Origin of the sequence: Sorangium sp. So ce117, from assembly GCF_051524395.1 — a bacterium.
GTDB lineage: Bacteria > Myxococcota_A > Polyangia > Polyangiales > Polyangiaceae > Sorangium > Sorangium cellulosum_B.
Map to the genome: position 1 here is coordinate 9262103 of NZ_CP150309.1, position 57133 is coordinate 9319235.

Below are 57133 nucleotides of genomic sequence, written 5' to 3' on the forward strand. Positions count from 1 at the left end.
TTACCAGACCTTGACCGAGCTCACGCGGTTTCGGGTGCTGTCCCGGATCACCCGGGAGGTGGCGGAGCAGATGTGCGTGGACGCCATCGAGCACGTCTTCGCCTGCAACGCTCGCTGAGGGGCTCTCACGGCGCCGCAGGCTGCGGTCGTCGTCCTGAAGGACGGCGACCTGGCGCTAGAATGATGGAGAGATCAGCGAAGACGCTGGGCTGATCCGGAACACTCTCCATAACATGCAGCATGGACATGCGCTCATGTGACGCAGAATCGAGACAGGTTCGTCGAGCGGGCGCCTCAGGACCCCGGGGCGCGGTTGCGGTTCTTCATTGTGCCGTGCGTGTCTGTGCTCCGCAGCTCGCGTTGGCGCGCCAGCTCGCGCTGGAGCGTGCTGGCGAGGTGCCGGCTGCCGGCGAGACGCCTTGCCCAGACCCGCTTCAGCCGCATCCACAGGGTACGGCGGATGCCGAGCGAATCGAGCACGGCGGCGAGCTGGCCGCGCTCGGCCGCCACGGTGAGCCGCGCATACTCGGCGAGCTCGAAGGGCCCGCGGTGCGCCTCCCATTCTTTGACATACGCGGCGTCGTAGGCGTCGTGGATCGCGTGCCCGCCGCGCCTGTCCTCGTCGTCCATCGCGGCGTTCCAGCGCTTCTCGATCTCGGCGAAGCGCGCCGCGGAGAGCCCCTGCTCGCCCAGCACGTCGGCCCGGGACACGCGCCGTTCGGAGAGCTGCGCCGCGATGGTCGCGTAGCGCTCCACGTCGCCGTCTGCCGTGTCCGCCGTGTCCTCCGTCGGGGCGGGCGGCGCCTTCGCCTGAGGGGCGCTGACGGGCGACGAGGAGGGCGCGGGCGGCGCGCTCGGCGTGGGAGGCGCGTTGACGGCGAACGGCGCGCTGTCGGCCGACATGCCCTCGGTCGACCACGGCGCGCCGGGAATGGGGGCGGGTCTTGCCTGGCGCCATTCCGCGGGGGCCCTCGGGGTCGCTGAAAACGGCAGCGCCGCGGACGCGAATGCGCGGGCGTCGTCGTCCGGGGACAATACGTGCGTGGACAACGGCGGCGCCGCGGAGATCGGCGGCACCGAGGAGGACGGCAGCCTTGCGCTCGACGGGGCGACCGGATTCGAGGAATGCTTGAAGGGCAGCGGGTGCCTCGCGCTCGCCGCCTCGTCCTCGTCCGGGTTAAGCGCCACCGTTGCCGCATGCGGAGCCTGTGCAGGCTTGAACGGGATCACCGCGCGCTCCGTTGCCGCGTGCGTCTCCTCGGGTTCCAGGAAGACTGTGTGCGCGGCGCGCGGCCGGATCTCTGGCTCCTCGGCCATGAAGACGGTGTTGGCCAGCCCGCACGACGAGACCGGCGCCGACGGCGCCTCCGCGCGCCTCACGCTCGGCGGATCGGCCCACGCGATGGGTGCGCCTCCGATCCCGACGCCCGCCACGATGCGCAGCGCCGAGAGCGCGTCCGCGTGCGGGAGCGGCAAGCTCCGCCGCCAGACGACGCTGCACCGCTGCTCGTCTCCATCGATGTGCAGGGTGTCGGCGACGAGATCGAGGTGCAGCCCCTCCGTCCCCCCGAGGCCCTCGAGGCCGTGGATCCGCGCCGCGCCGCGCGCGCCGGGCAGGCGCATGGTGATGCGCGCCAAGCTGGCGTGGAGCCCCTCGAGGGTGATCCACTCGTCGCCGCGCAGGTGATCGATCTGCTGGCTCTCGGGGGCTGCCTGGAAATAGCCCCAGTCGAAGCCCTCGGGGATCTCGGCGATCGGCGCCTCGAGCGCCTTTCGCGGCGTCGTGCCGAGCCGCCGTCTGCGCGCTGGCAGCGCGCGCGCGATCGGTCCGAGGCCCGCCGGTCGACTCGGATCTCTCGGATCGACGATGTTCGCCTCGGCGGGGTCAGGGCCCCTCCCGAACGGATTCTCCTGCCCGTCCACGCCGCTGACGGCGCGGTCGCAGGTCATGGGCATCCGCTCGAAGCCGTCGCGATCGCGGACGAGGAGCTGTCTATCAAGGAGGACACGGCTGCAGTCGGCGACCGTGAGCCGCACGGACGTCGATTGCACCCTTGTCCCCTGCGGTGCGTACGCGTGCCCCGTGAACATCACATCGGCGCGGCCGAGATAGGGGGCGAGGTCGCTCGTGAAGCGGATGCCCCGGATCGGGTTATTGCGGTGGTGTACCTCGGCGCGAAGGATTGGCTGCGGCTCGACGAGCGGCATCTCCGTGTCCGGAGCGAAGGCGAAGGTCGCCTTGACGATCGTGGTGAGGTGGAGCTGTCCCTGGGCCGTACGCCATGCAATGGCGGTCGCGGTCGTTCCGGGGAGCGCCGTCAGGACGTCGCTGGGGACGGGGGACGCAGGCATTCCAGCGCGATTTGTTGTCATGAGGACTTCGGCGGCACGATGAGATCGATCCATTCAGCGGCGCTTTCGTGATTCACGGCCACCGGGGTCGGAGCCCCCCGCGGAGCGCCGTCCGCCATCGCCCGCGGCCCGCTGACCGCCCAGCTCGCAGCTCGCCCTGAGCATGCGCCGTTCCAGTCCGGTCACTCGAAAAATTCTTGTAGGGCCGCACAGCTCGGGGCATGGCCCCACCCCGCCGTGGCGACGGGGTCGCGCGGTCCGTCGCGCCGAGCGCCCGTGGAGCAAGGGGTTGCTCTCAACGATGCACAGCGAGGAGGCGGAAGCGTGATGTGCCGCCGCGCCTGCTCCCCAGGCAGCAACGTTGCTGATTCAGTGTTGCCCACGAAGCAGTCCCCGGGGGGCAGGGGCGCTCGCATCGCGGCGCCGGCACATCGCCGCGAGCAGCGACACCACAACCTATCATTCCCACTGAAAGCCCGGGCCAGATCGAGGAACCAACCGACTTCCTCGGCAGAGTGGCGTACGATACTCCAGCACTCGCGCTGCGCGGGGGCAGTGGGGTCAGCATGCATTCAAACCACGATCGCCAGCGGCCAGCGCTCCGCCAGGTCAGCGGCTTCCTCATCGGCGGAATCGTCCTTCTCGGCTGCGGAAGCACGGTCCACGAAGAGGACACCCGGCCTTCTTCCGGAGGCACGGGTCACGCGGAAGGCACCGGAGCGACAGGCGGCGGAACATCGAGCGCAGGAACGGGCGCGGGCGGCGGCCTTGGGAGCGACGCCGGGAACACGACCGCCGCCGCGGGCAACTCGGGCGGCAGCGGCGGGGCGTCGGGCGGAGCAACCGGCGAAGGCGGAGGGACCTCAGGCGGAGCAACGGGCGAAGGCGGAGTGGGGTCGGGCGGAGCAGCGGGCGAAGGCGGAACGCCCGGCGACGGAGGAGCAGGTGGCGCGCCGGACGACAGACCCAAGATCTGTCCTGATGGTTCGTTCGATCATGACGGCGACCCCAGCAACACCTGCAAGGCGTGGTCGCGATGCCCCCCGGGTCAGTACATCGCGAAGGAAGGCACCGACACCAGCGACCGCCAGTGCGTGATCTGCGGCGATGGTACCTTTTCGAAGATGCAGAACGTGCGCGCGTGCACGCCCTTCACGGATTGCGCGCCGGTTTCGAGTTCATGGCCACAGGGCGGTGTGGCGACCCCCGGAACAGCAACCGCCGATGCCGTGTGCGCCGACCCTTACTACAGATTCGGTTCAGAGGGCTTTTACGTGGCCTTTGCCGTGGCGGTCGACGGCGGCGGCAACATTTACGTCGCGGGAAACGCCTTCGGCGCGCTCGCGGACGGCGGTGAATCGGACGCCTTCGTCCGCAAGCTCGATGCGCATGGATCCGTTGTGTGGACTCAGAAGTTCGGGACATCGAGCGACGAGCATGCCAAGGGCGTGGCGGTCGACGGCAGCGGCAACGTCTACGTGGCTGGAACCACGGGCGGCGCGCTCGAAGGTGCCAGGGGAGGCTTCGGCGACGCGTTCGTGCGGAAGCTCGACTCGAGCGGCGCGACGCTGTGGACACGGCAGCTTGCCACGTGGCGTTCGGAGTCGGCGAACGCCTTGGCTGTCGATGGCCAGGGAAATGCTTATGTTGCCGGAGCCAGCTACGGCGGCGACCAGAGCACGGGGGAGGCGTTCGTGACCAAGATCGACGCGAACGGCGCGCCAGCGTGGACTCAGCTGTTTGGTGGGCCAGACGAGGACGAAGCCATGGCCGTGGCGGTCGACGGCAGCGGCAACGCCTACGTCGGCGGATACACCTCCGGTGGCGTCGTCGCAGACTCGGACCGAGGACAGCGGGACGCCTTCGTCCGCAAGCTCGACTCGAGCGGCGCGACGTCATGGACTCGGCAGTTCGGCTCGACGGAGAACGACTTCGTCTTCGCAGCGCGCGTGGACGGCAGCGGGAACCTCTATGTTGCGGGGAGCACCGCCGGCGAGGTCGGCGGCCCGAGCGAGGGATCCCCGGAAGCCTTCGTGCGCAAGTTCGACGCAGGCGGCGCGACGTCATGGACTCACCACGCCGGCAATGCGTCCTACGACTACGGCTTTGCCCTGGCCATCGACGGCAAGAACGACGTCTACCTCGTGGGATCCACGAGCAGCGGCGAAGAGGACGTCTACGTGCGCAAGCTCGACGCGAGCGGCGCAGCGCAATGGACCAAGGAGATCGGGACGCCGCGCAGCGACACGGCGCTCGCCGCGGCCGCAGACGCCGACGGCGATCTGTACGTCGCCGGGTACACCGGCGAGTTCTTTACCACGTCGGACCCATTCGTCCTGCACGTGCCCGCCGAATGACCCTGGGCCATCCGCCCGACGGGCCGCCGGGAATACGCGGAGCGTCTCTGGCGGCGCAACTCTCCCAGCCCGTGGCGCCTGAATTTCCGGCGACGGCTCATTCTCAATCGGCTTTTCTCGCAGGATTTCTCACCCGCGGCGCTGGGCCGAAAGCAGCGTGCGCATTGCCGGCGTGATGACGTCCGCGATCGCGCGGCGCCACGTGGAGGCCAGGGCGGCGCCTTCGAGCCGCCCGTGCGCGGCCAGGGCGCCGGCTGGGGCGGCCTGTGCCGGGGCGGCCGGCGGGGGCGGCATCGAACGCCGCCGCGACCGCCCGGCGCGCCGCATCGCCGCCCGCCTGGAGCGCCCACGCCACGAAGCGCCACGCGAGCTCGGCGTGCCTGGCCTCGTCCTCGGCGATCGTGGCAAGGACGCCCCGGACCGCGGCGTCGCTCGCATGCGCGAGCTGCTCGCTCGCCAGCACGGCGGCGAGGGTCTCGCCGACGCAGCCTTCACGGACGGCGCGCGCCGCCATCTCGGGGAGATCCGAGCTGACCTCGACGAGGCCTCCCGCCGCGCTGCCCGCGCGGTGCGGGCGCGCTCGCCCACGACGAATGGGCGGCCCACGGAGGCGCATTCCGCGGTGTAGTCGTAGCAGCACTGACCATCTCGAAGGACGCCCTCGCCGATCTCGTAGACTCCGCAGCCGCTGCCTGGGAAACGGTGTTTACTATCGTAAGGGTTGACAGGAGGGCACGGGCTCGCGGGCGCGCCGCCCTGGCCCCCCACGCCGCCAGCTCCCCCTGCACCGCCCTGCCCGCTGACCTCCTCCCGCGGGATGCAGTGGGTGCCTTCGACGGTGTCGTAGTAGACACCACCCGAGCTCGCCGACACGGGGCCACCGTCGATGCCGCCGCCTTGCCCGGCCATCTCACCATGCGATCCCGAGCTCTCGTCGTCCTCTCCACGCGATCCCGAGCTCGCGTCGCCCGAGGTGCGGCCGCCGCTTCCCGCGGTGAGGCCTCCGCCACCTTCGCCCGACGTGCGGTCCCGGACGACATCGCCGCTGCACGCGGCGCCTCCAGCCACCATGCCGAGCGTCGCCGAGGTGAGTATCGCGCGGGTCAGCCGTTGAGCGAGCGCGATTTGAAATTGAGCCGAAGAAAAGGATGTCGTTGTCATGGGGCTGCCTGTCAGCAGCAAGCATGCCAGACACGAGATCTTGGGGAATTCAGCGCTTCTGTGCCAGAACAGCCGGCACATCCTGACACAGAGATGGGTGCGCGTCGGTGTCGAGCGTCAACAGCGGCGTTGACCTCCCCGCGGCTCAGGGCGAGCAGGTCCCGGTACCGTTGTTCTCCTCGATCGTGCTCTCGGGCAGCCAGTAGAGGCCATCCATGAATGCCTCGACTTCGCAGCTCGGCAAGCTGTCGTTGTGCGCGATCCGCATCCAAGCAGCGATCGTTCGAGCTCCCAGGCCGCGAAGCGTCGCGAGCGACCGGTTCCCCTCGACGAAGAGCCAGGAGAGCTCGGCCAGGTCTTCGAGCCCGGTCAGCGCAGGCAATGCGTCATTGTCCTGGATGGTGAGCTGGCGCACGTGGACCAGGCCACGCAGAGCGTCGATGTCCACGAGCGCATCGTTGTCCTCGAGCGTCACGCTGTCGGTCACGCCGTTGCCCTCGCTGAGCGAACCGAGCCCGTCGAGGGTGGTGAGCGCAGGATTACCGATGATTCCGATCCCGTATATGTTGCGGAGGCCGCTCAGGGGTCGGAGATCCGTGAGCCGAGGATTGTGGCTGATCGACAGCTGATCGAGCTCCGAGAGCTGCTCGACTCCCGTGAGGCTCATGAGTCCGGCGTTATCGCTTACGCCGAGAGCCGCCAGCTGGGTGACGCCGGCGAGATCGGACAGATCCGACAGGGAGTCACAGCCGGAGACGGAGAACATCTGCAGGTGCGTTACACCGCCGAGATCGATGCGCGTGAGCTTGGGGTTGCCCGAGAAGTAAAGCGCCGGCATGAGGTCCTCGCCCGAGGGAACATGCGCGAGAGCGCCGGCGCTCACGAGCTCGGGATTCCAAGTGACAGTGAGATGCTGGATACTGCGGAGCGATAGCATGCCGTCGAGGCTGACCATCAAGGGATTGCCGCTGACCTCGAGAGAGTTGACGGTCTCGAGCGCCGCGAGCCCGGTCAGGTCCACGAGACGCTCGTTCAACCCGATCTCGATGAACCCCGCTTGGACGAGGCCGTCGAGGCCGCGCAACGAGCTCAGCTGCCGATTCTCCCACAAAAAGAGGTGCTCGACGCTCGTGAGCCGCTCGATACCTTCCAGGCTGGCGAGCCCGTCGCTCTCGGAGATGGCGAGCTCATCGAGCTCCTCGACGGCTCCGAGGCCCTCGAGGCTGGTCAGCGCGTCGCTGTCGATGACGGTGAGGCTCCCTCGGCGGAGGTTCCCCAGCCCGTCCAGCGTCGCGAGCCGGTCGTTGCCCTCGATCCAGAGCTCCCCCTCCTCCATGGTTTCGAGGCCTGACAAGGACTCGAGCGAATCGTTGTCGATCACGCGCAGCTCCCCTACGTTCACCCCGACGCCGGCGATGCTCTCGAGGAGCGGGTTTTCACGGATGTCGATGGTTCCCGTGACCTGTCGCAGGCTCGAAAGTCCGCTGATGCTGAGCAGCGATAGGTTCCGCATCACCTCCAGCCGCATCCCGATGGAGGAAAGGGCGTCGAGACCGTCCAGGGTAGACAGCTGCATTGTGTCGTTGATATCGAGGCGGCCCGTGATGGTCGTCAGGCACGCGAGCGGGGACAGATCGGAGACTTCCCCGCCGATGGTGAGCCTGCCATTGAGCACGGAAACACCGCGCAGCTTCTCGAGATCCTCCTGGCGATTGGCATTCAAGACGCCGCCGAGTGAACGGCCCGGCTCGCACCCCTGCGCAGCGCCCCCCGCTCCCCCGTCCCCACCCGCGCCTGCGCCCCCGTCCCCGCCTGCGCCTGCGTCCGGCTCGCTTGGCCCACCTCCGGAGGATTGACCGCCTGAACTGGCGCTCGCGACGACCGCCGGGTCGCCCGAGCCGGATGACGTGGCGCCGGCACCGCCAGCCCCTGCCGTCGATCCGACCTCGCCTCCGCCCGCCGGCGGTTCTTCGACGTCACGCACAATCCGGCCATCACAAGCCGGCGCGAGCGCCATCAGCGCAAGCACGCCCATCCGCCACGGCTTCCCCATCCCACGACGTTGAGCTCACTCCGATCCTGCGTCAAGACCCCGGGGCGACGCCGAAAGTGCGCAATCGCGACGCGGCAATTTTGCAGGAGCGCGGCCCGCGTCAAAGGCTCATGCCCACGCCCACGCGGAGCCGCATGGCCACCGCGGCGCCGACCTCGCCCTCGTCGCTTCCCGCGCGTTGCTGCTTGAAGACGTACGTCTGCGCCGCCGCCTCGACGCCGAGATAGAAGCGCTCCGCCAGATCGATGTTCACCCCTGCATCGACGCCGAACGCCCCTGCCAGGCCATGGCGGTCGGGCGCGCGCCCGGCGGTCTCGAACCGCTGCCTCATGACGGCGAGGCCGGCGTCCACCCCGACGCCGAGGCTGATCACGGGCAGATCCCAGGAGCGGGACAGGCGCACGTCCAGGCCCAGCTCATCATTGCTCGCCGCGAGGTGATCGTTCTGGAAGGCGCTGCGGCACCCGCTGAGCCGAGGCGCGACGCCGAGGTGCTGGAGCTCGATGCCGTACCCGACGAAGCCGCCGTGACAGAGCGAATCCCCCGGGAAAAGGGGCGTCCTGAGCTGATAACCCGCCACCGGCCCCTGCGCGACCTCGCGGACGCCGCCGCCCTTGCGCACGAGCCGGGCGAACATGACGCGGCTCAATCGCTCGTCGCCGACATCCAGCGTCTGCCCGGCCCCGGCGTCGACGCTCCCCTCCAGGAGAAAGTCGGGGCCTCGCCCCCGCACGAAGTAACGGCCAGGGCGCAGGCTCACGGTCCGCGTCGCGTCGCTCGCCCCCACCTCGGCCACCACCGCGCCCTCGCTGGAGTCTCGCATCACGAGGTAGGCCCTGCCGGCCGGAAACCGGAGCACGCCCCGGAGCGACGCATGGACCGGCAGCTCGGTCAGGACGAGCTTGCCCTGGCCGCGGAGGTCGTAACGGAAGGTGGGGTGTTGCGCCCCGGCCCACGTGCGGCTCGTCGCGCGCAAGGTGCTCTCGTACGCATGGCGGTACGCCTCCTCGAGCGAGACGGCGCCGTCTCGATCCGCGTCGGCCGTCCCCAGCAGCCCCGAGACGAGCGCGTGGGTGAAGAACGACCCTTTGAGCTCATCGGACTCCTGAGCGTCCTCGTTTCCGGAGCTCGACGTGAGCGTCACCATCCCTTGCCCGGCGAGCCGCTGATCGAGCTTGATGACGAAGGGGGGCGCGCTCGCGCCGCCCTTGACGCGCGTCAGCGCCCCGGAGCGGCACGAGTCGACGATCAAGAGCCGCGCCGAGGCCGCCGAGCCGCGGACGAGCTGCTCGAACTCCGTCAGCGAGAGGGGCGTCGGCCCGAGGTGAAGCGCGTTCGCGTCGGCGTGGCCGGAGTAATAGACGAGGTAGAGGACATCGGTGTCCGGGCTCGAGATGGCCGCGCGGACACGGTCGTTCATCGTGATGAGCGTGCGCCGGACCGTGTCCGCGCCCTCGCTCCGCAAGAGCACCAGGTTCGCCGGGGGAAAGCCGCCGAGGTCCTTGAGCACGTCGTACATCTTCGACGCGTCGTCCTCCGCGTACCGGAGCTCGACCTCGCCCTTCTCTCCGGCGTTGTTGCCGATGAGCACCGCAAAGCGCTCGATGCGCGCCTCGGCCGGGGCCGCCGCGGCGGCGACGGCCAGGCCGCACGCCGCGGCGGCGAGCGCCGCTCTGCGACGGCGGATCACGGCGACGCCGCGACCTTCTCCGCCGTGAGCGCGTCGACGTCGCAGCCCGGCGGGGCGGGCGGCGCGCCCGGGTGCGCCGCGAGCGCGGCCCGGAGCGGCTCGACCGCGATCGCCTCCGAGCAGAACAGCCCGAAGATCCGCTCGGTGCCGAGCGTATCGTCGAGCACCGTGCTCTGGGGGAGGAGGACCTCCCGGCCCGGCTCGATCCGCGCCGCGACAGGACCGCTCGGGTAATAGACGCTCGCCTGGGAGGCCCCGTCGACGCTCAGGATCACGAGATATCGCGCCTCCGCGCTGGAGTACGTGAACTGGATCGCGTCGCCTGGATGGAGCCTCTCGCCGGCCCCGCCGGGCAGGACGCTCCCGCCGCGCTTGACGTAGAAGCCGATGTGCTCCGCGCCCTTGATGCGCTCTCCGGGGAGCTCCGCGTCTCGTCCCTCCGGCCCGGCCTGGAAGCGGAAGAAGAAGAGCGCCGCCGCCGCGGCGGCGAGCGCGCTCGCCGCCGCGGGCGCCAGCCATCGGCGCGGCGGGCGGACCTTCTCCGCGGCGCGGCGCTCCGAGATGGAGGCGCCGCGGGCGAGCCGCAGGGGCGGCGCGGACGCCGCGAACGAGGCCCGCGCCGCCTCCATCTCGGAGCGCCGCGCCGAGCACCGCGAACAGCCAGCCACGTGCGCGCTCGCCTCCTGCGCAGCGGCCGCGTCGAGCTGGCCCGCCATGAGCTCGTCGAGCTTCAGCTCCGAGAGGCACCCTTCGGGTCGCGCTGGCGTCATGGACTCGAACTCCCTTCTCTCATCCGGTCGGAGAGCGTGGCCTTCAGCCGCTCCAGCAGATTGCCGACGTGCCGGCGGGAACAGCCCATCACGCGCGCGATCTCCTCGTGGGTCATCTCATCGGAGTAATAGTGGACGGCGACCTGCGCGAGGTCGCCCGGGAGCTGCGCGAGGAGCTCCCGCGTGAGGAGGGCGTTCTCGGCGGACGCCGCCGCGCTCCCTTGCTGCAGGGGTGCGACGTGGGTGTCGAGGAGCCGCAGCCGGTTCTTGTGATCACGGATGCGGTTCAGGCACGCGTGCGTGGTGGCGCCGTAGAGCCAGCCCACCATCGGGCCCTTGCCGTCGAGCTGCCCGGGCTCGCCGAGCAGGGACGCGAAGACATCCTGGAGGATCTCCCGCGCCTCCTGCTCGTTCCCGAGGAGCCGCCGCGCCCGGCGCAGCACGATGTGCCCATGCTGCCGGTAGGCCGCCTCGATCAGCGACACCAGCGCCTCGCGATCCTCCACGTCCGAGCGTGTACCACGATCAGTGCCAGTCGGGGTACGTCAAATCCTCGGCGGGCGCGATCCGGACGGTGAGCGAGGTGCTCGACCCGCCGGCGGAGGGACGGATCTTGATCTTCACGTCAAAGCCGGCGCAGGCGTTGTGCTCCGCCTCCGTCGTCGCCGCGGCGTCGCAGGCGTCGAAGGCCGCTTGCAGCTCTGCGTCCACGGCACCTTCGCGGCTGAACACATCCATGACATGGAATCCGGGAGAGAGCGGTCCTCCGAGGAGATTCGACCAGAAGCTGCCTTCCGCCATCTGGCTCTCGACGTACACGATCACATGGTCCTCGTCGACGCCGAGCGATGTGCCCTCCCCGGCCGAGGCCTCGTCGAGCGCCGCTTCGACGGTGGCGATGCCGACCCGGGTGTCCACGACACCGAACTCGCTGAAATCGTTGAGCGCGCTCTCCTGCGGGGGCGCATGGATCGACAGCGTGAAGCTCGCGGGAAAGCTTCCGGTCACCGGCGTCTCGACGGGGAAGTTTTCGACATCGCCCTGGGTGTTCCAGACCAGCACGGCGTCGACCGGCCCGGTCGGCGCGACGCCTTGCTCATTGACGATCGTGCCCTCGACCGTCAGCAGAGCCTCGCCCGGATACTCGGAGCCGACCTGAGGGTCGCCGCACGCGGCGAGCAGGAGCGGGAGCGCAAAAGAGACAATCGAACGATGCTTCATGACATCTCTCCTTGAAAAAAAGACAACGAGTTATAACGAACGAGCAACCCAACCATCCGCGAGAGGACGCCGCGCGCAGCGCGCGCCGCCACCGCCGCGGTGCGGTCGCGCCGCCGGCGGAGCTCTCCTGGATGCACGGCGGGACGCCTGCCGTTCGGTGCAGCGCGGCGCCCCAGAGGGACCCGCCTTCGCTGGCCCCTTCGACCTGGAGAGACCGCGGGGGTCCCGGTTTGGGCACGGGTCGATGTCGATTGCTCATCTTACAGCCTAGCCGTAAAATTTCCTCCCCACCATCCACCCGAAGCAGCTCGGGCCGACGACGCTCGAGTTGCGCGAAGCTGGCTCAAGCTGCTGGCCGCGCGCCGCGCGCGTCTCCTGCTGCACCCCCGTGAACGCCGGCGCCGGCGCGCTCGCGGCGCTTGGCGCATCGGTTGCTATTCCACGTCGCCAGCAGGCGCTCGAACGCAGATGGCGAGGCCGCGTGGAGGTTCCCGACCCACGCACGCCTGGCCGGAATCCTCCGGCCGATGCCCGCCCGACGGCGCCCTGCCGACACCACAGACAAAGGAGCTTTGCTGTCATGAACAAGATCGCCCTGCTGTTCGGAGGCTGTGTTGCGCTCGCGTCGATCGCGGCGGCCTCTCCCGCCCAGGCTGGCTGGACCGGCTACGTCTCGGAAGAAGACGCCCCCGTCTACTGTCCCGGCCCCGAGGCCGCCACCGGCTTCGCGTGCTGGGGGGATTACTGCGACGAGGTCGCGCTGCACTGCAACGGATTGCCCTCCTGGAGCTCTCTGGACATCTCCACCAGGTACTGGACGAGCTACTTCTCCGAGGAGGGGGACAGCGATCTCGGCGAGATCGTGTGCTCGGACGGCCCGAGCGGCGGCAGCTGCGAGGCGTTCGAGCTCGGCGACAACGTGCGCTACTGCTTCGGCGGCCGCGGGAACAAGGGCATCGTGACGGGCATCGATTGCGCGGACCGCTACTGCGACGAGATCTCGCTCGAGTGCACAAAACCTGCGGTTGGGCGCCTCACGGGCTGCTCCTGGTCGGGCTGGCTGTCGGAGGAGGAGTGGTACGTACACTTCGGCACGAACCGGTTCATCACGGCGGTGGAGTGCAGCGGCGACTACTGCGACAACAAGCGGTTCTACGTCTGCTCGCTCGTCCAGTAGCGGCCCGGGCGCCGCGGCGCTCGCCGCGGGGTCGGCCCGGCGGCTCGTGCGTCACCGGGCGTCGAGTTGTGATACTGCTCGTCTCCCCGGGGGGAGAAGGAAAGCACCATGTCGGAGTCGAAGCTCGCCGCGCCGCAGATGGTCATCGACAGCCGTATGCTCTATTCGAGCTGGGTCCCAGCGGATCCGGCCGCCGCCGCGGCGCTCTTGCCGGACGGGATCAGGCCGGCGGAGAACAAGGCCATTTACATGAACCAGTACGTGGTCGACAAACCGGAGCAGACCTCCGGCTTCGGCGCCTATTCGCTCACCTACCTGGGGCTGGATCTCGCGGATCACACGACGCCCGACGGCGCGAGCCCGGCCCGGTTCTTCACGCACTACGTCAACTCCTCCGAGACGGTGCGCCGGTACGTGCGCGAGCGCGGCGTGCCGGCGTCGCCCGGGGCGACGACGCTCGAGCTGCACGGCAGAGAGCTCGTGGCGACCACCTCGGTCGACGGCGTGCCCATCATCCGGACCAGGGCGCTCGTCGGCAACAAGATCGGCGTGGTCGCGCGCGGCCACCTCGCCTACGTGACGAAGGTCGACGGGCGGCTCGTCGCCGGCAACTACCCCTATATCGCCGACATGGCCGACCCGTACGAGCTCCTCGCCGTCGAGTTCCTCGCGAAGGATCACCCGGTGTACGCGCTGCGGCCCGGGAGCCCGGTCCAGGTGGTGACGAGCGCCTCGTGGTACTCGCCCCGCAGCTCCTTCGTGTATCCGGGCGGAGAGCGGGACCTCTTCTGACGGCCCCGCCCCCGGCCGCCCTTCGCTCCGGCGCGGCGCTCGCCGCGGCCGGCGCGGCAGCGGCGTCCCGGGGGTTCACCGGGACGCCAAGGCCGCCAGGAGAGCCAGGATTTTCTCTCCCTTTCGTCCTTGCGCCGGATGGCTCGTATTCACGTCGTCCGATCCGCTTCGTCCGAGCGCCAGAGCGCCGTCCCCTGTGAGCGCGCCGCCGCCATGGCAGGGCGAGCGGCCCTGTACCCATCCTGCCCGCGCCGGCGAGCGCGCGCGCACACACACAGAAGGACAGGCGGCCAGGGTGGATTGGATGGGATCTCGCCAGAGCGCGCGGTCGCGAAGGAGGGAAGGCTGGAAGACCCATGAGCGCGTGGCCCTCGTTCGTCGCGCCGCGGGCGGCGACGGAGACCCGCGCGGCCCCGTCGTGCACAACGCGGCGCCGGGTACGTCGGTTGCTCCGAGCCCGTCCGCGGCCGGAGCCGGCCGCTCGTACAAGGGAGAGAACGAATGAATCGACTGATTCGACTCGGAGCACTCTCGGCCTTCCTGTCGCTCGTCCTCTGGGGCGGCAAGGATGTGGCGGCCGCTCCGATCCCCGCCGCGCTGAGCAGCAAGCAGCTCAAGGACCTGACGACAGCGGACGAAGACACGACGTGTCAATCGCTCACGCCGAACCTCGTGCTCACCAGGCAGGATTCCTGCGAGTTCGTCGGGCTCCTGTGGTCCACGGTCGGGCAGGTGTGCACCGCCGTGAGGGACAAGTGCCTGGCCGAGGGCCAGCAGCCGCCGGCGCGAGCGGACGAGACGGCCACGCCGAGCTGTCTGCCGCCGGCCGATACGCGCGTCGGCTGCACCGCGACGGTGGCCGAGTACGAGGCGTGCATGCTGGCGAACGCCGAGAAGGTCCGAGCGCTCAGCTGCGATTCCGCGACGACTGCGCTCGAGGCCCCCGTCGCCGCGTGTGACGTCATCGCGCAGAAATGCCCCGATCTCGGCAACACCGACGACGGCCAGGGCCAGGGCGAAGACCAGCCCTGACGCCACCGCAAGGCGCGCCCCGCAGGACCCTGCCCGCCTCGGGCCGGCCGCGAGGCGCGCCGCGGCTACAGCGCGGCGCTCCCGATCTGCTGGATCGTCGCCTCCACCCGCAGCCGCTCTCGCTGCTCCGGTGACGACTGGATGAGCTCGTTCAGCTTGCTGTGGATGACATAGAGCTTTCCGTCCCGGAGCACGCCGGTCGTCGGATAGACGTCGCCGAGCCGCTCTACCGCGCGCAATGTCGCGGTGCTCCAGCCGTCCTCGCTCGACAGCGAGAACGCGGCGTTCGACGCGACGCTGGCGGCCTGGTTCGCGACGACCACGAGATCTTTCTTCCCCACCAGGGTCAACCCGTCTCCGCCCACGAACCGCTCGGCGACATCGACCCTGGAGAACCGCGCGGGGTTCGCGAGGGGCACCTTGAACAAGGTGCCATCGCTCTTCTTGACGACCAGCAAATAGCCATCGGGATGGACGACCACGCCGTTGAGGTTGATCCCCTCGCCGGTGAATTGCTCGTCCCGCAGGAAGACGGCCGCGTTCCCCTGCGGATCGACCTTGTAGATGGTCGGCGAGAAGCTGTCGGTGACGTAGGCATTGCCGGCCGAGTCCAGGGCGATGCCGTTCACGAGGTGAGCGCCGGGGGACAGCGGCGCGAGATCCACGTAGTGGATGGCCTTGCCCGTGGAGAGCTCGTAGACGCCCACGGCGGCCAGGTTCTTCGGCCCCGCGGCAGATGGCTTGATGCTCGCGCCGAGATCGGAGCTCACCGCCCAGAGCCTCCCCCGCTCGACGTCCACGGCGATGCCGAGCACCGAGCAGAGGCGTGGGTCGTCGACGACACGGGAGACGCCGCCATCGCCGTCCACCGCGTAGATCGCGCCCTCCCTGAACGAGCTCACAAGGAATTTGCCTCGGCTGCTGTCGAATTCGATCGTCTCCGGATACAGCGCTGGCCTGTGGACGGTGATGGGCTGTCCCGTTCGCTCCAGGGTGACGACCTCGGCGCGCGCGCAGGCGGCGGAAGTCAGCCCGATCGTCGCAACCGCGCACAGAGCCCGGGCGGTCAACCCCGCACGCGCCGCGCGCGCAGCCGTGCGCCGCGCGCTCGGCGTCCTGTTCATGATCGACATGTCAGCTCCTGTTCTGCTGAGGCATCGCCTCAGTTTCTTCGGAAAATTCACAGGGAGACGGGGAGACGGGGAGACGGGGAGACGAGAGGGAAATATTCAAATACTCCCTGTCTCCCCGCCTCCCTGTTCAATTTCCCCGCTGAAAACGGCGGCCAAATGAGGGGGATAGCTCGGCCTGTTCTGGACAGGTCCGTGCGATGTGCGGAGCGCGCTATCGAGGCGCGCTGCCGGACGCCCGCGGGCGCCTCTCCCACGTCGTCGATTCGTCGACGAATCGCTCTTCGATCCAGGCCTTCGCGGCGCGCGCGTGCCTCAGCTCCTGGCGCAGCTCGAGGACGCGCACGGCAGCCTGGGTGTCCTCGCGCTGCGCGTCGGGGAGGAGCAGCGCTTCCTCGAGCCGCGCCTCGATCTCCTGCTCGCGGCGCGCGAGCTCGGCCATCTGCTCGCTCGCCGCGGCGGCGTCGGGCGGCGATGCCGTCACGTCGAGGGCAGCGCCGCGATCCCGCGGGAGCGCGCTGCCCGCGCCGGCCACGAGCAGCGGCGGCCGCGCGCGCGCCACCTGGACGCTCAGGCCAGCAGCCGCGATGCCGGCCGCAGCGAGGCTGGCGATGGCCCGCCGCCGGCCCCGAGGGCTCGACGTGGCTCGCGCCCGGCTCCCCGCATCCAGGAGGCGCCTGACGCGCGGAAGGAGCGCGCCCGCCGAGCGCGCCATGGCCGGGACCAGCGCGCGCCGCGGGGCGAACGACGCGCCCGACGCGACCTGGACCAGCGCGCGCGCCAGACCGAGGGGATCCCCCGTGAGCTCGACGGCGCGATCGTCGCAGGCGAGCTCCGCTGTCTGGCGGAAGCGGGACAACGCCCAGTGGACGAGAGGATGCGCCCACAGGACCGATTGCACGAGGCCAGCGGCCGGAAACCACAACCCGTCGCCGCGCTCGATATGCGCCAGCTCGTGCGCGAACACGGCATCGACCTCGGCGTCGGTGAGGTTTGCAAGCCTCGCCAGCGGGACGCAGATCTCGGAGGCTCCGATGACGAGCGGGCTGCCGACACCGGCGCTCTCCGTCAGCGCGACCGGGCCCATTCCGATCCGGGCACGCAGCCGCTCAAGCCGCTGGAGCAACCGCGCGTCCTGCACCGCCCTGCGCCCGCGGAGCCCACGCCACAGCAGCAGCGCCGACGAGGCGAACCGCAGCAGCCCCAGCGCGGCCGCTCCAGCGGTGCACGCGGCGAGCAGGGTCCACCCCGGGCCTCCCCCGGCGCGCCACGCCGGTGATCCGGCGCCGGCGCTCTCCCTGGTCGAGCCGCCGGCCCCAGGCGCGGCGTCGAGGACGGCCGGCGCGGGGGCGTCCTCGAGCGACAGGACAGCGATCTCTCCAGGAGATGCCGTGTCCCCGGGCGCGCGCTCGAAGCCCCATGACATCACCGCCGCGAGCAGCAGTGTCGCGAGCGGACCGAACAGCGCCATCTTCCAGAGCAGGTGCCGCGTGGAGGACGAGAGGGATCTCCGGTGAGCCAGGAGCGCCGCCGCCCCGATCCACACGGCGGCATGGACCGAACAGGTGAGCAGCAGCGCCAGCCAGAGAGCCGCCACGCCGGGCCAGGCGCCCGGCCCCGCGAGCAGGTGGAGCGCCAGGATCACGCTCCTTTCTCCTTGATCAGCCGCTGCATCTCCTCGAGCTCTTCAGGGCTGAGCTGCTCCGACTCCAGGAGCTGCGCGGTGAGGGCCGAGGCCCTGCCGCCGAAGAACGAGCGCAGCACGCGGTGGAGCACGCCCCTGGCCGCCTCCTTCTGGTCGACCGACGCGCGGTACACGAACTGCCTGCCAGACCGCTTGCGCTCTACCCACCCCTGCTGGCTAAGCCGCTGCAGCAAGGTCGCCACCGTCGTGGGAGCGAGCTCCCGCCCGTCCTCCGCCATCGCCGAGACGACGTCCCCTACGGAGCCTTCCCCGACGGTCCAGAGGGCCTTCATCACCGCGAGCTGCAGATCGGTCAGCGCTTCGGTTCCCACGACGACAAGTGTCGTTCATGGGCGGCCGTTCGTCAACTACAAATGTAGTCGCGCGAGTTCCGGGGCGGCCGGCGGGATCCCGGGCCGGGTCGGGCCGCGGGCTACGCCGGCAGCTCCTCGAACTGGGGGAAGGCGTCGGTGATCTGATGCCAGGGCGCCTTCGAGCCGACGTAGATGTGGTGATCGGGCCCCTTCGCCGGCGCGCCGTCGAGCGTGCCGAGCTGCACGTGCGCGAACCGCTGCTCGCGGACGACGTCGTACACGGGCGAGAAGCATTGTTTGCAGACGCAGCGGTACCCGTCCTCGGACTCGCCGACCCGGAGCAGGTGCTCCCGCCCCGCGGTGACGCGGAGCCTGTCGATCTCGATCCCGCCGATGGCGGCGCAGGCGGCGCCGGTGCGCCTCCGGCACCTCGAGCAATGGCAGTAGAAGGCGTAGCCGAACGCGTCGTCGACCTCGAAGCGCACGGCACCGCAGTAACAAGCTCCGTTCAACATGGCCCGTCTATCTCCCTTGAACGCGGCGCCTGGGAGCGCCGCTCTGGCTCCCTTGAACGCGGCGCCTGGGAGCGCCGCTCCGGCGCTCGCGCCCCCTCACCCGTCGGGGAACGGGATGAACTCGATGTCGTCGCCCGGCACCTTGGGAAAGAGCCCTGCCTTCCAGCCCTGCTTCGCGCGCTCGATGCGCTCCGGCGAGCTCGAGACGAAGTTCCACAGGATGTGGCGGTCGCCTTCGAGCGCGGCGCCGCCGAGGAGCATCACGCGGCTCTGCGAGAGCGCGCGGAGCTCCGGCTGCGCTCCGGCGCGGAACACGAGCATCGTCCCCTCGCCGAAGCGCTGGCCCTCGCAGCCGACCGACCCGTCGATCACGTAGGCCGCGCGCGCCGCGTGCTCCTCGGGCAGCGGGAGCGTCGCGCCCGGGTCGAGCTCCGCGTGGACGTAGAGCGTCGGCGACAGGACGCCGACCGGCGAGCGCGCGCCGTAGGCCTCCCCCGCGATCACGCGCAGCGTGGCGCCTTCCCGGGTGACGACGGGGATCGTCGCCGCCGGGTGGTGCTCGAAGCGGGGCGCGTCCTCCTCGTGCTCCATCGGCAGCGCGAGCCAGCACTGGACGCCGTGAAGGTGCGTCTCGTGCTCCAGGTCGCCGCGCTCGGAGTGGACGATGCCGCGCCCGGCGACCATCCAGTTGACGTCGCCCGGCCGGATCGGCTGCGCCGTGCCGAGGCTGTCGCGGTGGTGGATCTCCCCCTCGAACAGGTACGTCAGCGTCGCGAGCCCGATGTGCGGGTGCGGGCGCACCGAGATGCCCTGTCCCACCGCGAAGCGCGCAGGGCCCATGTGGTCGAAGAAGACGAACGGACCGACGAGCCGCCGGCGGACCGACGGCAGAACGCGCCGCACGGAGAAGCCGCCCAGATCGCGGGCGCGCGCGTCGATGACGAGCTCGATCGCGTTCGCGGGCGAGTCCACGCAGGCGGGTTCATGGTCGGCGTAACGGCTCATCGGGGGCTCCTTCGCGGCGCTGGGCGGGGGTGCGCGGGGCGTCGCCTCGGTCCAGGGATCGCTACCCTAGCCCATCGGGAGCTCCGGATGTGTAGCGGCTCGTCGCCCAGGTTTTTCTGTGGCTGCGTGTGAGATGGTGCCAAGCCGCCCCGGGGCCTGCCGTGAGCGCGGAACCAGGGAAGTTCTTGGGCTTCTTCCCTGGTGCTGGGGAGCGATCGGAAGAAACAACAATGATTTCGATTGGTTCCGGCTTGCGGCGGACCAGGTCTTCTTCCGGCATGGCCCAACGCGGGCCCAACCGGCCGTCTTCGGGGGCATCCATGGCCGCCGCGGCGGCGCCGGCAACGTCGCTCCGGGTCACCACGTCGCAGGGGGGCGCGGCGGCGATGGAGCCCTCGTCGCTCGCCGCTCCCGCCTCGTGTTCGCCGGACGCCGGACCACCTCCTGCTGCCGAGCCGCCCTTGGCGCTCAGCTCGGGGAGTACCTCGTCCAAGGGGGCGAAGTCGCCCAGGGCGAGTTCCGCGACCTTGCGCGCAGCGCGCTTGTAGTTGTGGATCTGGTCGCTCGAGCTGTGGCCGGTTCGATCGGAGATCCATGTCTCCGTGCGGCCGACCGCGAGCTTGACAGTGATGAAGGTCGCGCGCGTGTCGTGCAAACGGATATTCAGCCTTGAATCCGTGGTCTCGAAGAGCTCAGGCCGATCGATTCCTGCGCGTCGGAGGTGATCTCTGAAGTTCTTTGCCCCGTTGTGCCCCGGCAAGGCGTTGCCCCACTTCCCCACGAAAACACGTGCATTGTCCGGGCAGAGCTCGCGCCACTTCCGGAGCGCGCGCACTACGTCGGGCGAGAGGGCCCACGCGCGGGGATCGTCCGTCTTGTTCTCGTCGAGAACCACTGCGCCGCGCTCCAGATCGACATCCGACCATTCCAGCCTTCCGGCCTCGTCGGCTCGCATGCCTTCCCGGTCGAGGAAGCCGTAGTAGATCCGGAAGCAAAGAGGGATCGCCTGGCACCGCATAAGGCGATGGTCCTCGTCGGGGTAGAGGTAGCCCTTTGCCTTCTCATCATCGTTTTTGGGGATCCATCCCCGCGGCAGAGGGTTGCTACCGATAACGCGCGCCGGGTAGGTCGCGAGCGCTAATATGCGATGGATGATTTGAGCGATCTTTTGACGCGTTCCGGACTGCAAGTGCCCTGGAAGCAATGACATCGCGTGATCGGCATGATCGAGTGTGAAGCGCGCGAGAGGAACAGGACCAAGCACCTCGAGCACGTGGGCCAGTCTCGATCTGTAGTCATCCGCGCTGCGAATCGTCTTCACATGATCCGGATACTGCTCGGCGAGCTGTCCGGACAGAACCCGCTCGGCGAACTCCGCGAAGGTGGTCTCTCCGGTGGCGCGGGCGCGCGCTTCGCCCCGGCACAGCTGGTCGATCGCGAGCCGGACATCACGGAGCGCATTGCCCTCGCGCGCGGCAGCCTGCTCCAGCAGCGGCATGCCGAGCACGATCTGGCCGGCTGCGAGCAGACGCCCCGCAAGCTCCGCCAGCACCTTCAGGCGCGCGTTGGCTTCTTGCTCGGTCCGGCACGTCGGCAACTTGAACGTCGGTCGACCGGCCTCGCCGAGGCTAAGGCGCGCGGTCCACGTCTTGCCGCGCAGCCGGACGGACCCGGAGCCGTTGGTGCGCTTGTCTCCTGCTGGCCTGCCAGGCGCGCGAGCAGCCAGTTTCGGGCGCACGATCGTGCCCGCGGAGCCCGGCGAGTCTGCGACGGGCGCAGCTGGCTCCGCCGCCGGTGAGGAGCGCCCGCTAGACCGGCTCGAACGCAAACGCCGGTCGGTCGATGCCTGTGCAGGGAGGGATGAGGCGGGGGAGGAAGGCGAGCGCTTGGCGCGCGCCCGTCGCTGGGGTACGTCGGTCATGGGTCGGTCTCCGGTGAAAGCGGGGCTCGATCAAGGGCCCGTCCGGCGTTCCACCGCCGGGCGGGCCCGCTCTACTTCGGCGGCAGCCTAGCACGGCGTGTTCCTGCGGGAGGAGCGCTCGCCCGGTTGGTTTTCGGGCATGGGACAGATTCAAGGCCGACAGAGGCCAGCACAGCGGCAACCCGTGTGCGCTCATCCACCTCTGCGGTACGACGCGAGGCCGGCTCACCGGCCAGGGCGCGCAGGTACGCCACGAACGCCTCGCGCTCGACCAGACGCAGCTTGCCGAGCTTCGTGACCGGCAGGGGAAAGCCCGGCGCGCGGATCGTGTCGAGGAAGACGCGAGCCGGGATGCCGGTGACTGCCTCGACGTTCTTCTGCGAGAGCATCTCCGGCTGCGGCGCCGTGATCGTCAGCCCATCCAGCGGGATCGCGAGCGTTGCGGTTGCCGTCGTCATGGCTGACTGGTCGATCATCTTCGGGCTGGACCATCCGCCGGTGGGCGTCTCCAGGCTCTCTCTGTCGATGGCGCGCGTGCCGTTACCAGCCTGACGAAGAGCAAGCGGTGCCGATACACGCGCGAGAGCCGCTCGTGTCATGCCATACCTCCATCCGTGTTGGGTTCGTAAATAGGATCGGCGAGCGGCCACGATAGGCACGCACGGGAGACGCAAGCGGCGAAAGTCCAACTCGACGCCGCTTCATGTGCTCGACTGGCGCGCTTCGCGCCGGGCAGCGCTGCACCGCAGACGAGCATGCCGATCGCCCGGACGTGGGCTTGGCACCGCGCGCGTCCCGCGCTCCGCCGCCTCCCACGCGGCTCGCATGCTGCTTTCAAGTTTTCCTCCCCCCTCCATCGGCGGTCCCATTCGCTTCAGCGCCTCCAGGCGCGCAGCCTCCAGCCTCGACCGGCGCGGCGCCGTCGCCCGGCGCTTCTCCACGAGCTCACCGAGCACCTGCTCCGCGCGCTCCCACTGCGCCGCCGCCCCCGGCGCGTGCGCGATCCTTCGCACGGCGTTCCAGGGCGCTTCAAGCTGATCACACAGGTTGCCGATCTCGGGGTGCAACCGTGCGATCGCGCGCAGGTGGCACCGGGTCTGCTTGTTCATCTGGAAACACTCTTCCAGGACGTGGCTCGGCGCGCGGACAACTCCGCACGCGAGCTCGTACCAGCGCCGCGGGCTCATGCGTCTACAAAAGCACCGAACCACAAACCCGCCAGAGCGAAGCCTTCATTTTCCGTTCAACTTTAAAGAGCGTTAAAGCACACTACCAGAGTCGGCTCCTGGCGAGGGCGACGGCATTAAAGTCTGATGTAGCGTGCGACCAAGAGAGCGCCGGTCCTCACGTGGCACCGTGCCCTGACTGGCGTTCGCTGGGACCCGATCACGTGAGCTCGGTGTGCGGGGTGACCCCTCCCGGCGATCCCACGGCCCGGCCATCGAGCGGGGCCAGCTCGCCCGCCGCCGCGGCCGCGAGCCGCGCTGGCGTCCACCTGGGCGAGTTCCGCCTTGCGCCAGCCTCCCGCCTGGACGAGCTCCGCGGCCACGTGCGCCGAGTTCGCGTCCGCGGCGTGTTCGGCTCCAGGCCCAGGCCGCTCCGGCGTCCGCCGGGAAGAGCTCACGCCCCACCCTTCGGGCCGCCGCCCCGCGGTCGTGCCCGCCGCGCGCCGCCCTGTTGCAGACGTATGCGACAAAAGGGAGATCGGCGGCTCGCCGGAGCCCCTCAACCGACCCCGCGCAAAATTACCAAATCGACCCCCTTCGCGCCCCCCCAAATAGGCCCCTCGGGCGCTCCCTCGAAGCCGTCTAACTGCGCGTCACCAGAGCGGTTTCCACACCTGACCAGATCCCGGTAACTCGCGACGAGATACCGGGTCGTCAGAATTACCATTTCGGGCCTCCTCACGGGCTCTTGTTCAAGCTCCGCCCCGAACCCGAAACACCGCAACAACGGAGGTTCGGACGTGGCAGTCATCCCCGAAGGAAACCCGAATTTCCTGGTTCGACAAGCCAGAGGAGTAGCACGCGCTCGACTTCGAAGCGCCGGCCGTGCCCGGAGGCGCGGGGGGAAGACGCGCCCCCCGTGGCGCCGCTCGTCCCGCTTGGAGATCCGCCGTCTTCGTCGACGACGTGCCGCCGGTGTACCGCCTGTCTCGACGGAGCTGCAACAACTCGCCGCGAAGACCAGCAGCGCTCCCAGGGCTGCGAGCGTTCGATCCAGAAGCATGATGGTGGCCATGGTAGGCAGTGCTCCGTCCAGAGGGAACGGCGATCTGCGTCGGGCTATGGATCTCCCGCGTGCCGCCTTGACCCGCCGGATCGCGTCACTCAGTATGTCGCTCCGTGTGATTGCTGATCGCTCGTTCGCTTCATCCATACCGATATTCCTCCGAGGTGACCGCCCCCATGTCGACTGCGAGAACGACGGAATTGCGTCGCCTGCTCTGGTCCGCGGAGATGACGATCCTAATGGAGGCCCACAACGGCTTGTCGGCAAAGCTGGTCGAAGAGGCGGGCTTCCAGGCCATCTGGGCTAGCGGCCTCGCGATCTCGGCCTCGCTCGGGGTGCGCGACTGCAACGAGGCGAGCTGGACGCAAGTTCTGGAAGTGCTGGAGTTCATGGCCGACTCCACGAAGCTGCCGATCCTCCTCGACGGAGACACGGGCTACGGCAACTTCAACAACGTGCGGCGGCTGGTGCGAAAACTCGAGCAGCGCGGCGCGGCGGGCGTATGCCTCGAGGACAAGCAGTTTCCGAAGACGAACAGCTTCCTCGGAGGGGAGGGGCAACGGCTCGCAGACATTGGCGAGTTCAGCGGCAAAATCCGCGCGGCCAAGGACGTCCAGTCCGATCCGGATTTCGTCGTGGTGGCGCGAACGGAGGCCTTCATCGCGGGGCGCGGGGTGGACGAGGCGCTCTGCCGCGCGAAGGCCTACGAAGAGAGCGGCGCTGACGCGATCCTGGTGCACAGCAAGCAGCCCGACGCCTCGGAGGTGCTGGCGTTCGCCCGCCAGTGGCGATCGAACACTCCCCTCGTCGTAGTCCCGACCAAATACCCTTCTGTTCGTCTGGATCGCCTCGTGCCCGAGGGGATCCGGAGCTTCATCTTTGCCAACCAGGCCATCCGGACGGTGATCTCCGCCTTGAGTGAGAACCTGCGCACCCTGCGCGCCAGCGCCGATCTCATGTCCGTGGAGGGGCGGATCGCCTCGGTGGAGGAGATCTTTCGCCTCCAAGGCGCCGACGAGCTCTGCCGGGCAGAGCGAAAGTATTTCGACCAGACGCGTTGATGACCCCGGCGCCGGTGCTAGGCTCCGTCCGAATTGAACGTGCGAGGGTCGAGGACGGCGTGAACGACCTGGTGGACACGAGACGAACCGCTCTCGACGTCGAGGACTTCCTTCACGGGCTCCGGGGCGCTGCGAGGAGCGATGTGAAGACGTCCAACCCCGAGCTGCGCGCCTGGCTTGTCGACCTGGGGGGACGCTCCTTCTTCGTGAAGTGGGCGAAGCGCGAAATCTTCGACGAGACGCTCCGTAAAGACGCGGAGATTTGCTCGCTCGACCTTCATCCGGCCATCGTCCGTCTGCACAATGTGCTCGAAGCGCGGGACGGGACGGCGCTCGTCTTCGAGAAGATAGAGGGGACGCCGCTCATCGGGAGACAGAACCGCGGCCGGTTCAACGCGCTCCCGGTGGCCGAGAAGATGCGCGCGCTGCGCTCCATCTTCGGCGCCATCAACGCCATCGCCGGAGCCGGCTATGTCGGCGTCGACTTCTACGAAGGCAATGTGATCTACGATTTCGCCCACAGAGCGGTCAAGATCCACGACTTCGAGCTGTTCGAGCGGGGCGATGGCTTCACGCTGAAGGCCCAGCGCAACTACGGCTCCACCCGGCTCATGGCCCCTGAAGAGTTCATCCAGGGATCGTGGATCGACGGCCGGACGAACGTCTTTCAACTCGGGCGTTATGCCATCTGCGCACTGAGCGACCGCGCCGGCGAGGATTGGCGCGAAGGGCTCCGGTGCTCTCCCGATCTGGCGAACGTCCTCCTCCGGGCGACCAGACCGGATCCGGCGGAACGACACCCGTCCGTCAAGCGGTTCTGGGAAGTGTTCGACGCGGCGACGGTCGATGTCGCCGCCGGATCCCCCGATTGAAGAATTGAAGATCCGAAGCGCGCGTGCTCGCGGCCTCGCCCGGCGCTACGCTCTTCGTCGGTGGGGATCCTCGACGGCATTGCCACGCTCGACGACGTCCTCGTTGACGGGCGCCTCGTCCTCGTGCGCGTGGACTTCAGCGTGCCGATGTCGGGGGCGCGCATCGTCGACGACGCGCGCATACGCGCGACCGCCGGCACCATCGAGGATCTATGCGCGCGCGGGGCGCGCGTCGTGCTCGCCTCGCACCTCGGCGATCCCTGCGGCTCCCGCGCCGCAGGCCCGTCGCTCGCGCCCGTCGGGGCGCGACTGGGCGAGATCCTCGGCAGGAAGGTGCGCTTCGTGCCGGCGTGCACCGGTGAGCGTGTCGCGCGGGCGAAGAGGGATCTCCGGCCGGGCGACATCGCGCTGCTGGAGAATCTCCGGCTTCATCCCGGCGAGAAGGCCAACGAGCCGGCCTTCGCGGCGGCGATCGCCAAAGGAATCGACGTCTATGTCGGCGACGCGTTCGCGACCGCGCACAGGCGACACGCTTCGATCGTGAGCGTCCCGCGGCTCGTGCCCGCGCGAGCCGCGGGGCGCCTCGTCTTGCGCGAGCTCCGCGGCCTCACGCCGGCGCTCGACGCGCCCGCGCGCCCTTTCGCCGCCGTCCTCGGCGGAGGCAAGGTTGCCGACAAGATCGGCGCCCTCGAGCGGCTCGCAGAGGCTGCCGACGTATTTCTCCTAGGCGGTCGCATGGGGCTCACGTTCCTGGCGGCGGCGGGTCGTTCGGTCGGCGCTTCGCCCGTCGAGAACGCGCGCGTCGGGCTCGCCGCGGAGCTCCTCCGGACCGCGCGCGCCCGCATCGTGCTCCCCGTCGACCACGTGGTCCGGCGAGGCGACGATGTCGAGATCGTACGAGAGCTGGGAGCGGGCGACGTCGCGTGCGACGTGGGGCCGCGTACGGCCGCGCTCTTCGGAGAGCTGCTCGCGGGGTGCGCGTCCGCCTTCTGGAACGGCCCCCTCGGTGTGTACGAAGACCGGCGGTTCCTTGAGGGCACCCGTGGCGTGATGACGGGGCTCCCGCGCGCCGCGATCGCCGGCGGCGGTGACACCCTCGCAGCGGTGAGCCTCCTCGGCATCGCGAGCCGCTTCGCTCACCTGTCGACCGGCGGCGGAGCGACGATCGCCTACGTCGGTGGGCTCCCGCTGCCGGGCATCGAAGCTCTCCGCGCCTGACTGCGCCCTCTCAACGCGGGGCGCGCGCAGCCCAGGCGACGATCGCGGCCAGTGCGGCGTGGGCGATCTCCTCCTGGATGTCGGCGGAATGCCCGCCGAGGTGCGGCGTCGAGATAACGCGCGGGTGCTGGAGGAGCTCCCCGTCCAGCGCCGGATCGAGCACGTCGGAGCCGTACCCGTCGAGCAGCCCCTCGTCGAGGGAGCGCCGGACGGCGTCGTGATCGACGACCTCGCGTCTTGACATGTTGACCAGCACGCCGCCACGGCGCGCTCGCGCCAGGATCGTGGATCCGATCAAGTGCCAAGTCTCGGGCGTCAGCGGGACGTGCACGCTGACCACGTCGCACTCGAGCACATCGCGGAGCGATGCGAGCTCGACGCCCTCGCTCGCGAGCATCGGGGTCCGACGGCAGGCCACAACGCGCATCGCGCCCAGTGCAGCGTAGACGCGTGCCGTCGCCCGACCAGTGGCGCCGAGGCCGACAACGCCGATCGAGCAGCTCCGGAGCGTGCGCCCCAGGAGGCGGCTCTTCGCGTTCGCCTCGCCGACGCGCATCGCGAGCCACCCCTCGCCGAGCCTGTGCAACAGCCCGAGCCCCATTGCCACCGCGACCTCGGCAACCGAGCGCGCGTTGATGCCAGGAAAGTTCATGACCTCCACGCCATGCTCACGACAGGCGTCGATGTCGATGTTGTCGAGACCCGTGCCTGCGCGGAGCACGAGCCGCAACCCCGCCCGCGACCAAGAGCGGACGCGGTCGCGATCGAGCCGTGTCTCGCTACGCATGACGAGCGCGTCCGCCCCCTCGCCCTGGTCGAGCAGCTCGAACCCGCGATCCACGAGCATGGTCCTGAGGCCGGGCCAGACCGGACAGAGGATGGCCACGCGGAGCGAGCGCCGGGCCTCTTGCCGGTGGCCCGTCACAGGATGTCGCCCCAGTAGGGGTCGGCAGCGGGTGGCGGATTCCGTAGCAGGTCGAGCAGACGCCGATTGATCTTCGGGAAGAGGAGGATCTCCTCAAGCCTCGACAGCGGTACCCACTCGACGCCTGTCTGGATGGAGTCGGGCATCGTGCAGGTCGACATCGAAGGCTCGGCGCTCCCCGGGAGCAGCTCGCAACGGAAGATGAGCGAGATGGAGTGCTTGTCGCCCGCCTCCGAGGCGTGGTTCCTCCCGATGTACTCGTAGACGAACAAGAGCGGCCCCGCGACGGCGTCCGCACCGGCTTCCTCCTTGAGCTTGCGGACCACGGCGTCGGTCAGGCGCTCGTTCGGACATACGCGCCCGCCGGGCAGATTGTAGTGGTGGCCCGCCTCACCCCTTGGCACGTCCCGATATTGAATGAGGAGGATGTGATCGTCCCGCACGACGACGGCCTTCGACGATGTGTGGAACCTCTCGTCCATTCAAAAACCTCCTTCATCGGTGCTCGCCGTCCAGGCGAACGGGAGCGCCACCACGCGTCCTTCCTCGCCGCCCGGGGGCGCGAAGCCTCCAACGTGGAATCGGGTGGGGCTCTCCCACTCGATCCGGCGGGCCGCGCGAAGCGCGCGGGCGAGCGGTGTGGTCGACGTCGAGAAGAGCGCCGACGGGTGGAACTCGATCATGCTCGACCGGAGCTGCGCGCCTCGGGCGAAGTGAACGGCCGTCCGGTCTTCGACCACGATCGTGCCCGCGGTGCGGTGGGTGAACGTGGCCGCCCAGCGCGGGTCAACGCCGGCGAGGAGCGCCAGCGCGGCGCGCGCGCGCTCGATGGTGGCGAGGCAGTCCCACCGGCACGGGTAGTGGTGAATCAGGCTATGGCCGAAATACTGAGCGAGGTAGTTCGCCTCTGCCGGCCAGGGGCCTTTCGACGGCGTCGCCCGGGTGGTGAGGAACACGTAGTCGTCGGCATGCTCGAGGACCGCCTTCGCTCGCTCCCTGCAATAGAACTCGGCGCAGCAGGAGGGGATGCGCAGTAGCTCGGCGATGCGGCGGGCGTCGGGCGTTTCCGAGGCGTCCGCCCGGGCGAGCTCGTCTACGTGCTCGGGGTCGCGGCCCACGTAGACGACGAGGACCGAGCACTCGGGCGCGTCGCGCTCGACCCGCCGGCCGGTGTTGAACCAGGCGCCGCGCCCTTCATCGGCCAAGCCCTCCTCCAGGCCGTGATTCGCGAGGCGATGGACGAGCCCGTTCGCCGCGCACCACTCCGCGACGGCCTCGTGCTCAAGGGGCGCGAGGTTCACCCGGGACAGCTTGAAACCCGCCGCCGCCTCGAGCAGCTCACGGCATCGCAGGGCATCGAGACCGGCGCGGAAAAGCGGTGTCGGGTCAATCACGGGTTGTTCCGGAAAGGCGCGGCAGCAACGTCTCGCGTGCGAACTCGAGCATCGCTCCGGGCGGGCCGGAGTTGTCGAGCTCGAGGACGGGCGCTTGGTGCGGCGGACCCGCGGCAACGGCGCGAAACCCTTCGTCGATCCGCCGTAGCATCTCGACGGTATCCCATCGGTTGTCGGCGGCGACGCCTCGCGCGCGGATCCGCTCGGTGGCCACCTCCGGCGACACGGTGACCAGGATCACGAGATCGGGCCGACTCACCGCGCTCTCGCGGTACGCACCGGCGGTGACCGCCCTGGGGGTGCCGTAGAGCACCTCGTGATACACGATGTCGCTCCACACGTAACGATCGGACAGGACGCCGCGGAGCCTCCGATGGGGCTCGATGAGCCGCGCGGACAGGAGCTCCTTGTCACGAACGTAGGCGGCAGTGAGCGCCTCCCGAGAAAGGACCCGCTCGTGATACTTCGCGTCGGTGATGATCTCCGTCGCGTCGGGATCGAGCCAGCAGTGCGAGGGGATCGACAGGACGCCGGCGCCTCGCCCGCGCAGCTCTTGATAGAGCCATTTACGCAGTGACGTCTTGCCCGAACCGTCGATGCCTTCGATGGCCACGAACCACGACATGCGCTCACCCTGCCTGTCCGGCGCCGGCGCCGGCGCCGTACTTGCTGAAGCGGTTCGGCCCGGGACAAGCGGTCCGGACCAGATCCTCGGTGACCACGTACCCGAGCGCGGCGAGCACGTCGTCGAGCTCCGCGTCGGCGCGCTCGAGCTTCGCGCGCGCCTCGGCGAACCGCGCTTCCCATTCTGCGCTCCAGCCCTCGGCGCCGCGCACCGCCGACCAGAAACGGAAGAGCGTGGCCGCCTCGTAGGTCTCCCGCGCGAAATCGTCGAGCGGGATCGCGCGCCCCGACCACGGCGACGAGCGCGTGTTGCTCGAACGGGCCGGGCGTCCGTCGTCGCGCTCGTAGTGGAGCCCGAGGAACAGCTCACGCGCTGCGCCGGCGACCAGCGCCGAGGCGAGGTCGAGGCCGGCGAGATCGGGCACCCGCACGCAGGCGGTGTAATGATCGGCCGGCACAACCTCCGGCGGCGCGAAGGCGATGACCTCGGCGCCGAGCGTGACCACGTAGGCGATCGGGGTGCGGGCGATCTGCGCGAGGGCATCGCGCGCGCGCGCGATGTCGGCGTCCGCTGGGGCGCGCATCCAGGTCCGAGGGCCGAGCTCCCGGTCCTCCGAGCGGACCAGCAGGAATGCGCCGCCCTCCGCGCGCACAGCGCAGGGCAGAGCCTCCGGCGCGGGAGGGAGCTCGCCGTCGATCGCGTCGAGCAGCGCGATCCACGGGCGGGCCTCGTAAGCCGGCCCCGCCAGGCGGCGCACGCTCCGCGCGCGCCTCCTCGGGTGAACGTGAAGGAAGAAGCGGTGGACCTGGAGCCCGTCGGCCAGGATCTCCCATGCCTCCAAGAGCGGAGGCTCGCTCGCAGTCGCGCTCATGCTCCTTCCCGTCTCCTCTCGATCGAGCAAGAGAGGCGGCGCTCGAGCGCTCGAGCTCGCGCGCCGCCTTCGTGTTCACCCGTCAGTCCTTCTTGTGCGCGGCGAGCTCGGACTGCAACGCCTCCCAGTCACGGCCGGAGCCGTTGCTGTGGTGGGCGCTGCTGGCGGTCTCTTCCGCGTGGAGATCGAGCGCACGCAGCGCGCCGACGAACGATTCGAAATCCAACGTTTCATCTTTGTTCACGGCTTTTCTCCTTCGTCTTGAAAACCGGGATAGATTTCGATCAGGCCCTCTCGAATAAGTCGATCCCCGACGTCGCCGACGGCCGCCTCGATGAACGGCGCGACCTGGCGGAGCCGGAGGAGCTCGTAGCCGCGGCGGTCGTGGCAATACCGCACCTGCTCGTCGGGCAGGAGGCCGGCGCCGCCGAGGCGCGCTAGCCGGTCGTAGTAGAGGTAGACGATGGAGAACGCCCACGCTCCGTGGACGATGCCGATCGCCGGCCGATCGACTCCTCGCCAGGGAGAGGGATAGAGCCTCGACGTCCTCGGCTGGACGCGCCTCGCGCGGACGAGGAGGTTCAGCCAGGTGTGCGCCGCCTCGTGCAAGAGGCACTCGCCCATGCGCAACGGAGACTCCGTCCAGTCGGTGAAGTTGGTGCCGACGAACGGGTACAGAGTGTATCCCGTCAGGCTCTCGTCGAGCGTTCGATACCGCAGCATGACCAGGATCGCCGACGCGCGGTCGGCCAGGAACGACAGGCCCGACGCCTCTATCAGCCGGCCCATCTGGTCGAACTCGGCCTGCGACAGGCCGCGAGGCGCGCTCGACGAGAGCGCCTCGTCCGAGACGATGTAACAGGGCGTGTCGAAGCTCGCGTCAATCTCCGGCCGTCGGAGGCAGAGGCTCGCGTCGACCGTCAGCCAGGCTCGGTCGCGCCAGCCAAGCAGACGGGCAGGCGGGACGGCGTTGGAGCGAGACCACAGCGCGAGCGCGCGGCGGGCGAGCTCGCCGTCGCGCGTCTCGGCGGCTTGCTTGCAGGCGAACAGCGTGTGATCGACGAGGGCGCCGGCGAGGCGCGCGTCGAGGCCCAGCGCCGCGGGATCGAGCCCGGGCGAGAGGCTCCTCAGCGCCGCGATTTTCCGCCGGAGGGTGTCCGCGTACGCGGGCGCGAGGACGGCATCGTAGTCCCTCATCCAGCGATTCATCCACATGGCGTCCCCCTGGTCGTCACGAGGCCCGGGCCCCCAGGCGGCGGGCGATGTGCTCGATCACGCCCCCTCGGTACTCGCAGTACTCGTCGTAATACCGGGAGCCCGAGTACCTCTTGCGCGTGGCGAGACAGCCGCCGTTGCACGTCGTCCGATAGGCGCAGCCCGCGCACTTCGAGAGCAAGGCCTCGAGATCGGCGCGGAGCGGAGCGTTGGTCCTCAAGTCGACGAGGTGGTCCAGATCCTCGATCTCGTCGATCGAGCGGGCGAGCAGTGCGTCCGGCATCGAGAGCTCGTCGCAGCTCCCGAGGCGCCCGTCGGGGTAGAGCGTGATCACGCTCGTGCATTTCCGGTGGTCGTAGACGCAGAACTTGCTGCGCTTGCCGCCGAGGACCCGGAGGATGCTCAAGAAGGGCTCGACCAGGAGGCGCTTAAACGCCTTCGCCTCGACCCAGTGATCGTAGAAGACGCAGAGGAAGTCGCGGAACTCGAGCGGCGTCAGACCCCAGGCCGGCACCCCGCGGCCGCTCGGATCGAGCACGGCAAGGGAGCGCGCGTTCACCCTCGAAGAGGCCGCCACCTGGAAGTCGAAGCACGGGTTGAGCTTGAGGAACGTCACCGCGGGGAGGTTTAGGAAATATTCGAGCAGGCGGCGGGGATCGCCGCAATTCCCTCGGGTCACCGTCGCGATCGCGCCAACCTTGATGTTGGCCTCGTGAAACAGCGCGAGCGCCCGCTCGACCTCAGCGTGGGTCGACCGATTCTTGTAGTCCACCCGGTGTGCATTCTGGGCCGCGTCTCCGTCGATCGATACGCCGAACTCGATCTCCGGCCACTCCTCCAAGAACAGATCGATCCAGCCTTGGTCGACGAGGATCGCGTTCGTCTGTATCGCAATACGGAGCTTGCCGGTGTACGCGCGGCACTCGCGGAGCAGGCCGCGCATCCGCTCGCGCCCGACGAGCAGTGGCTCACCGCCGTGGAGCTCGATCGAGAGCGGCCGTCCCTCCGCCTTCGCGAAGAGCGTCCGGAGCAGCTCGCGCGTGATCGCGAAATCGTCGCTCGTTGGCTTCCGCTTCTCGTAGCAATAGGCGCAGTTGATGTTGCAGACGTCTCCAGGGAGCTTGAGGATGATGCTCAGCGCCTCGCCCGGCTTGGGGACGTGGAGCAGGATCTCTGGTGCTGCCGTTTGGGTCGATGGCGTCAGCGCATGACTCATGCATCACCTCACGCTTACCGTGCTTGTTTATCTAGGTTACCCCCACGGAGCGATGCTGGCCAGCTGTGCCGAGCGAGACGTGTTACATTCGTCATGGACTGATCATCGCCTGATCAGCTCCATTGCCATTGATGCTTCCTTGGACGCCCACGAACGTGTTCGCGACAGAGGGCCGTAGCGGATTTTTCGCCGTAGAGCGCCCCTGCGAGACTCGGGGCCTCGCCGCGGGAGGCCCGGGCACGTTCGGGACCGGGGTCCGCGGCGTTCTGTTCCAGGCTCTCGATGTTGTGCACGGCGCGGAATTCAGCCACCTGCGGCAGTGTCGCCTTGATGGCCTGCGCCTCGGGCGGAAAGCCCTCGAAGCTCAGGAGCGGGGTCAACCAGACGAGCCTCGGACACGACTGCGCGGCCTTCCGACCGTCGCTTCCGGCAGAGTGGCGCGGCGCATCAGAACACCGGGGGCAACACCGAGCGCGTCAGCTAGGCGGACGAGAATGACGACCCCGAGGTTCGTCTTTCCCCTCTCGACGCGCTGCAGGAAACCGGTGCTGATACCCGTCGCTTTGGCGAGTGCCTCCTGGCTCAGACCGGACCGTACACGAAGCCGATGCACGTTCGCCCCGATGTACTCGAGCACCGCATCCGCATGATCGCCCTCCATACCTGCGGCGTCCCCTCCGCGTCCTGCGAAAACGCAACCTTTAGGTTAGGTTCCCTTGACTGCCATGGTTCGCGGCGCATAAGCTGCGGGCAGCGCAACAAGTGCAGCCCGCGGGCGCGCCAACGCCCCGGGCTGCGTGGCCGAACCCCGCTTGCACGAGGTCCGACATGGAAACAGTACGTCCACGCCCTGAACAGGGCCAAGAGATCGATCCGTCCTCCCGCCGCCGCCCCCGTGCCGCTGCTTGCAGCCGGCTCGCCGGCCCGCCCAGAGGCGGGCACCAGCCATCTCACCCCGCCGTCTACCTCGAAACCACCGCGCTCCTCGAACAGCGTCCGCTCATCCGCAGCACCCTCCGCGCCCGCGGCGTTCTCCCCGCTGATCTCGACGATGTTACGCAGGAGACGGTCCTCGGCGCCTGGCGCAGCATACGCGCCGGCCGCTTCCGCCCGCCCCCGGCTGTTGCTCCCGCCGACGCTCTCCGCACCTGGCTCGCGGGCGTCGCCTCGCGACAGGCTTCGCACTACCGAGACAAGGCCTACCGCCGGCACGAAGCGCCCGCGCTCGATCTTCAGCGTCTCGCCACGCTCGCCGCCCCGTCTCCGGAGGAGCGCCTCGTCGCGCGCGGTTTGCTTCGTGCCTTCAACCGCCTCCGCCCTGAGCTTCGCGAGGTCCTGGCGCTCACCGCCACCGGCCTGACGATGGTCGAGATCGCCGAATCCCTCGCGATCCCAAGGCCGACGGTGGCCACGCGGCTCCGTCTGGCGCGGCGCCTGTTCGCCCGCTCCCTCGCTCGCTGCCGGAGGTGGTCGCGATGAGCCGCGCCGTGCAGAGCGCCTGCGTGAAGGCGCTCGCGGATCTCCTCCCAGCCCTCGACCCGCCGCGGCTCGCCCCCGCCAAGGTGGCATCATGAGCGATGCGGCCGAGAGCCTCCCTGTCGCCCCGCTCGTCGACGTGCCCACCGCCCCGGAGGCCACGCTCGTCGACCTGGTGCTCGGCGTGCCCGGTGCCGCCTCGCGCGTGCTCGGCATGCACGGCCTGCTGGAACTCGGGCGCATGACGCCGTACGCGGTCACGCAGCGGACCGCGCTCGCGCCCGAACACGCGCTGCGGCTGCTCGCCGCCCTCGAGCTCGGGCGGCGCGTGCACGCCGCGCGCACGCGCCGCCCGAGGTGCCTGCGCTCGCCACGCGATATCGCCCGCTTCTTCGAACCGATGCTCGCCCACCTCGTGCACGAGGAGCTCTGGATGGCCGCGCTCGACGTCCACCACGGCGTGCGCGGCGTGCGCATGCTCTCGCGAGGCGGGCTCATCGGCACTGTGGTCCAGCAGACCGATGTGCTGCGCGCCGCGCTCGAGATGGCTGCCACCTCGTTCGTGCTCTGCCACAACCATCCGAGCGGCGACCCCAAGCCCACCGACGAGGACGTGTTCCTGACCAGCGCCGTGGAGCACGCCGCACACCTGCTCGGCGTACCCCTCGACGATCACGTCATCGTCACGCCTGCCGGGCGCTTCTCCTCCGTGTTCCGCCGCTGACACCGGGCCGGGTCGGCTGCCGGCCCTGCGCGACGCCAACCCGCCGCGCTGCTCGGGCGCAGCGCTCTCACCTTGCAGCGCTGGCGCGGGCAAGACACCGACGACAACCGACATTCAGAACCAAGGAGCAGGCCAGACAGCCAGCTCTGCGAACACGAGCGCAAGGTGACCCATGGGCTGGGCGGTGCACGACAAGGAATCTGGTGAGTACGCAACCGCGCTCTTCCGCGCAACGTGCACGTTCTGTCCATGAGCTCGTACAGTCGGACTGCACGAGTCAGGAACGGCTCCGAGAATCTTGACTTTGCGGAACGCGTTTGCTTGTCCTCTCCGCTGCAGAAGGCGACCGAGCGCCACGAGCGGGGTGAGGCGCGCGTCATCCCGGTCATCCTCGACGCCTGCGACTGGGAGGGCGCGCCCTTCGGCAGGCTGGCGAGCCTGCCGCGGGGCGGGCGCCCCATGACGAGCTGGGTCAACCAGAGCGAGGCCTTCACCGACATCGCCAAGGGCATCCGAAAGCAGGTCGAGCAGCTCACCCAAAACCCCCGTAGGCTCACCGAGCGCCGGCGCCCAGCCGTTGAGCCACTCCGAGGTGCCGCCGCCGCCCGGGATCCGGAGCGTCCCGGCGTGGACAGGCCGGAATCTGGCCGCGCGCGACGATCTCCTCGCCGAGATCGGCGCCACGCTCGCGCGGCGCGGCATCGCTCCGCTCTGCGGTCTCGGCAGCACCAGCAAGACGAAGCTCGCGATCGAGTACGCGCACCGCAACGCGGGCGCCTACGACACCCGTCTTCCTGATCGACGGCCAGAGCCGGTCGACGATGGACGCCGCCTTCGTCGCGCTCGCCTCGGAGATGCGGCTGCCGGACCACGAGCAGACCGATCCGGCCCGCGCCGTCGCGGTGGTGCGCAGCCGGCTCGGGCGCCGCGGGCAGTGGCTCCTCCTCTTCGACGACGTGCGCGCGCCGAGCGAGGTCGACCCGTACATCCCGAGCGTCTCGCAAGGCGGCCACATCCTGATGACGTCGCAGAACCCGATCTGGCGCGGGCTCACGACGATCACGGTGCGCGGCATCGAGCGCGCCGAGTCGGTGAGCTTCCTGCTGCGGCGCACGGGCGAGACCGACGCCGAGGCAGCCGACGCGCTCGCGGAGGAGCTCGGCGAGCTCTTGACTTTGCGGAACGCGTTGGCTCGTCCTATCCGCCTCGTCGTGGCGAGCCGCCGTGGTGGCTCGCGGACCCGCGGCGACGAGCATCCCGGTGCCGGAGACGAAGACGAAGACGAGCGCGACGGCGCCACCGACCTGCGCCAACGACATCACGGCGCCACCTCCCGCGGCTACCTGGGACCCTCCGGCGAGCGCGCGCACAAGCCTGGGCGACGGCATCGTCCTGCCCGTCTACGCACGCATCGACTGGGCTTCCCTCATTCGCCGCGTCTATTCGGACGATGTGCTCGCGTGTCCGTGCGGTAGGCGCCGGCGGGTCGTCGCCGACATCTCCGAGCGCGAAGCCATTGTGGCGATCCTGACCCATCTCGGCACCCCACCGAGCCGCCGCCCATCGCCAGGGCCAGAGACCCGTCGTTCGACGCGGCGTGAGCCTCTCGGCATCGTCCCTCAGCGTGCCGCCCGCGCGTGCCGAAGGCCAACCTCTGCCCGCTGCTCGACCCATGCGAGCGGCGCCCTCGTTCCTGGGCCTTTTGGTCCCGCGCGCATCCCCAATCGCCAGCCCGCGTTGGTGGCCCGCGCGGTTCTGCCTTTCGTGATCCGGCCGGCTCGTCCTAGCCTCCGCGGGAGGGGTCCGGACCACACGCCGGAGGGGTCTCGCCTGCGTGCTGGAAGGGTCCGGACTGCGCGCAGGAGGGGTCTCGACTGCGGTTCGACCGCGCCGTCGGTACTTCCGAGGGTTCGACAGGGTGCTGGGACCTCGCCTGCGCCGAGCTGGTGCATCGCTCGGGCACGAGACCCGGGGGAGTTGAGCCCGCATGAGCTTCGGGAGACGCGGGGACTGGGCGGTGGTGCACCCGCTGTAGCGCCGCAGGTGCCCCGACTGGACCCGATCCAGTTCGTGTCGCGCCTGCCGGCGGCGAGCGCGACCAGGTCGCCGCCGGAGCCGACGCAGAGGAAGCCCATGAAGACGAAGACGCCCGACGCGACGTCCCCGTCTCTCGTCGGCACCACGGGCGTCCTCCGCGAGCTCGTCGGGCGGAACCGGCCACGCCGAGCGGCTCACGCCCCCGCCTCGGCACAGGGGTCGCGAAGCCCGCCGGGGCGCGCATCGACTAGGCCAGCTTGCTCCAAAGGATGTGCCTCGAGGAGGTGCTTGTGTGCCCTTGCGGTGGCCGGCGGAGGCTCGTGGCCGACATCTCCGAGCGTAGGGCGCACCGTCGCCCTGCTCGCGCATCTCGGGCTGCTGACCGATTCGCCCCCGCTCGCGCGAGCGCGCAGCCAGAGCTGCGAAGCGGCGTGAGCGCCGCAAGCGAGGCCCCGTAGCGCCCGCGACGCCGGCGTCGAGGCCGACGTGTGCCCCGCCGCCGCAGCCCGCGCCGCAGGTTCGGTGCAAACGCACTCGCTCGCGCAGCGCCCACCGACCCAGGCGCTCGACTTGGCGGCGGCAGGCGGAGGAATGAGCCTTCGACGTCCTGGCCTCGTCGGCACCCGCGTTGCTGCGGTACTCCGCCGCCCGCTCGTCGAGGTGATCATGGCACAGCAGCGGGAAGCCGATCGTGCACCCAGCCGTCCCAGCGCTGCCCTGGGGCGCCGCGACGATGCCCACATTCGGGGTGATCTCGCCCTGGTTCGGCGCGATCATGCCCACCATCGGCGGGGTTGTCTTCGGGTTCGGGGCCTCCGCTTTCCGGTTTGGCGAGCTCGAAGCCACCGCCAGCGTTGAGCCGAGGAGCACCATGCCTTACGCTCCGCCCGTCAAAGTCATGGCCAAGTTCAATCCGCCGAAGCCGACCAACGGAAATGACGCACCGCGCGACTACAAGGCCGACCTCTGGGCCGCGGCCGACAAGCTGCGGAACAACCTCGACGCCTCCGAGTACAAGCACGTCGTCCTGGGGCTCATCTTCCTCAAGTACATCTCCGACGCCTTCGATGCCAAGCACGCCGCGCTTGAGGCTGAGAAAGGCTCGGGCGCCGACCCGGAGGATCCGGACGAGTATCGGGCCGAGAACGTCTTCTGGGTGCCCAAGGAGGCGCGGTGGCGGTACCTGCTCGACAACGCCAAGCAGGCCAAGATCGGGCAGCTCGTGGACGACGCGATGCGGGCCATCGAGCACGACAACCCCTCGCTCAAGGGCGTCTTGCCGAAAGACTATGCGCGGCCAGCGCTCGACAAGCGGCGACTCGGCGAGGTGCTCGACCTCGTCGGCAACATCGCGTTCGGGGACAAGGCAAACCGATCACGCGACGTGCTCGGACACGTGTACGAGTACTTCCTGGGCCAGTTCGCAGCTGCCGAGGGAAAGAAGAGCGGCCAGTTCTACACGCCCAAGTGGGTCGTCGAGCTGCTGGTTGAGATGCTCGCGCCCTACAAGGGCCGCGTCTTCGACCCGTGCTGCGGCTCCGGCGGCATGTTCGTGCAAAGTGAGCGGTTCGTCGAGGCGCACGGCGGGCGCGTGGGCGACATCAGCATCTTCGGGCAGGAGTCGAACCCGACCACCTGGCGCCTCGCCAAGATGAACCTCGCCATCCGAGGCATCGACGCCAACCTCGGTGTCGAGTGGGCCGACAGCTTCCACCGCGATCTGCACAAGGATCTGAAGGCCGACTACATCCTGGCGAACCCGCCATTCAACGACTCGGACTGGGGGGGCGAGCGACTGCGCGACGACCTCCGCTGGAAGTACGGCACACCCCCAACCGGCAACGCCAACTTTGCCTGGGTGCAGCATTTCCTTCACCACCTCGCGCCTGCGGGCGTCGCCGGTTTCGTGCTGGCGAACGGGAGCATGTCTTCGCAGCAGTCGGGCGAAGGTGAGATCCGCAAGGCCCTGGTCGAGGCGGACCTCGTCGACTGCATGGTGGCGCTGCCGGGGCAGCTCTTTCTCTCGACGCAGATCCCGGTGTGTCTATGGTTCCTGGCACGCGACAAGAAGAACGGGCTCGGCGAGAAGGGCAGGAAGATGAAGAACCGCACCGGGAAGGTGCTGTTCATCGACGCCCGCAAGCTCGGCACGATGGTGAGCCGCGTGCAGCGCGAGCTCACGGCGGATGACGTCTCGAAGATCGCGGGTACCTACCACGCTTTCCGGGGAGATGGGTCGGGCAAGACCGCGAAGTATGCCGACGAGCTGGGCTTCTGCAAGGTCGCGACGCTGGATGAGATCCGAGCGCACCAGCACGTGCTCACGCCGGGGAGGTACGTGGGCGCGGAGGAGGCAGAGGACGAAGCCGAGCCATTCGAAGAGAAGATGAAGCGGCTCGCGGCGACGCTGCGGGAGCAGATGGCGGAAGGAGCAAAGCTCGACAAGGCGATCAAGAAAAATCTCGAAGGGCTTGGATATGGCGACTGACGGTTGGACCGACACCACGCTGGGAGAACTTCGCGACACAGGCAGAGCGCACCTTCAGACAGGCCCCTTTGGCTCCCAGCTCCACGCGCATGAATATGGGATCGCTGGTACGCCGGTGATCCTAACGGAAGCGATTGGGCAGCGGAGGATCATTCGGAATCGACTGCCCAGGGTATCGGACGATGTTGTTGAACGACTCGCTCGGCACGTGCTCAAAAAAGGGGACATCCTTTTCGCGAGGCGAGGTGCCCAGGCGACCGGCCTTTCGGCCCTGGTGGCTGCCGAGGATGAGGGCGCGCTCTGCGGAACCGGGGCCATCCTCCTGCGTCTCGTCGGTGATGAGGTAGACCCAGAGTTCCTCTCGTTCTATCTCAACTCTTCGGAAAGCTTCGCTTGGCTTCGCAGCCATGCCGTCGGCGCAGTCATGCCAAACTTGAACACCGATGTCTTGGGTCGGTTTCCTGTGAGGTACCCACCGATACAACAGCAGCGGACTATCGCGCACATCCTCGGCACGCTCGACGACAAGATCGACCTGCTTCGCCGCATGAACCAGACGCTGGAGGAGACGGCGCGGGCGCTCTTCAAATCGTGGTTCGTTCGGTCGTTAGGAGCCAATGCCGAGCACACGTCCATCCAGACACTTGTGGATGCTCGCGTGCTCCAGATCGGAGACGGTTACCGGGCCAAGCTCTCGGAGATGGCTTCCGATGGCATTCCCTTCGCTCGCGCTGGCAACGTGAACAACGGATTTCGCTTCGGTGACCAGGATCTGTTAGGCGAGGAGGCCATCCGCACGGCGGGCGACAAGGTGTCCGAGCCCTGGGACGTCGTATTCACCTCGAAAGGGACAGTGGGCCGGTTTGCTGTCGTGTATCCCACGACCCGGCGGTTTGTGTACTCTCCCCAGCTGTGCTTTTGGCGATCGCTCGATCACGAGCGCTTGAACCCGATATTTCTCCTCTGCTGGATGCGCAGCAGCGCCTTTCTTGATCAGGTCGCGGCCGTGTCAGGGCAAACAGACATGGCCCTCTATGTCAACCTACGAGACCAACGACGCATGCGCATGACTCTGCCAAGCCCGGCGGCGCAGCGGGAACTCGATCGTTCATTACGCCCCGTCGTAAACCGGATCGAGCTCAACGAACGCCAGGCGACCACGTTGACCGAGGCGCGCGACACCCTCCTTCCCAAGCTCCTCTCCGGCTCCCTCCGCATCCCCGACGCGGAACGCTTCCTCTCCAGCGAGGTTCGCTCATGAGCACGGTTCGCAATTGGGCCCGTGGACCGTTCGATCTCATCGTCCACGCTGAGGGACATCTCCGCGCGGGTGAGGACATCGACCGGAGCATGGCGCTCATCAGCTTCGACAACGCGGTCGAGGTATCCGTCACCGCCTATCTGATGCTGAGCCCGATCCATCGCGGGAATGTGACGTACCAGAACGCCGACGTGGAGAAATGGCAGAAGAACTACCACACCAAGCTCGACTTCATCGAAGCGGACCTGCGTCGGCGTGGGGGTCTGCCATGGAAGGTGGAGCGAACAGACATCGTCTGGGCGCATAATCAGCGCAACGAGCAGTATCACGGGGGCACGGGCGGCGTGCCGGGGCGCCGGGCCGTCAAGACCATTCGCGAGGCTGCTATCTGGATCTTCGGGTTGCTTTTCGACGTGGTTGACGTTGAGAAGGAAATCGAAGACGAGATTGCGACCTTGACGGGACCCAAGAAACCAAAACCCCAGCCGCAGCTGGACTACGATAAGGCGATCGACGCCAGGTTCGGTATGATCAAGTTCACCCGAACCTCCTCCTACTACGCAAGCGACGTGCTCTACGAACTCGACCATGATGCCTACAAGGCGATCGGGGCCAAGCTCTGCGCCGGTGGCGAGCCGGACGATGAGGGCGACGAGTGACCACCCCCATGAACGAGTCGGTCGTCGAGGACGCCGCGCTCGCCTGGCTCGAGGATGCGGGCTATGTCGTGGTCCCCAGCTCGGCCCTGACCCCAGGCGATGCCGGCGCCGAGAGGCAACGAACCGATCAGGTGGTGCTCGAAGGCCGGCTCCGTGATGCGGTGCTCCGTCTGAACCCCGGCGTCCCCGCCGAAGCGCGGGACGAGGCGATCCGCAAAGTGCTCGACGTCTCGTCGCCGTTGCTGGTCGACGCCAACCACGCCGCCTGGCACCACCTCGCGCACGGCGTGACGGTCGAGTATCAGGGCGAAGACGGGTCGATCGGCTACGCTCCCGTGCGCCTCGCCGATTTCGAGGACGCGACCGAGAACGACTGGCTCGCGACGAACCAGGTGACCTTCTCGTCTGGCCACCACTCGCGCCGGGTCGACGTCGTGCTGTTCCTCAACGGCCTCCCGGTCGTGATCGTCGAGCTCAAGAACGCCGCCGACGAGGACGCGACGGTGCTCGATGCCTACCGCCAGCTCCAGACCTATCAGAACGAGCTGCCCGATCTCTTCGCCTACAATGCCCTCCTCGCGATCTCCGACGGATTCGGCGCACGAGTCGGCACCCTCTCATCCGGATTCGAACGGTTCCTCCTCTGGCGCACCATCGACGGGGAGGATCTGGCGCCGGCGACGATGACCCAGCTCGAGGTGCTCATCCGCGGCGCGCTCGCTCCGCGGCGGCTTCTCGACCTCATCCGCCACTACACCGTGTTCGAGGACGACGGCGAGTCGGTCGTTAAAAAGGTGGCCGGCTACCATCAGGTCCACGCGGTCGAGCGCGCGCTGGAGGCCACGCTCGAAGCGAGCCGACCCAAAGGCGACCGACGCGTGGGCGTCGTGTGGCACACGCAGGGGTCGGGCAAAAGCCTTACCATGGCATTCTATGCGGGCCGGCTCGTGGTTCATCCCGAGATGCGAAACCCGACCATCGTGGTGATCACCGATCGAAACGATCTCGATCAACAGCTCTTCGACACCTTCGCTCGCTGCAAGGAGCTCATCCGGCAGGATCCGGTGCAGGCGCGGGACCGGCCGCACCTCAAGGAGCTCCTGGACACGGGGTCCGGTGGGGTGGTGTTCACCACGATCCAGAAGCTGTTCCCCGACCAGAAGGGCGGAGAGTTCCCCGAGCTCACCGACCGCCGAAACGTAGTCGTCATATCGGACGAGGCCCACCGGAGCCAGTACGACTTCATCGACGGCTTCGCCCGGCACCTGCACGACGCGCTGCCGAACGCATCGTTCATCGGCTTCACAGGAACGCCCATCGAGCTCGGCGACAAGAGCACGCGGGCAGTGTTCGGCGACCACATCAGCGTGTACGACATCGCCCGCGCCGTGGAGGACGGGGCCACGGTGCCCATCTTCTACGAGGCGCGCCTGGTGCCGCTGCGCATCGACGCCAGCGCGCGGCCAAGGCTCGACGATGACTTCGATGAGGCAACCGAGGGGGAGGAGATCGAGGGTAAAGAGAAGCTCAAGACCAGGTGGGCCGCGCTCGAGGTGCTGGTCGGGACCGAGGAGCGGATCGAGCGGCTCGCGAAGGATCTCGTGGCGCACTTCGAGGACCGGCTCTCCGTCATGGAGGGCAAGGCCATGGTGGTGTGCATGAGCCGCCGGATCTGCGTCGACCTCTACGAGGCGATCCGCAAGCTGAGGCCGGACTGGCACCGCGACGACGACGACGCCGGAGCGATGAAGGTCGTCATGACCGGGAGCGCGGCCGACGCCGCGGCGCTCCAGCCCCACATCCGTACGAAGGGGCGGCTCAAGAAGCTCGCCCTGCGCTTCAAGGACCCGGCGCACCCCTTCCAGATGGTCATCGTGCGCGACATGTGGCTCACCGGCTTCGACGCGCCGTGCTTGCACACGATGTACATCGACAAGCCCATGCGCGGGCATTCGCTGATGCAGGCCATCGCGCGCGTGAACCGCGTCTTTCGCGACAAGCCCGGCGGGCTCGTGGTCGACTACCAGGGCATCGGCGCCGAGCTCAAGGATGCGCTCCAGACCTACCGCGAGAGTGGGGGCCAAGGCGACACGGCAGTGACCCAGGCGACCGCGGTACGCGAGGCGCTCGCCACGTACGAGGTCTGTGTCGGCCTGTTCCACGGCTTCGACTGGTCGGGCTGGGCACGCGGCGAGGCGGCCGAACGCATGTCGCTCCTGGCCGGTGGCGCGGACCACATCCTGGGGTTGGAAGACGGCAGGGAGCGCCTGCTCCAGGCCGTATCCAAGCTGTCGCGCCTCTTCGCCCTGGCGGTGCCCCGTCCGGAGGTGCTGGCGATCCGCGACGACGTGGGGTTCTTCCAGGCCGTGCGCGCCGGGCTCGTGAAGTCGACCGTGACCGAGCGGCGATCTTCGGGCGCGATGGAACACGCCATTCGCCAGCTCGTCTCGAAGGCTATTGCCTCTGATGAGGTGATCGATCTCCTGGGCGCCGCGGGGCTCAAGCGGCGGGACATCTCCATCCTGTCGGACGAGTTCCTGGCCGAGCTCAGCGCCCTGCCACAGCAGAACCTCGCCGCCGAGCTCCTCCGGAAGCTGCTCGACGACGAGGTGAAGACCACCTCACGGCGCAACGTGGTCCAGGCCCGCTCGTTCGCGAAGATGCTCGACGAAGCCATCAGCCGCTACCGAAGCCGCGCCATCGGTGCCCGGGAGGTAATCGACGCGCTGATCGAGATTGCCCGCGAGATGAAGGCCGCCAAGGCGCGCGACGAGGCGTTCGGCCTGTCGTCGGACGAGGTGGCGTTCTACGATGCACTGGCCGACAACGAGAGCGCCCGCGAGGCGCTGGGCGACGACAACCTCCGGTTCATGGCGCGCGAGCTGGTCGATCTGGTGAAACGGAACGTTACCATCGACTGGACGCAGAAGGAGTCTGTGAAGGCCAAGCTGCGGGTCATCGTGAAGCGGATCTTGCGCAAGCACGGGTACCCGCCGGACAAGCAGGAGGCGGCGACGACGACCGTGCTCGAGCAGGCCGAGCTGTTGTCGGAGAACTGGTTGGACGCGAGCTGATGCGCGGGGCTCGGGTCCCTCGCTGACGCGCGGAGTTCGGTTAACGAGTGGGTCAACCCCCCTTCTTCCTCCGCGCCTCGCGCGCGAAGAACGCCTTTCGCGTGTCCGACGACTTCGTCCCTTTCTGGCGCATTCTTCTTCGGTGGGGCCTTCGCGAGCGACACCTCGACATACTGCCCCGCGGCGCGCCCTCGCGGCGTGCTCACTGGTGCCTCGGGGCAAGGGAGGGAACAACAGTATCCTGGGTTCGATTCAGCTTTAGCAGGGCGCGCACCTGGGCCTCGCCGTGGACGGGGGCGCCCGCTCCCGCCGGCGTTGTGGGCCAGCGCATCCGCGACGGACAGCTGCCCCTCCTCGGGCGGGCGCACAACCCGCACCGCTGTCGCTCGCACTGGAGCACGGCGACCGAGGCCTCCACGTTCCAGCGGCGTGTAAGACTGGGCGTCCCGATGCGGCGGGCTACTGTCGGCGCGAGCTTGCTCGCCCCTCCGGTGCTGGCGCCAAGCCGAGCAGCCGACCGATCGCCTCGTGAATGACCCGGGCTGCCTCCTCATCACCAAGTGCGACGGCGCGGGTCAGGGTCTCGGCGAGCGACGCGACGAGGGAGGGCCGAGGGGAGGGATTGGTAGGCGCGATCTCGTCGAACCCCAGGCCTGGCGGTTGGGCCCGGGTTGGGTCCATGCCCTCCGAACGGGTGCGATCCGTCGTCATGCCCGCCCCAAATGCCGGCAGATCAAACCGATCGCGACCGTTCGGCACCGCAAATTCGTCCTTGGGCGACATCCTGGCTGCATCCGTCTGGTTGCGCTTGCGAGACCGTGCCCGACAGGCGGTGCGGCAAGCGATGCTTTGGGGTGGCAGGACCTGGTGGGCCTTCGATGGGCAGGAGCGACCACGGCCTGAGGCGCCAGAGAAGAAAGCGTCGCGTGCCGCCCTTTGGTCCGCTTCCCGGCCCCTTTGAGGGGCCCCCGCTCCGAAAGCCCCCGGCTCTGCCGGGGGATGCTTACTCAGCTCTGGAAACCGAGCTCCCGAAGCCGACTCGCCTCGGGCTAACCCATCGGATCCACGAAGACTTCAAGGCGGAGCGGACCCCATCGCAGAAGGACGGTGATGTCAACTGGCCCGGTTCCGCCTGGAGGATCCGAATTGCTTGACATCCACCCGACGTTTGCTTTTCCGATCCGCGCCGCGCAGCTACTCCACAGGGGCGACGTGGACCTCGACCGTACCGCTCCCCGTGTTGCTGGTCTTGATGAAGGCGAGGTCGAAGGTGCCATCCTGATCGTAATCGACGAGCTGCCAGACACCGTCGGCCTCGGGCCTGAAGGGGGTCGGGGTCGAGAGGACACGGATCTGGTAGCCCGACGTCCCGGACGCGACGAACACCTCGACTCTGCCGCTGGTCGTGTTGCTGGTCTTGATGTACGTCAGGTCGGGGATGCCATCGTGATCGTAGTCGACCAGCTGCCAGACGCCGTTGGTCTCGGCGCCGAAGGTGGTCGCGGTCGCGAGGGTGCGGCTCTGGTAGCCCGACGCCCCGGACGCGACGAACACCTCGACTCTGCCGCTGGTCGTGTTGCTGGTCTTGATGTACGTCAGGTCGGGGATGCCATCGTGATCGTAGTCGACCAGCTGCCAGACGCCGTTGGTCTCGGCGCCGAAGGTGGTCGCGGTCGCGAGGGTGCGGCTCTGGTAGCCCGACGCCCCGGACGCGACGAACACCTCGACTCTGCCGCTGGTCGTGTTGCTGGTCTTGATGTACGTCAGGTCGGGGATGCCATCGTGATCGTAGTCGACCAGCTGCCAGACGCCGTTGGTCTCGGCGCCGAAGGTGGTCGCGGTCGCGAGGGTGCGGCTCTGGTAGCCCGACGCCCCGGACGCGACGAACACCTCGACTCTGCCGCTGGTCGTGTTGCTGGTCTTGATGTACGTCAGGTCGGGGATGCCATCGTGATCGTAGTCGACCAGCTGCCAGACGCCGTTGGTCTCGGGGCTGAAGGTCGTTCCCTTGTGGATCGGCACCGGGGCGTGGTTATCCACCGTGTCGCGAATCCACGTCGCTGCGACCGCTGAGAAGCCTTCGACGCGGTGTGCCGGCCAGTCGCCGTCGTTGTGGCCCGTGACCACGGCGGTCACGCTGCCCTGCGGGAAGGCGGCGTTCGTGCAAATGAGCGGGCCTCCGGAATCGCCCTTGTCGGGGATCGCGGTGCCGAACGTTGCTTCCATATAACCGGTGGGAGAAGAAAGCGTAACGTCCACATACCCCCAATACTTCGCGCCCCCAGTAATCGTGCCGTCTGGGTTGTTGTGGATCCCGTATCCGGCGACCTTGCAGCGCGTTCCGACGGCGGGCTGCGTGGACGTATTGTACGGGAGGGGCATGACGGACAAGACCGGATCGGCGAGATAGAGGAGCGCTTGGTCCACCCCCGCGCTGGGATGCGGGAAGGTCTCGACGACAGCGGTCGAGATGGTGCCGTTCGTCAGCACGGTCGACACGCGACCCAGGCAGTGCTTCGCGGTGAGCACCCACCGGGGCGCGATCAGCGTCCCCGTGCAGCTGACTGGTAAGACTCTCACGATTGCAGGATCGCCGTAGTCCCTTTCGCCCCCCTGGATTGGCGCGCTCGCGACGTCGATCGGCTCGTCGACCGACGCCTCGGGAACGCTGCTCGATTCGAGCGCGCAGCCGGCGGAGAAGAGAGTGATCAAAGGGAGGCACACGAGAAGGTTCTTCATGACAGGCTTCCTTTGGAGATGATGTCGCCGCGGAGGGGGGATGATCAGTGCTACCCCCCCTCGCGCCCTCGAACGCGCCGACCCGTGGCGTCGTTCGGCTTCTACTACGCCGGTTGAGGCCGCGAGTTTCGGCGCATCACCGCGCCGCCCGCGCACACGGCCGCGAGGGCGATCCTGATGTGGGCGCGAGTGCGTGGTTGTCGGCTGCGAGGTGACGCCGCCGCGCTGGATGGCCAGGTCGAGCGCGGCGAGGAGCTCGCTGCGAAACAGAGCACCCATGACCTCGACGGGAAACAGGGAGGATAGGCATGTTGGGAACGTGGCGTCCGCAACCTCGTCCCCGCAGATCCTCGCAGGTGCCGACCGCACCGGTCCCACCGCTGACGGGACCGTCGCGGTGGACATGGATCCGCTCTCGCTCCTGTGCCGCCTCGCGGCCAGCGTCCCGCCGCCGCGCTTTCACACCGTCAAGTACGCTGGCGTGCTCGCCTCGGCAAGTCGCCCACGTTGGCGCGCAAGCGCATCGGACCGGGCCCTGCGAAGCCAGAAGAGCCTACGAAGGCGGACGATGACGCCGCTTCGAAACGCAAGCGTCGCGGCTATCGAACGGTCGACAAACCGCGCCGAGCTCTTGCGCCGCACATTTGCGATCGATGTCGACGGCCTGCTTGTCGACGATCATATCGTAACCCTGCTGGGTCGCGACGCGGCGGATCAGGCCCATCGCCTTCTGGAAGATCGGCTGCGTGAGCTCGCCCTGCTTCTTCTGCAGCTCTGTGGCCGAGCGCTACTTCGCGCAGTTCTCCTCGAGGGTTGCCCGGGCCTCCTCGACCCCGAGCGGGCCTAGCCAATCCTCGGACCACTGATTGAAAGGCCGGCGCGCGTCCTTGATCGAGACCCAATAAAAGAGCTCGAGCACGCCCCCGTCGAGGAAGCGCTTGGGCTCGTAGCGAAGCACCTGACCGTCGCAACCCGGGAAACCTTTGAGCTCTTCCGGCGCTCGGCCGAGCCCGCAAGCCTTCTCCAGAAAGCGATCCACGCTTTCGGGCCCGTCACCAACGACGCCGAGCTGTTTGCCCCCCGGGTCGAGCAAGAAGTACCAATCGACCGCGCTCGCCGGAAGCTCCGAGTACGAATGCCGGTAAGCGATCAGGCTACCCACGAGCGAGCGGCGGCGGCATTGCCGGATCACGAAGTAGCCGTTCGCGTCCTTCACGAAGCGCACTCCCCCGCCGTTCGAACGGACCGAGTAGAGCGCGAGCGACGTCGCCCAGCCGTCGGTCTGGAAGTAGAGGCTCCGGCCGTCCGCCGAGAACGACGGAGCGAACAGGCTCTCGCTCGGGATCGTCCCTCGTTCGCCATCGACCAGCGTGCTCTCGGTCACCGATAGATCGACCAGGAGGCGAGCGTTGTCGCCGTCGCGGTCCGCGATCCAGAGCTCGGGGTACTTCCCGCCCTCGGCACGCACGAAGGCGAACTCGCGACCGCTCGGCGAGAGGACGAACTCGGGTCCCTCCGCCGCGATCTCGTCGGCCGGTCGCACGAGCGCAAAGGGATTGTTGTCTCTCTCGGAGCGCGGCGCGGGCAGACCCGATGAACCCGGCGCGGCTTCACCCTCCAACAACCGGGCCGCGATGATCTCCGCCAGCTCTGCTCCCGTGGGGTCGGGTTCGACACTGGTGTCAGGGGCGCTCGGCGCGCGCGGCGGGGACTCGAGCGGGAGCGGCGGCAGCGAGGGCGGAAGCTCCGGGGCGCGCCCAACGCTCGACGAGGAGGGAGGTGCCGCGCTCGGGTTCGCCGCGGGGGGAGCTGACTCGAAGTGGGGGGCGCAAGCGCCGGTGCCGAGGAAACTCAAGAGGAGCGCGAACTTCGTGAAGGCCATGCGGCGGCGCGCTCGTGCAGCGCGCGTGCCATGGCCCATTTCGCCCCCTCGAGGGTTCCGGCACTGTGGGTGCCGCGGCCGGCCGCCCGCGCGGCGTGTCCGGCGTTACACGAGGACCAAGTCGTCGGTCTGCAGGGTCTCGAGCAGATCCAGGCTCGAGGTCTCCTCGTCGCGATGCCCGTTCTTTCAATGAGCTCGCACAATCGGACTGCACGAGTCAGGAACGGCTCCGCGAATCTTGACTTTGCGGAACGCGTTTACTTGTCCTATCGGCCGCTTTCTCTCCAAGATTCCGAACGTCTATTCACCCGACGTTTCACATCGAGAACGGACCATCAATCGAAGACCTAAACGCTCAGACGTCCTCTAACCTAGTAATCCCATAGCTCTTGAATTCCTCACCAAAATCCGTACCCTCGGCATTTAGAACCCCATGAGCACCATTCCAGATAGCGTCGGTATACCCCATCCCATACTTGGATGGGAAAGCCGATGGGCGCTTCAACTCTCCGGCAACTTGGCTGTTCAACAATCGACGAATGCCGTCGACACTCGCGGCGACGGCAGATAGCGCATCCGCATCCATCCTATCATTGGAAATATGCATGATGATGGTCTGATCCACGTTACGGTCGGCGCTCTTCAATAGATTGCCATTCTCCACGAAGATCAGAACTTCGGGCTCCAGGCCGCGCGTCTTGTGGCATTTGCTGCGAGACGGGAATGCTATCTCCGTGTCAAAAAACTGACAATCCGCGTCGGCGCATTGGGTAGCCCACTTTTCATTATGCTTGAGGCTCCAGATCATTCTGCCGAACTTCACGGGAACCCCATTGCTATCCTGCAGCCTTGTCCCAATAGTTGGAACCCCCGAACTTAGGCTGACCACGGTCTGAAGGAGCGGCACGACATGCTGCCAGTTCTTCCAGATCCATATCGGATCCCCATGTGAGCGTCCGAATAGATAGTAGCTAGAGTATGTTGTTTCCATCCGAGTGTTTGGGCATCGCGCGTCAAAGGCAGAGTATCGCCTTAGGACCAAGCCGTTCAGCTGACAAGCTTGCAGCTGAACCGGCGACATTCAAGTATCTACCTCGCCCTCCACGGCGCGTACGTCGACATCGGCGATCTCCGCGGCGCCCGCGACGCCATGGCCCGCGGGATCGCCCCCTTGCTCCGCCGCCTCGAGAGCCTCGAGGGCACCCCTTATTCGCGGAGCTTCCTGCTCGGGCTGCCTCACAACGCCGCCTTGCTCGCCGCCGAAGGCTACGGCTGCATCCCGCCGGAGATCGACAGGCTGATCCGGCAGGCGTAGGCGAGGCGCGGCGCGTCGAGGAGAAAGAGTCAGCGGGCGGCTCGGGCGTAGGCCCCCGGCGTCACCCCGGCGATGCGCTTGAAATGCCGGTGGAGCTGGCTCTGGTCGTAGAGCCCCACGCGCGCAGCGACCTCCGCCTGAGGGACTCCCCGGGCGAGCAGCGCCCCTGCGAGGCCGACGCGCCGGTAGGTCACGTACGCGTGCGGGGGAAGCCCGACCTCCTCGCGGAAGGCACGACAGAGGCGGAACTTGTCGAGTCGCGCGTGGGCGGCGAGCTCGTCGAGCGCGATCGATTCGGTGAACCGCGCATCGAGGAGCTCGCGCGCGCGCGTCACCGCGTGAGCCCACGCGCTGCGCGGACGGGGCGGATCTCGGCGCATGGTGGTGAGCTCGCACAGGGCGGCGAGCGCCTCGGACGACACTCCCGCGAGCTCGAGAGGCGTCGCGTCGCCGCGAAGCAGAGAGCGATGCAACGCCGCCAACGGTGCAGCGCGCGGGTCGTGCGCGCCGAGCGCGTTCTCCGTCGGGGGCGACGCGGGAGAGTCCAGCGTCGCGCGCGCCTCGTCGACCATGCGCGCGTCGAAGATCACGACTTGAAACCGCCGCTCGCCTTGGCGGGCGTGCTCTGCGAAGACCTCTCCGGGGACCTTCACGTCGATCGTGCCCGGGCCGCTCGACCAGCGCGCGCCTCGAAGCGACCACTCGGAGCGGCCACTGAAGTGGAGCGCGGTGGCGTAGCGGTCCGTCACGCAGGTGAACAGGGGCCCGTCGCTCCGGAACTGCCCGACGGTGAGGCCGGGGAGCGCAGCCGGGCTTGAGAATGAGATCCGGCTCCGCCCGCGCTGCGCCGCCGAGAGGTCCATGCCGAGGACGATACCGCGCGGCCCTTCTCGGCGCTACGGCGTTCTCGGGCTGCTCCCCAAGGACGCGCGTCGAGCCAAGATCGCCCAATCTCCTCTGGGCGCTCGGTCGTAGATGGAGGGCATGAACGTCCAGCGAACAGCGCTCGTCACAGGCGCGAACAAGGGGATCGGCCTCGAGACCGCCCGCCAGCTCGGCCGCGCGGGCATGACGGTGCTCGTCGGAGCACGCGACGAGGAGCGCGGCGCGCGAGCCGCTGCGGCGCTGCGCCGAGAAGGCATCGACGCGCGCTTCATCGCGCTCGACGTGACGGACGCCGCGAGCGTCGCCGAAGCGCCTCGCACGATCGAGCGCGACCTCGGGCGGCTGGATGTCCTCGTGAACAACGCGGGCATCCTCCTCGGCCGCTCCACGCCGAGCGCGACGCGACTCGACGAGGTGCGCCACGTGTTCGAGGTCAACGTCTTCGCTGCCATCGCCGTGACGAATGCGATGCTCCCGCTGCTCCGACGAGCGTCGCCCGCGGCGCGCATCGTCATGGTGTCGAGCGGGCTCGGCGGGCTCGCGAACCACGGCGACCCAGCGTGGGAGTACGCGTCGTTCAACGCCATCGCGTACCCCGCCTCCAAGGCGGCGCTCAACATGGTGACGGTGCAGTATGCGAAGGAGCTCGCCCCGACGGGCATCAAGGTCAACGCCGCGGACCCCGGTTACACCGCGACCGACCTGAATGGCCACCGCGGCACGCAGACCGTCGAGGAAGGCGCCCGCGCGTCCGTGAGGCTCGCGCTCCTCGACGACGCCGGCCCGACCGGCGGGTTCTTCGACGCGCGCGGCCCCGTGCCCTGGTGAAGAGAAGTGAGTGACGAAAGGAGCAGGACAACATGACGACGATGGTGACGTTTTCGCTGGGGAACGCGGGGCAGATGAAGGGCGCCCTCTCCGAGCCGCCTGGCTCGGGCAAGGTCGGGGGGCTCGTCGTGGTCCACGAGTGGCACGGCCTCAACGAGGTGATGCGAGCGCACTGCCAGCAGTTCGCGCAGGCGGGCTTCCTCGCGCTCGCCCCCGACCTCTATCACGGCAAGCTCGCCGAGAACGACGAGGAGGCGGCGAAGCTGATCGGCGCCTTCGACTTCCAGAAGGCCGTACGTGAGCTCGGCCACGCGGTCGGCTACCTGCGCTCGCATCCCCGGTGCAACGGGAGGGTCGCGGTCGCGGGCTTCTGCTTGGGTGGCGCGCTCACCCTCGCTGCGGCACGTTACGTGCGGCCGGCCCTGGAGGCGGCGGTCCCGTTCTACGGTCTTCCGCGGATCGCACCGGAGGAGTTCGCCGAGGTGAAGACGCCCATCTGCGGGCACTACGCCAAGGTGGACGACTGGGCGAACCCCTCCGTAGCCGAAGAGATCCAGAAGGCGGCGCGCTCCGGTGGAGGCGCGATGGATCTCCACGTCTACGACGCCGGCCACGCGTTCATGCGCTCGACCGATTCGTCCAAGTTCGAGCCGAAGAGCGCCGCGCTTGCGTGGCAGCGCACGGTCGAGTTCCTCCACACGCACATTGGCTGACGCGTCAGGCGGTGCCGGGCCGCTCTACACGGAGCCTCGCGCGCCCACCTCGGCCGCCGCCGCGCGGCGATCGATGCGCGTGGCCAGGCCGCTTCACGGCGGCGTGGCGATCCCCTAGCCTGGCCGTGGATCTCCGCCGCGCCACGAGCGCCACCAAGGAAAGAAGGACCATGGCCGTCACCTCTGGCTTCGACCTCACGAGCGAGCGCTTCTTCGCCGATCCCTTCCCGACGCTCGATCGGCTCCGCACCGAGGCGCCGGTCTACTTCTTCGAGCCGCTCCAGTGCTTCCTCATCACCGCTCCTGCCGATATCGAGGGGCTCGTGAAGGACCCGAGCTTCACCGCGCGGCGGGCGACGGCGATCCTCGGCAGCCTCGGCATGCTCGGCGAGGACGAGCTCTCGAGAAAGACGTTCGACTCCTTGTCGCGGCTCGCCTTCTTTCAGGACGCGCCGCGCCACACGAAGCTTCGACAGCTCATCATGAAAGGGTTCTCGCCGTCGGCCGTCGAGTGGATGCGCCCGCGGGTCGTGGGGCTCGTGCAGCGCGCCGCCGAGAAGGCGCGGCGCGACGGCGAGATGGATGTCGTCTCGGCGTTCTCCGAGGCGGTCGCGCTCAACACGCTCGCCGAGATGTTCGTGATACCCGAGGCCGATCGGCCGCAGTTCATGAGATGGTCGACGGACCTCCTGAAGCTCGCCGGCGGCGGGGTCACCTCGGACGAGCAGAAGCGGGCGGTGAAGCAGAGCTGCTGTGACATGGTCGACTACATGATGCGGCTCGTCGAGGAGCGCCGGAAGGCGCCGGGCGAAGACGTCGCGAGCAGGTTCATCGAGGCAGAAGGCGGAGACACCGAGCTCGCGGGCGAGGCGGCCATGCAATGCTTCCAGATGGTCGCCGCGGGATTCGTCACCTCCGTGAACCAGATCGCGAACACCGTGCTCGCGCTCCTCAACCACCCCGCCGAGCTCGCGAAGCTCCGGGAGGCGCCAGGCCTCGTCCGCGGCGCGGTCGAGGAGAGCCTGCGCTTCGAGCCGTCCGTGCTCTCCCTCAGCCGCATGTGCGCGAGGGACACGGAGATCCGGGGCACCAGGGTCGCCGAGGGGCAGTTCGTCTTCGCGATGATCGCCGCGGCGAACCGCGATCCCGGGCTGTTCTCCGAGCCGGACCGCTTCGATATCACCCGGCAGCAGAGCCGGCACCTGACCTTCGGGAGCGGCGCTCATTACTGCCCCGGAGCCCCGCTCATCCGGATGGAAGTGGAGGAGTCGGTGCGCGCCCTGCTCTCGCTGCCGCGCTGGGAGCTCGCCGAACCGACGTTGAGCTACGCCGGCTCGAACCTGCAGGACCGCGGGCCGAGCTCGCTGCGCGTTCGCTTCCCCGCAGCCTGAAGCGGGCGGACTCGACCCGTCTCCACGCTCAGCGCGGGACGGATTGGTCTGGCGACGAGACAACGGGGGAGGACGGGAACGCCATCAATACGCTTCGGTTTCCGGAGTAGGAACAGCGCCCGGCGGCACGATTGGCTTGCGGACGTCTTGGCTAAGCGCGGGTGCCGACGGAGGACAGGACCCGCTCGAGCTCGATGGGATCGATCGGCTTCGTCATGTGCAGATCGAACCCCGCCTCCCGGGCGCGGCGGCGATCTTCCGCGTGGCCGTACCCGGTCTGAGCGATGAGGTAGGCCCGCGCCGTGGCGGGATCGGCCCGCAGCGCCCGCGCGAGGGCATACCCATCCATCCCCGGCAATCCGAGGTCGCAGAGCACCACGTCGGGCGCGAGCGTGCGCCCCATGGCGAGCCCCGCGGGGCCCGTGTACGCGACCTCGGCCTGATACCCGAGGAGGGCCAGCAGCTGCTTGAGGATGTCCGCCGTGTCGCGGTTGTCCTCGACCACGAGCACCCGGAGCGACTCCTCCCGCGACGCGGTCGCAGGCCGGACGGGCTCCGGTCGTCGGATGGAACGAGCTGGCGTGGAGGAGAGCGGCAATCGGACGCGGAAGGTCGATCCGAGCCCTGGGCCCTCGCTGTGGGCCTCGACGGATCCGCCGTGCATCGCGATCAGGCTGTGCACCAGCGAGAGCCCGAGGCCGAGGCCGCCGCGCCGTCGATCGAGGCTGCTGTCGGCCTGACTGAAGGTCTCGAAGACGCGCGGGATCATCGATGGATCCATGCCGATCCCCGAATCCTCCGCCACGATCACCGCGGTGTTCGTCGCCGGATCCGTCTCCAGGGAGGCGACCACGCGGCCCCCAGCGTCCGTGAATTTGAGCGCATTGTGCAGGAGGTTGCCGATGACCTGCGCGAGGCGCGTGTGATCCCCGGAGGCCCAGACCGGCTCGTCCGGGAGGGAGACCAGAAGCTCGATGCCATTGCCCCGGAAGGTCGGCGCATAATCGTCCGTGACCTGACGGACGATCCGCGCGAGATCACAGGGCTCTCTTCGCAGCTCGATCTTGCCGCGGGCGATACGCGACACGTCGAGCAGATCGTCGATCATCCGGGCCATGTGCGCCACCTGACGCTCGATCATGGCGCGCGTCCGGGCGGCCTCGGGCGCGTCGCCGCCGGTGATGTCGAGGACCTGAATGGCCGTGCGAATGGGCGCGAGCGGATTGCGCAGTTCGTGGGCGAGCATCACCAGGAACTCGTCCTTGCGGCGATCGGCCTCCCGGAGGGCCCGCTCGCTCTCGAGCAGCGCCTGCTCGGCCCGCTTTCGTTCGGTCACCTCCTGCACCACGACGTTGATGCCGAGCATCGTGCCCGCCTCGTCGCGCACGGGGTGGACGCTGACCAGCCAATGGTGGTCCCCCTCGGGCCGCGCGACCCGGAGCTCGCAATTCGTCACCTCCTGCCCCGTCTCGAGGACACGCTCGCAGAGGTCCTTGAAAGGCGTGGCCTCGGGGATGAACTCGCCGAGCGTGCGGCCGAGGTGCTCCGAGATGGGCCGACCGGTGATGCGCGCGAGCGTCTCGTTGACGCTCACGTACCGGAGATCCCGGTCGAGGAAGCAGAGGCCGACGGGGGCCGTCGAATACACGTTCTGCAGGAGCGCGAGGTGGCGCTGCGCGGCCTGCTCGCTCGCGCGCAAGCTCCGGCAGAGGCGATTGCGTTCGAGGACGGCTGCCACCTGCACGCTCAGCGTCTGCATGAGCGAGAGCTCGTCGGCGTTCATGTGCGAGCGTTTGCTGGTGGCGAAGGCCAGGGTCCCGAGCAGTCGGTCATGCGAGATGAGCGGATATCCCGCATAGGCCTGCACGCCCGCCTTTTTCAGCTCCGACCCGCATTCCAGGCTGGAGCGCTGGAGATCGAAGGCGATGAGGGGCATCCGGGTCGCCGCCACCGTCCCGCACATGAACTGGCCGAACCTGATCGTCCGATATCGCCGCTCGTCCTCGGGCGAGATGCCCGCGGCCGACTCGAGGACGAGGGTATTCGGCTCGTCGCCGATCATGTAATTGAAGTAGAGCTCGACGCCGAGGTCGTTTGCCAGCTCCTCGAAGAGGGATCCGAGGAGAGCCGAAGGCTCGTCGCAGAGGACGAGCCGACTCGCGGCTTTTGCCAGGATCCTCAGGTGCGCGTGTCCGGCTCGCGCCTGCCCGGGCGTCTCGGCCGCAAGAGCGAATTTCGGGTTGGGCGGCACGTGTACCCATCGGGCGGCACCGAGGGCTTCCCCGAGCCAACCCCCTTTGCCTTCACCGTGCAGTGTACTGCGCGGCAGGCACGGCGCCACGGCGACGCCCGCCGGGTCCGAGCGCCCGCATTTCGCAGAATTTCCAGCGCCGGGGCGCCGCACCGCGTCCCGCGCGCGGGGTCTCAGCGGCTGGCCGCCGCCCAGCTGGCCAGCGGGTGCGCCTCGAACCAGCGCCGGGTGGCCCCCTGAAGGAGGAGGTAGGACGTCAAATGCCCCTTCCCCGCTCCCGCCCCCGCCGCGCGCGGATCGAGGCCCATTGAGGGCGGCGATCTCCTCGGGGTCACCGGCCACGCGGGTGCAGGCGACGTGGCCGGCGCGGTGGAACCCCAGCACGATCAGGCTGTAGAGCAGCAGCGCGATCAGGGACGCGCGCAGCACGCCGCAGAGGCTTCAACCCTGGGGTTGCGCGAAACCGCCTCGAGCCCCCGGAGAAGATGCGCGGGGTGATGCGCCGCGGCCGCAGCCTCCCGTCATCACCTGCGGCCCCGGCGAGGCAGGCGCGGCCCCGAAGGGGCACCCATCAACGCAGCCGTCGGCACACCCGTAACCCATGTTT

50 protein-coding genes and 1 pseudogene (1 of these 51 only partly in view) are annotated in these 57133 nt (G+C 68.7%); 21 read left to right on the forward strand and 30 right to left on the reverse strand.

Translation table 11 applies throughout. The features are described 5' to 3' along the window. A protein-coding gene (locus tag WMF46_RS34660; RefSeq protein ID WP_437981110.1) for a hypothetical protein crosses the window boundary here: on the forward strand, positions 1-118 show its 3' end. The gene continues 353 nt to the left of window position 1, outside the view; 118 of the gene's 471 nt are visible here — the last part of the coding sequence; the start codon falls outside the window, past its left edge; its stop codon occupies positions 116-118. Between the two features lie 176 nt (positions 119-294). Here the strand turns inward: WMF46_RS34660 and WMF46_RS34665 are convergent, their stop codons facing one another. Beyond that, positions 295-2352: a DUF2169 domain-containing protein gene (locus WMF46_RS34665; protein WP_437981111.1), complete on the reverse strand. Its 2058-nt coding sequence runs from the start codon at positions 2350-2352 to the stop codon at positions 295-297. 1274 nt (positions 2353-3626) lie between these two features. On the opposite strand from WMF46_RS34665, the gene WMF46_RS34670 reads away from it, so the two are divergent. Both WMF46_RS34670 and WMF46_RS34675 read left to right on the forward strand, forming a co-directional pair. Further along, positions 3627-4709 (forward strand): SBBP repeat-containing protein, encoded by a 1083-nt coding sequence (locus WMF46_RS34670; protein ID WP_437981112.1) that lies wholly within the window; start codon positions 3627-3629, stop codon positions 4707-4709. 175 nt (positions 4710-4884) lie between these two features. Next, positions 4885-5337, forward strand: coding sequence for a hypothetical protein (locus WMF46_RS34675; protein WP_437981113.1), 453 nt, complete (start codon positions 4885-4887; stop codon positions 5335-5337). Positions 5338-6015: 678 nt separating this feature from the next. Here WMF46_RS34675 and WMF46_RS34680 read toward each other — a convergent pair. The 5 genes from WMF46_RS34680 to WMF46_RS34700 form a co-directional block, all read right to left on the reverse strand. Further along, the gene (locus WMF46_RS34680; RefSeq protein WP_437981114.1) at positions 6016-7593 is read right to left on the reverse strand and encodes a leucine-rich repeat domain-containing protein; all 1578 of its coding nucleotides are present in this window, start codon (positions 7591-7593) and stop codon (positions 6016-6018) included. A 430-nt stretch (positions 7594-8023) separates the two neighbouring features. Next, complete coding sequence (locus WMF46_RS34685) at positions 8024-9613, reverse strand: caspase family protein (protein ID WP_437981115.1); 1590 nt, start codon at positions 9611-9613, stop codon at positions 8024-8026. Further along, positions 9610-10383, reverse strand: coding sequence for a DUF4384 domain-containing protein (locus WMF46_RS34690; protein WP_437974001.1), 774 nt, complete (start codon positions 10381-10383; stop codon positions 9610-9612). Before WMF46_RS34690 ends, WMF46_RS34685 begins: the two co-directional genes overlap by 4 nt. Beyond that, entirely contained in the window at positions 10380-10889 is a 510-nt protein-coding gene (locus WMF46_RS34695; RefSeq protein ID WP_437981116.1) for an RNA polymerase sigma factor, read from the reverse strand. The genes WMF46_RS34690 and WMF46_RS34695 overlap by 4 nt, the downstream gene beginning before the upstream one ends. 19 nt (positions 10890-10908) lie before the next feature. Beyond that, on the reverse strand, positions 10909-11604 hold the full coding sequence (locus tag WMF46_RS34700; RefSeq protein WP_437981117.1) for a hypothetical protein: 696 nt from the start codon (positions 11602-11604) through the stop codon (positions 10909-10911). Positions 11605-12184: 580 nt separating this feature from the next. Between WMF46_RS34700 and WMF46_RS34705 the strand changes: the two genes are divergently transcribed. The 3 genes from WMF46_RS34705 to WMF46_RS34715 all read left to right on the forward strand — a co-directional run bounded on the left by WMF46_RS34705 (position 12185) and on the right by WMF46_RS34715 (position 14605). After that, complete coding sequence (locus WMF46_RS34705; protein WP_437981118.1) at positions 12185-12781, forward strand: hypothetical protein; 597 nt, start codon at positions 12185-12187, stop codon at positions 12779-12781. A gap of 108 nt (positions 12782-12889) precedes the next feature. Further along, positions 12890-13573 carry a hypothetical protein gene (locus WMF46_RS34710; protein ID WP_437544113.1) on the forward strand — a complete coding sequence of 228 codons (684 nt, stop codon included), beginning with the start codon at positions 12890-12892 and terminating at the stop codon, positions 13571-13573. A 501-nt stretch (positions 13574-14074) separates the two neighbouring features. Next, positions 14075-14605, forward strand: a complete 531-nt coding sequence (locus WMF46_RS34715) for a hypothetical protein (RefSeq protein ID WP_437981119.1) — start codon at positions 14075-14077, stop codon at positions 14603-14605. A gap of 65 nt (positions 14606-14670) precedes the next feature. Here WMF46_RS34715 and WMF46_RS34720 read toward each other — a convergent pair whose 3' ends face one another. The 8 genes from WMF46_RS34720 to WMF46_RS34755 all read right to left on the reverse strand — a co-directional run bounded on the left by WMF46_RS34720 (position 14671) and on the right by WMF46_RS34755 (position 22283). Beyond that, a complete protein-coding gene (locus WMF46_RS34720; RefSeq protein WP_437981120.1) occupies positions 14671-15738 on the reverse strand; it encodes a hypothetical protein in 1068 nt (355 codons plus the stop codon). A 211-nt stretch (positions 15739-15949) separates the two neighbouring features. Continuing rightward, complete coding sequence (locus tag WMF46_RS34725) at positions 15950-17380, reverse strand: M56 family metallopeptidase (protein WP_437981121.1); 1431 nt, start codon at positions 17378-17380, stop codon at positions 15950-15952. Beyond that, positions 17377-17751 (reverse strand): BlaI/MecI/CopY family transcriptional regulator, encoded by a 375-nt coding sequence (locus WMF46_RS34730; protein ID WP_437544121.1) that lies wholly within the window; start codon positions 17749-17751, stop codon positions 17377-17379. Before WMF46_RS34730 ends, WMF46_RS34725 begins: the two co-directional genes overlap by 4 nt. A gap of 101 nt (positions 17752-17852) precedes the next feature. Then, positions 17853-18248, reverse strand: coding sequence for a GFA family protein (locus WMF46_RS34735; RefSeq protein WP_012239229.1), 396 nt, complete (start codon positions 18246-18248; stop codon positions 17853-17855). Between the two features lie 96 nt (positions 18249-18344). After that, the gene (locus WMF46_RS34740; RefSeq protein WP_437981122.1) at positions 18345-19253 is read right to left on the reverse strand and encodes a pirin family protein; all 909 of its coding nucleotides are present in this window, start codon (positions 19251-19253) and stop codon (positions 18345-18347) included. Between the two features lie 61 nt (positions 19254-19314). Continuing rightward, positions 19315-20991, reverse strand: a complete 1677-nt coding sequence (locus WMF46_RS34745) for a tyrosine-type recombinase/integrase (protein ID WP_437981123.1) — start codon at positions 20989-20991, stop codon at positions 19315-19317. A gap of 254 nt (positions 20992-21245) precedes the next feature. Then, positions 21246-21773, reverse strand: coding sequence for a hypothetical protein (locus WMF46_RS34750; RefSeq protein ID WP_437981124.1), 528 nt, complete (start codon positions 21771-21773; stop codon positions 21246-21248). A gap of 102 nt (positions 21774-21875) precedes the next feature. Beyond that, on the reverse strand, positions 21876-22283 hold the full coding sequence (locus tag WMF46_RS34755) for a hypothetical protein (RefSeq protein WP_437981125.1): 408 nt from the start codon (positions 22281-22283) through the stop codon (positions 21876-21878). Positions 22284-23582: 1299 nt separating this feature from the next. On the opposite strand from WMF46_RS34755, the pseudogene aepX reads away from it, so the two are divergent. From aepX to WMF46_RS34770, 3 genes and pseudogenes are all read left to right on the forward strand, one after another. Next, positions 23583-24461: pseudogene (gene aepX / locus WMF46_RS34760) on the forward strand (phosphoenolpyruvate mutase); the annotation flags it as partial. A gap of 65 nt (positions 24462-24526) precedes the next feature. Further along, positions 24527-25339 carry a protein kinase domain-containing protein gene (locus tag WMF46_RS34765; RefSeq protein WP_437981126.1) on the forward strand — a complete coding sequence of 271 codons (813 nt, stop codon included), beginning with the start codon at positions 24527-24529 and terminating at the stop codon, positions 25337-25339. Positions 25340-25399: 60 nt separating this feature from the next. Then, a complete protein-coding gene (locus WMF46_RS34770; RefSeq protein ID WP_437981127.1) occupies positions 25400-26557 on the forward strand; it encodes a phosphoglycerate kinase in 1158 nt (385 codons plus the stop codon). Positions 26558-26567: 10 nt separating this feature from the next. Here WMF46_RS34770 and WMF46_RS34775 read toward each other — a convergent pair whose 3' ends face one another. From WMF46_RS34775 to WMF46_RS34820, 10 genes are all read right to left on the reverse strand, one after another. Continuing rightward, the gene (locus WMF46_RS34775) at positions 26568-27398 is read right to left on the reverse strand and encodes an NAD(P)-dependent oxidoreductase (protein WP_437981128.1); all 831 of its coding nucleotides are present in this window, start codon (positions 27396-27398) and stop codon (positions 26568-26570) included. 80 nt (positions 27399-27478) lie between these two features. Further along, positions 27479-27964, reverse strand: coding sequence for an NUDIX domain-containing protein (locus WMF46_RS34780; RefSeq protein WP_437981129.1), 486 nt, complete (start codon positions 27962-27964; stop codon positions 27479-27481). After that, positions 27965-28783 carry a hypothetical protein gene (locus tag WMF46_RS34785; protein WP_437981130.1) on the reverse strand — a complete coding sequence of 273 codons (819 nt, stop codon included), beginning with the start codon at positions 28781-28783 and terminating at the stop codon, positions 27965-27967. It lies immediately after the preceding gene. Between the two features lie 85 nt (positions 28784-28868). Then, positions 28869-29501 (reverse strand): dTMP kinase, encoded by a 633-nt coding sequence (locus tag WMF46_RS34790; RefSeq protein WP_437981131.1) that lies wholly within the window; start codon positions 29499-29501, stop codon positions 28869-28871. A gap of 4 nt (positions 29502-29505) precedes the next feature. Next, positions 29506-30372 carry a hypothetical protein gene (locus tag WMF46_RS34795; RefSeq protein ID WP_437981132.1) on the reverse strand — a complete coding sequence of 289 codons (867 nt, stop codon included), beginning with the start codon at positions 30370-30372 and terminating at the stop codon, positions 29506-29508. A gap of 82 nt (positions 30373-30454) precedes the next feature. Continuing rightward, positions 30455-30616 carry a hypothetical protein gene (locus WMF46_RS34800; protein WP_437924711.1) on the reverse strand — a complete coding sequence of 54 codons (162 nt, stop codon included), beginning with the start codon at positions 30614-30616 and terminating at the stop codon, positions 30455-30457. Continuing rightward, positions 30613-31569, reverse strand: a complete 957-nt coding sequence (locus tag WMF46_RS34805; protein ID WP_437981133.1) for an aKG-HExxH-type peptide beta-hydroxylase — start codon at positions 31567-31569, stop codon at positions 30613-30615. Before WMF46_RS34805 ends, WMF46_RS34800 begins: the two co-directional genes overlap by 4 nt. A gap of 34 nt (positions 31570-31603) precedes the next feature. Next, the gene (locus WMF46_RS34810) at positions 31604-32803 is read right to left on the reverse strand and encodes a radical SAM protein (RefSeq protein WP_437981134.1); all 1200 of its coding nucleotides are present in this window, start codon (positions 32801-32803) and stop codon (positions 31604-31606) included. 113 nt (positions 32804-32916) lie between these two features. Continuing rightward, positions 32917-33183, reverse strand: a complete 267-nt coding sequence (locus WMF46_RS34815) for a hypothetical protein (RefSeq protein ID WP_437981135.1) — start codon at positions 33181-33183, stop codon at positions 32917-32919. Beyond that, the gene (locus WMF46_RS34820) at positions 33180-33464 is read right to left on the reverse strand and encodes a helix-turn-helix domain-containing protein (RefSeq protein ID WP_437914805.1); all 285 of its coding nucleotides are present in this window, start codon (positions 33462-33464) and stop codon (positions 33180-33182) included. Before WMF46_RS34820 ends, WMF46_RS34815 begins: the two co-directional genes overlap by 4 nt. Before the next feature lie 167 nt (positions 33465-33631). Between WMF46_RS34820 and WMF46_RS34825 the strand changes: the two genes are divergently transcribed. The 7 genes from WMF46_RS34825 to WMF46_RS34855 all read left to right on the forward strand — a co-directional run bounded on the left by WMF46_RS34825 (position 33632) and on the right by WMF46_RS34855 (position 44522). Next, the gene (locus WMF46_RS34825; RefSeq protein WP_437987965.1) at positions 33632-34282 is read left to right on the forward strand and encodes an RNA polymerase sigma factor; all 651 of its coding nucleotides are present in this window, start codon (positions 33632-33634) and stop codon (positions 34280-34282) included. Positions 34283-34373: 91 nt separating this feature from the next. After that, entirely contained in the window at positions 34374-35003 is a 630-nt protein-coding gene (locus WMF46_RS34830; RefSeq protein ID WP_437981136.1) for a JAB domain-containing protein, read from the forward strand. Between the two features lie 821 nt (positions 35004-35824). After that, entirely contained in the window at positions 35825-36478 is a 654-nt protein-coding gene (locus WMF46_RS34835) for a hypothetical protein (protein WP_437981137.1), read from the forward strand. A 1460-nt stretch (positions 36479-37938) separates the two neighbouring features. Beyond that, a complete protein-coding gene (locus WMF46_RS34840) occupies positions 37939-39528 on the forward strand; it encodes a type I restriction-modification system subunit M (protein WP_437987966.1) in 1590 nt (529 codons plus the stop codon). Continuing rightward, complete coding sequence (locus tag WMF46_RS34845) at positions 39518-40789, forward strand: restriction endonuclease subunit S (RefSeq protein ID WP_437981138.1); 1272 nt, start codon at positions 39518-39520, stop codon at positions 40787-40789. Before WMF46_RS34840 ends, WMF46_RS34845 begins: the two co-directional genes overlap by 11 nt. Next, positions 40786-41448 (forward strand): hypothetical protein, encoded by a 663-nt coding sequence (locus WMF46_RS34850; RefSeq protein ID WP_437981139.1) that lies wholly within the window; start codon positions 40786-40788, stop codon positions 41446-41448. The genes WMF46_RS34845 and WMF46_RS34850 overlap by 4 nt, the downstream gene beginning before the upstream one ends. Positions 41449-41456: 8 nt before the next feature. Further along, positions 41457-44522 (forward strand): type I restriction endonuclease subunit R, encoded by a 3066-nt coding sequence (locus WMF46_RS34855; protein WP_437987967.1) that lies wholly within the window; start codon positions 41457-41459, stop codon positions 44520-44522. Positions 44523-44981: 459 nt separating this feature from the next. Here the strand turns inward: WMF46_RS34855 and WMF46_RS34860 are convergent, their stop codons facing one another. Further along, positions 44982-45305, reverse strand: a complete 324-nt coding sequence (locus WMF46_RS34860; RefSeq protein WP_437981140.1) for a hypothetical protein — start codon at positions 45303-45305, stop codon at positions 44982-44984. Between the two features lie 411 nt (positions 45306-45716). Next, the gene (locus tag WMF46_RS34865; protein WP_437981141.1) at positions 45717-47261 is read right to left on the reverse strand and encodes a trypsin-like serine protease; all 1545 of its coding nucleotides are present in this window, start codon (positions 47259-47261) and stop codon (positions 45717-45719) included. A gap of 319 nt (positions 47262-47580) precedes the next feature. Here WMF46_RS34865 and WMF46_RS34870 point away from each other — a divergent pair, with 319 nt between their 5' ends. Further along, the gene (locus WMF46_RS34870) at positions 47581-48108 is read left to right on the forward strand and encodes a hypothetical protein (RefSeq protein ID WP_437981142.1); all 528 of its coding nucleotides are present in this window, start codon (positions 47581-47583) and stop codon (positions 48106-48108) included. Here the strand turns inward: WMF46_RS34870 and WMF46_RS34875 are convergent. Then, complete coding sequence (locus WMF46_RS34875; protein ID WP_437981143.1) at positions 48049-49143, reverse strand: TolB family protein; 1095 nt, start codon at positions 49141-49143, stop codon at positions 48049-48051. The two genes, WMF46_RS34870 and WMF46_RS34875, sit on opposite strands and share 60 nt — an antisense overlap. Before the next feature lie 355 nt (positions 49144-49498). Further along, a complete protein-coding gene (locus WMF46_RS34880; protein ID WP_437981144.1) occupies positions 49499-49966 on the reverse strand; it encodes a hypothetical protein in 468 nt (155 codons plus the stop codon). 237 nt (positions 49967-50203) lie between these two features. Here WMF46_RS34880 and WMF46_RS34885 point away from each other — a divergent pair, with 237 nt between their 5' ends. Continuing rightward, positions 50204-50458 carry a hypothetical protein gene (locus tag WMF46_RS34885; RefSeq protein ID WP_437981145.1) on the forward strand — a complete coding sequence of 85 codons (255 nt, stop codon included), beginning with the start codon at positions 50204-50206 and terminating at the stop codon, positions 50456-50458. A 29-nt stretch (positions 50459-50487) separates the two neighbouring features. On the opposite strand, the gene WMF46_RS34890 is transcribed toward WMF46_RS34885, so the two are convergent. Continuing rightward, positions 50488-51321, reverse strand: a complete 834-nt coding sequence (locus tag WMF46_RS34890; RefSeq protein ID WP_437981146.1) for a helix-turn-helix transcriptional regulator — start codon at positions 51319-51321, stop codon at positions 50488-50490. Positions 51322-51442: 121 nt separating this feature from the next. On the opposite strand from WMF46_RS34890, the gene WMF46_RS34895 reads away from it, so the two are divergent. The 3 genes from WMF46_RS34895 to WMF46_RS34905 all read left to right on the forward strand — a co-directional run bounded on the left by WMF46_RS34895 (position 51443) and on the right by WMF46_RS34905 (position 54275). Then, positions 51443-52171 (forward strand): SDR family oxidoreductase, encoded by a 729-nt coding sequence (locus WMF46_RS34895; RefSeq protein WP_437981147.1) that lies wholly within the window; start codon positions 51443-51445, stop codon positions 52169-52171. Between the two features lie 32 nt (positions 52172-52203). Then, the gene (locus tag WMF46_RS34900; RefSeq protein WP_437981148.1) at positions 52204-52884 is read left to right on the forward strand and encodes a dienelactone hydrolase family protein; all 681 of its coding nucleotides are present in this window, start codon (positions 52204-52206) and stop codon (positions 52882-52884) included. 170 nt (positions 52885-53054) lie between these two features. After that, positions 53055-54275 (forward strand): cytochrome P450, encoded by a 1221-nt coding sequence (locus WMF46_RS34905; protein WP_437981149.1) that lies wholly within the window; start codon positions 53055-53057, stop codon positions 54273-54275. Between the two features lie 151 nt (positions 54276-54426). Here the strand turns inward: WMF46_RS34905 and WMF46_RS34910 are convergent, their stop codons facing one another. Then, positions 54427-56526: an ATP-binding protein gene (locus WMF46_RS34910; RefSeq protein WP_437981150.1), complete on the reverse strand. Its 2100-nt coding sequence runs from the start codon at positions 56524-56526 to the stop codon at positions 54427-54429. Positions 56527-57133: the final 607 nt, after the last annotated feature.

What these genes read in the sequence shown, in the direction of transcription:
- WMF46_RS34805 (WP_437981133.1), bottom strand. Translation starts at nt 31,569, where the DNA reads ATGAGGGACTACGATGCCGTCCTCGCGCCCGCGTACGCGGACACCCTC.
- WMF46_RS34700 (WP_437981117.1), bottom strand. Translation starts at nt 11,604, where the DNA reads ATGAAGCATCGTTCGATTGTCTCTTTTGCGCTCCCGCTCCTGCTCGCC.
- WMF46_RS34850 (WP_437981139.1), top strand. Translation starts at nt 40,786, where the DNA reads ATGAGCACGGTTCGCAATTGGGCCCGTGGACCGTTCGATCTCATCGTC.
- WMF46_RS34820 (WP_437914805.1), bottom strand. Translation starts at nt 33,464, where the DNA reads ATGGAGGGCGATCATGCGGATGCGGTGCTCGAGTACATCGGGGCGAAC.
- WMF46_RS34900 (WP_437981148.1), top strand. Translation starts at nt 52,204, where the DNA reads ATGACGACGATGGTGACGTTTTCGCTGGGGAACGCGGGGCAGATGAAG.
- WMF46_RS34875 (WP_437981143.1), bottom strand. Translation starts at nt 49,143, where the DNA reads ATGGCCTTCACGAAGTTCGCGCTCCTCTTGAGTTTCCTCGGCACCGGC.
- WMF46_RS34720 (WP_437981120.1), bottom strand. Translation starts at nt 15,738, where the DNA reads ATGTCGATCATGAACAGGACGCCGAGCGCGCGGCGCACGGCTGCGCGC.
- WMF46_RS34690 (WP_437974001.1), bottom strand. Translation starts at nt 10,383, where the DNA reads ATGACGCCAGCGCGACCCGAAGGGTGCCTCTCGGAGCTGAAGCTCGAC.
- WMF46_RS34860 (WP_437981140.1), bottom strand. Translation starts at nt 45,305, where the DNA reads ATGTCGCCCAAGGACGAATTTGCGGTGCCGAACGGTCGCGATCGGTTT.
- WMF46_RS34740 (WP_437981122.1), bottom strand. Translation starts at nt 19,253, where the DNA reads ATGAGCCGTTACGCCGACCATGAACCCGCCTGCGTGGACTCGCCCGCG.
- WMF46_RS34790 (WP_437981131.1), bottom strand. Translation starts at nt 29,501, where the DNA reads ATGTCGTGGTTCGTGGCCATCGAAGGCATCGACGGTTCGGGCAAGACG.
- WMF46_RS34675 (WP_437981113.1), top strand. Translation starts at nt 4,885, where the DNA reads ATGACGTCCGCGATCGCGCGGCGCCACGTGGAGGCCAGGGCGGCGCCT.
- WMF46_RS34715 (WP_437981119.1), top strand. Translation starts at nt 14,075, where the DNA reads ATGAATCGACTGATTCGACTCGGAGCACTCTCGGCCTTCCTGTCGCTC.
- WMF46_RS34840 (WP_437987966.1), top strand. Translation starts at nt 37,939, where the DNA reads ATGGCCAAGTTCAATCCGCCGAAGCCGACCAACGGAAATGACGCACCG.
- WMF46_RS34810 (WP_437981134.1), bottom strand. Translation starts at nt 32,803, where the DNA reads ATGAGTCATGCGCTGACGCCATCGACCCAAACGGCAGCACCAGAGATC.
- WMF46_RS34665 (WP_437981111.1), bottom strand. Translation starts at nt 2,352, where the DNA reads ATGCCTGCGTCCCCCGTCCCCAGCGACGTCCTGACGGCGCTCCCCGGA.
- WMF46_RS34865 (WP_437981141.1), bottom strand. Translation starts at nt 47,261, where the DNA reads ATGAAGAACCTTCTCGTGTGCCTCCCTTTGATCACTCTCTTCTCCGCC.
- WMF46_RS34855 (WP_437987967.1), top strand. Translation starts at nt 41,457, where the DNA reads ATGAACGAGTCGGTCGTCGAGGACGCCGCGCTCGCCTGGCTCGAGGAT.
- WMF46_RS34905 (WP_437981149.1), top strand. Translation starts at nt 53,055, where the DNA reads ATGGCCGTCACCTCTGGCTTCGACCTCACGAGCGAGCGCTTCTTCGCC.
- WMF46_RS34780 (WP_437981129.1), bottom strand. Translation starts at nt 27,964, where the DNA reads ATGGACGAGAGGTTCCACACATCGTCGAAGGCCGTCGTCGTGCGGGAC.
- WMF46_RS34825 (WP_437987965.1), top strand. Translation starts at nt 33,632, where the DNA reads ATGGAAACAGTACGTCCACGCCCTGAACAGGGCCAAGAGATCGATCCG.
- WMF46_RS34750 (WP_437981124.1), bottom strand. Translation starts at nt 21,773, where the DNA reads ATGACACGAGCGGCTCTCGCGCGTGTATCGGCACCGCTTGCTCTTCGT.
- WMF46_RS34845 (WP_437981138.1), top strand. Translation starts at nt 39,518, where the DNA reads ATGGCGACTGACGGTTGGACCGACACCACGCTGGGAGAACTTCGCGAC.
- WMF46_RS34890 (WP_437981146.1), bottom strand. Translation starts at nt 51,321, where the DNA reads ATGGACCTCTCGGCGGCGCAGCGCGGGCGGAGCCGGATCTCATTCTCA.
- WMF46_RS34895 (WP_437981147.1), top strand. Translation starts at nt 51,443, where the DNA reads ATGAACGTCCAGCGAACAGCGCTCGTCACAGGCGCGAACAAGGGGATC.
- WMF46_RS34795 (WP_437981132.1), bottom strand. Translation starts at nt 30,372, where the DNA reads ATGAGCGCGACTGCGAGCGAGCCTCCGCTCTTGGAGGCATGGGAGATC.
- WMF46_RS34735 (WP_012239229.1), bottom strand. Translation starts at nt 18,248, where the DNA reads ATGTTGAACGGAGCTTGTTACTGCGGTGCCGTGCGCTTCGAGGTCGAC.
- WMF46_RS34830 (WP_437981136.1), top strand. Translation starts at nt 34,374, where the DNA reads ATGAGCGATGCGGCCGAGAGCCTCCCTGTCGCCCCGCTCGTCGACGTG.
- WMF46_RS34835 (WP_437981137.1), top strand. Translation starts at nt 35,825, where the DNA reads ATGGACGCCGCCTTCGTCGCGCTCGCCTCGGAGATGCGGCTGCCGGAC.
- WMF46_RS34710 (WP_437544113.1), top strand. Translation starts at nt 12,890, where the DNA reads ATGTCGGAGTCGAAGCTCGCCGCGCCGCAGATGGTCATCGACAGCCGT.
- WMF46_RS34755 (WP_437981125.1), bottom strand. Translation starts at nt 22,283, where the DNA reads ATGAACAAGCAGACCCGGTGCCACCTGCGCGCGATCGCACGGTTGCAC.
- WMF46_RS34705 (WP_437981118.1), top strand. Translation starts at nt 12,185, where the DNA reads ATGAACAAGATCGCCCTGCTGTTCGGAGGCTGTGTTGCGCTCGCGTCG.